This window comes from Streptomyces sp. BBFR2, assembly GCF_044497305.1.
GTDB lineage: Bacteria > Actinomycetota > Actinomycetes > Streptomycetales > Streptomycetaceae > Streptomyces.
Genome location: NZ_CP172415.1, coordinates 1,781,337 through 1,839,007 on the forward strand (window position 1 = coordinate 1,781,337; position 57,671 = coordinate 1,839,007).

44 protein-coding genes and 2 pseudogenes (2 of these 46 cut by a window edge) are annotated in these 57,671 nt (G+C 72.9%); 8 read left to right on the forward strand and 38 right to left on the reverse strand.

Going from position 1 to position 57,671, the window contains the following annotated elements:
- A protein-coding gene (locus ACGH2B_RS06365; protein ID WP_399085363.1) for an MFS transporter crosses the window boundary here: on the forward strand, positions 1–316 show its final stretch. It extends 977 nt beyond the left edge of the window; only the last 316 of its 1,293 coding nucleotides appear in the window; the start codon falls outside the window, past its left edge; its stop codon occupies positions 314–316.
- A gap of 69 nt (positions 317–385) precedes the next feature.
- Here ACGH2B_RS06365 and ACGH2B_RS06370 read toward each other — a convergent pair whose 3' ends face one another.
- The 3 genes from ACGH2B_RS06370 to ACGH2B_RS06380 form a co-directional block, all read right to left on the reverse strand.
- Entirely contained in the window at positions 386–589 is a 204-nt protein-coding gene (locus tag ACGH2B_RS06370) for an acyl-CoA carboxylase epsilon subunit (protein ID WP_399085366.1), read from the reverse strand.
- A 61-nt stretch (positions 590–650) separates the two neighbouring features.
- Positions 651–2,234, reverse strand: coding sequence for an acyl-CoA carboxylase subunit beta (locus tag ACGH2B_RS06375; RefSeq protein ID WP_399085369.1), 1,584 nt, complete (start codon positions 2,232–2,234; stop codon positions 651–653).
- 208 nt (positions 2,235–2,442) lie between these two features.
- Positions 2,443–4,890, reverse strand: coding sequence for a polysaccharide lyase 8 family protein (locus tag ACGH2B_RS06380; protein WP_399085372.1), 2,448 nt, complete (start codon positions 4,888–4,890; stop codon positions 2,443–2,445).
- A 337-nt stretch (positions 4,891–5,227) separates the two neighbouring features.
- On the opposite strand from ACGH2B_RS06380, the gene ACGH2B_RS06385 reads away from it, so the two are divergent.
- A complete protein-coding gene (locus ACGH2B_RS06385) occupies positions 5,228–5,839 on the forward strand; it encodes a YceI family protein (RefSeq protein WP_399085375.1) in 612 nt (203 codons plus the stop codon).
- Between the two features lie 83 nt (positions 5,840–5,922).
- Here ACGH2B_RS06385 and cimA read toward each other — a convergent pair whose 3' ends face one another.
- From cimA to ACGH2B_RS06425, 8 genes are all read right to left on the reverse strand, one after another.
- On the reverse strand, positions 5,923–7,578 hold the full coding sequence (gene cimA, locus ACGH2B_RS06390; protein ID WP_399085378.1) for a citramalate synthase: 1,656 nt from the start codon (positions 7,576–7,578) through the stop codon (positions 5,923–5,925).
- A gap of 520 nt (positions 7,579–8,098) precedes the next feature.
- Positions 8,099–9,412 carry an MFS transporter gene (locus ACGH2B_RS06395; protein WP_399085381.1) on the reverse strand — a complete coding sequence of 438 codons (1,314 nt, stop codon included), beginning with the start codon at positions 9,410–9,412 and terminating at the stop codon, positions 8,099–8,101.
- A 130-nt stretch (positions 9,413–9,542) separates the two neighbouring features.
- Positions 9,543–10,154 (reverse strand): TetR/AcrR family transcriptional regulator, encoded by a 612-nt coding sequence (locus ACGH2B_RS06400; RefSeq protein ID WP_399085384.1) that lies wholly within the window; start codon positions 10,152–10,154, stop codon positions 9,543–9,545.
- Between the two features lie 75 nt (positions 10,155–10,229).
- Positions 10,230–11,270: an agmatine/peptidylarginine deiminase gene (locus ACGH2B_RS06405; RefSeq protein ID WP_399085387.1), complete on the reverse strand. Its 1,041-nt coding sequence runs from the start codon at positions 11,268–11,270 to the stop codon at positions 10,230–10,232.
- A gap of 74 nt (positions 11,271–11,344) precedes the next feature.
- A complete protein-coding gene (locus ACGH2B_RS06410; RefSeq protein WP_399085390.1) occupies positions 11,345–13,036 on the reverse strand; it encodes an urease subunit alpha in 1,692 nt (563 codons plus the stop codon).
- Positions 13,033–13,722: an urease subunit gamma gene (gene ureA / locus ACGH2B_RS06415; RefSeq protein WP_399085392.1), complete on the reverse strand. Its 690-nt coding sequence runs from the start codon at positions 13,720–13,722 to the stop codon at positions 13,033–13,035. Before ureA ends, ACGH2B_RS06410 begins: the two co-directional genes overlap by 4 nt.
- Positions 13,723–13,935: 213 nt before the next feature.
- Positions 13,936–15,021, reverse strand: a complete 1,086-nt coding sequence (locus ACGH2B_RS06420) for a branched-chain amino acid aminotransferase (RefSeq protein ID WP_399085395.1) — start codon at positions 15,019–15,021, stop codon at positions 13,936–13,938.
- A gap of 352 nt (positions 15,022–15,373) precedes the next feature.
- Entirely contained in the window at positions 15,374–16,414 is a 1,041-nt protein-coding gene (locus ACGH2B_RS06425) for a 3-isopropylmalate dehydrogenase (protein ID WP_399085398.1), read from the reverse strand.
- Positions 16,415–16,543: 129 nt separating this feature from the next.
- Between ACGH2B_RS06425 and ACGH2B_RS06430 the strand changes: the two genes are divergently transcribed.
- A complete protein-coding gene (locus ACGH2B_RS06430) occupies positions 16,544–18,148 on the forward strand; it encodes a purple acid phosphatase family protein (RefSeq protein WP_399085401.1) in 1,605 nt (534 codons plus the stop codon).
- Positions 18,149–18,155: 7 nt separating this feature from the next.
- On the opposite strand, the gene ACGH2B_RS06435 is transcribed toward ACGH2B_RS06430, so the two are convergent.
- The 6 genes from ACGH2B_RS06435 to ACGH2B_RS06460 form a co-directional block, all read right to left on the reverse strand.
- On the reverse strand, positions 18,156–19,196 hold the full coding sequence (locus ACGH2B_RS06435) for an NAD(P)-dependent alcohol dehydrogenase (protein WP_399085404.1): 1,041 nt from the start codon (positions 19,194–19,196) through the stop codon (positions 18,156–18,158).
- A gap of 73 nt (positions 19,197–19,269) precedes the next feature.
- On the reverse strand, positions 19,270–20,049 hold the full coding sequence (locus tag ACGH2B_RS06440; protein ID WP_399085407.1) for an SDR family NAD(P)-dependent oxidoreductase: 780 nt from the start codon (positions 20,047–20,049) through the stop codon (positions 19,270–19,272).
- Between the two features lie 39 nt (positions 20,050–20,088).
- Complete coding sequence (locus ACGH2B_RS06445) at positions 20,089–20,790, reverse strand: TetR/AcrR family transcriptional regulator (protein WP_399085410.1); 702 nt, start codon at positions 20,788–20,790, stop codon at positions 20,089–20,091.
- Between the two features lie 138 nt (positions 20,791–20,928).
- The gene (locus ACGH2B_RS06450) at positions 20,929–21,060 is read right to left on the reverse strand and encodes a hypothetical protein (protein ID WP_399085413.1); all 132 of its coding nucleotides are present in this window, start codon (positions 21,058–21,060) and stop codon (positions 20,929–20,931) included.
- A gap of 595 nt (positions 21,061–21,655) precedes the next feature.
- Positions 21,656–23,287 carry an L-glutamate gamma-semialdehyde dehydrogenase gene (gene pruA / locus ACGH2B_RS06455; RefSeq protein ID WP_399085416.1) on the reverse strand — a complete coding sequence of 544 codons (1,632 nt, stop codon included), beginning with the start codon at positions 23,285–23,287 and terminating at the stop codon, positions 21,656–21,658.
- A 142-nt stretch (positions 23,288–23,429) separates the two neighbouring features.
- On the reverse strand, positions 23,430–24,356 hold the full coding sequence (locus tag ACGH2B_RS06460; protein ID WP_399085419.1) for a proline dehydrogenase family protein: 927 nt from the start codon (positions 24,354–24,356) through the stop codon (positions 23,430–23,432).
- 269 nt (positions 24,357–24,625) lie between these two features.
- On the opposite strand from ACGH2B_RS06460, the gene ACGH2B_RS06465 reads away from it, so the two are divergent.
- Positions 24,626–25,972 carry a helix-turn-helix domain-containing protein gene (locus tag ACGH2B_RS06465; RefSeq protein WP_399085422.1) on the forward strand — a complete coding sequence of 449 codons (1,347 nt, stop codon included), beginning with the start codon at positions 24,626–24,628 and terminating at the stop codon, positions 25,970–25,972.
- A 360-nt stretch (positions 25,973–26,332) separates the two neighbouring features.
- Here the strand turns inward: ACGH2B_RS06465 and ACGH2B_RS06470 are convergent, their stop codons facing one another.
- The 7 genes from ACGH2B_RS06470 to ACGH2B_RS06500 all read right to left on the reverse strand — a co-directional run bounded on the left by ACGH2B_RS06470 (position 26,333) and on the right by ACGH2B_RS06500 (position 37,552).
- Entirely contained in the window at positions 26,333–27,391 is a 1,059-nt protein-coding gene (locus ACGH2B_RS06470) for a PRC and DUF2382 domain-containing protein (protein ID WP_399085424.1), read from the reverse strand.
- Positions 27,392–27,700: 309 nt separating this feature from the next.
- The gene (serA, locus tag ACGH2B_RS06475) at positions 27,701–29,299 is read right to left on the reverse strand and encodes a phosphoglycerate dehydrogenase (protein ID WP_399085427.1); all 1,599 of its coding nucleotides are present in this window, start codon (positions 29,297–29,299) and stop codon (positions 27,701–27,703) included.
- A gap of 280 nt (positions 29,300–29,579) precedes the next feature.
- A complete protein-coding gene (ilvC, locus tag ACGH2B_RS06480; protein ID WP_399085429.1) occupies positions 29,580–30,578 on the reverse strand; it encodes a ketol-acid reductoisomerase in 999 nt (332 codons plus the stop codon).
- 123 nt (positions 30,579–30,701) lie between these two features.
- Positions 30,702–31,226, reverse strand: a complete 525-nt coding sequence (gene ilvN / locus ACGH2B_RS06485; RefSeq protein WP_399085432.1) for an acetolactate synthase small subunit — start codon at positions 31,224–31,226, stop codon at positions 30,702–30,704.
- A gap of 35 nt (positions 31,227–31,261) precedes the next feature.
- The gene (locus ACGH2B_RS06490) at positions 31,262–33,124 is read right to left on the reverse strand and encodes an acetolactate synthase large subunit (protein WP_399085435.1); all 1,863 of its coding nucleotides are present in this window, start codon (positions 33,122–33,124) and stop codon (positions 31,262–31,264) included.
- A 207-nt stretch (positions 33,125–33,331) separates the two neighbouring features.
- Positions 33,332–36,283, reverse strand: a complete 2,952-nt coding sequence (locus tag ACGH2B_RS06495) for a putative bifunctional diguanylate cyclase/phosphodiesterase (RefSeq protein ID WP_399085438.1) — start codon at positions 36,281–36,283, stop codon at positions 33,332–33,334.
- Positions 36,284–36,574: 291 nt separating this feature from the next.
- Entirely contained in the window at positions 36,575–37,552 is a 978-nt protein-coding gene (locus tag ACGH2B_RS06500) for a 2-hydroxyacid dehydrogenase (RefSeq protein WP_399085441.1), read from the reverse strand.
- An 88-nt stretch (positions 37,553–37,640) separates the two neighbouring features.
- Here ACGH2B_RS06500 and ACGH2B_RS06505 point away from each other — a divergent pair, with 88 nt between their 5' ends.
- Positions 37,641–38,672 carry an aldo/keto reductase gene (locus tag ACGH2B_RS06505; RefSeq protein WP_399085443.1) on the forward strand — a complete coding sequence of 344 codons (1,032 nt, stop codon included), beginning with the start codon at positions 37,641–37,643 and terminating at the stop codon, positions 38,670–38,672.
- A 453-nt stretch (positions 38,673–39,125) separates the two neighbouring features.
- Positions 39,126–40,283: a PQQ-dependent sugar dehydrogenase gene (locus tag ACGH2B_RS06510; RefSeq protein ID WP_399085446.1), complete on the forward strand. Its 1,158-nt coding sequence runs from the start codon at positions 39,126–39,128 to the stop codon at positions 40,281–40,283.
- Positions 40,284–40,639: 356 nt separating this feature from the next.
- Here ACGH2B_RS06510 and ACGH2B_RS06515 read toward each other — a convergent pair whose 3' ends face one another.
- The 3 genes and pseudogenes from ACGH2B_RS06515 to ACGH2B_RS06525 all read right to left on the reverse strand — a co-directional run.
- Complete coding sequence (locus tag ACGH2B_RS06515) at positions 40,640–41,281, reverse strand: hypothetical protein (RefSeq protein ID WP_399085449.1); 642 nt, start codon at positions 41,279–41,281, stop codon at positions 40,640–40,642.
- A gap of 262 nt (positions 41,282–41,543) precedes the next feature.
- Positions 41,544–41,702: pseudogene (locus ACGH2B_RS06520) on the reverse strand (phospholipase domain-containing protein); the annotation flags it as partial.
- 31 nt (positions 41,703–41,733) lie between these two features.
- A pseudogene (locus ACGH2B_RS06525) lies at positions 41,734–42,201 on the reverse strand (alkaline phosphatase family protein); the annotation flags it as partial.
- On the opposite strand from ACGH2B_RS06525, the gene ACGH2B_RS06530 reads away from it, so the two are divergent.
- Positions 42,119–42,340, forward strand: a complete 222-nt coding sequence (locus ACGH2B_RS06530) for a hypothetical protein (protein WP_399097406.1) — start codon at positions 42,119–42,121, stop codon at positions 42,338–42,340. The pseudogene ACGH2B_RS06525 and the gene ACGH2B_RS06530 overlap by 83 nt on opposite strands.
- A 168-nt stretch (positions 42,341–42,508) precedes the next feature.
- On the opposite strand, the gene ACGH2B_RS06535 is transcribed toward ACGH2B_RS06530, so the two are convergent.
- Complete coding sequence (locus ACGH2B_RS06535; RefSeq protein ID WP_399085452.1) at positions 42,509–43,762, reverse strand: amidohydrolase family protein; 1,254 nt, start codon at positions 43,760–43,762, stop codon at positions 42,509–42,511.
- Between the two features lie 125 nt (positions 43,763–43,887).
- Complete coding sequence (locus ACGH2B_RS06540; protein WP_399085455.1) at positions 43,888–44,646, reverse strand: trimeric intracellular cation channel family protein; 759 nt, start codon at positions 44,644–44,646, stop codon at positions 43,888–43,890.
- A gap of 268 nt (positions 44,647–44,914) precedes the next feature.
- Between ACGH2B_RS06540 and ACGH2B_RS06545 the strand changes: the two genes are divergently transcribed.
- On the forward strand, positions 44,915–45,478 hold the full coding sequence (locus tag ACGH2B_RS06545; RefSeq protein WP_399085458.1) for a hypothetical protein: 564 nt from the start codon (positions 44,915–44,917) through the stop codon (positions 45,476–45,478).
- Between the two features lie 643 nt (positions 45,479–46,121).
- On the opposite strand, the gene ACGH2B_RS06550 is transcribed toward ACGH2B_RS06545, so the two are convergent.
- From ACGH2B_RS06550 to ACGH2B_RS06590, 9 genes are all read right to left on the reverse strand, one after another.
- Positions 46,122–47,030 (reverse strand): LLM class F420-dependent oxidoreductase, encoded by a 909-nt coding sequence (locus ACGH2B_RS06550; protein WP_399085461.1) that lies wholly within the window; start codon positions 47,028–47,030, stop codon positions 46,122–46,124.
- A gap of 184 nt (positions 47,031–47,214) precedes the next feature.
- Positions 47,215–48,723 carry an Asp-tRNA(Asn)/Glu-tRNA(Gln) amidotransferase subunit GatB gene (gene gatB, locus ACGH2B_RS06555; protein ID WP_399085464.1) on the reverse strand — a complete coding sequence of 503 codons (1,509 nt, stop codon included), beginning with the start codon at positions 48,721–48,723 and terminating at the stop codon, positions 47,215–47,217.
- 16 nt (positions 48,724–48,739) lie between these two features.
- Positions 48,740–48,982: a hypothetical protein gene (locus ACGH2B_RS06560; RefSeq protein WP_399085467.1), complete on the reverse strand. Its 243-nt coding sequence runs from the start codon at positions 48,980–48,982 to the stop codon at positions 48,740–48,742.
- Positions 48,979–50,472, reverse strand: a complete 1,494-nt coding sequence (gene gatA / locus ACGH2B_RS06565) for an Asp-tRNA(Asn)/Glu-tRNA(Gln) amidotransferase subunit GatA (RefSeq protein WP_399085470.1) — start codon at positions 50,470–50,472, stop codon at positions 48,979–48,981. The genes ACGH2B_RS06560 and gatA overlap by 4 nt, the downstream gene beginning before the upstream one ends.
- 5 nt (positions 50,473–50,477) lie before the next feature.
- A complete protein-coding gene (gene gatC, locus ACGH2B_RS06570; RefSeq protein ID WP_030258164.1) occupies positions 50,478–50,774 on the reverse strand; it encodes an Asp-tRNA(Asn)/Glu-tRNA(Gln) amidotransferase subunit GatC in 297 nt (98 codons plus the stop codon).
- 764 nt (positions 50,775–51,538) lie between these two features.
- Positions 51,539–53,647, reverse strand: coding sequence for a putative bifunctional diguanylate cyclase/phosphodiesterase (locus ACGH2B_RS06575; protein WP_399085473.1), 2,109 nt, complete (start codon positions 53,645–53,647; stop codon positions 51,539–51,541).
- A 156-nt stretch (positions 53,648–53,803) separates the two neighbouring features.
- The gene (gene ligA, locus ACGH2B_RS06580) at positions 53,804–56,020 is read right to left on the reverse strand and encodes an NAD-dependent DNA ligase LigA (protein ID WP_399085476.1); all 2,217 of its coding nucleotides are present in this window, start codon (positions 56,018–56,020) and stop codon (positions 53,804–53,806) included.
- 32 nt (positions 56,021–56,052) lie between these two features.
- Positions 56,053–57,102, reverse strand: coding sequence for a methionine synthase (locus ACGH2B_RS06585; RefSeq protein ID WP_399085479.1), 1,050 nt, complete (start codon positions 57,100–57,102; stop codon positions 56,053–56,055).
- An 80-nt stretch (positions 57,103–57,182) separates the two neighbouring features.
- On the reverse strand, positions 57,183–57,671 hold the 3' portion of the coding sequence (locus tag ACGH2B_RS06590) for an SDR family oxidoreductase (protein WP_399085482.1). The gene runs 201 nt beyond the window's last position; the window shows 489 of its 690 coding nt (coding positions 202–690); its start codon lies beyond the right edge, outside the window — the gene reads right to left on this strand; it ends in the stop codon at positions 57,183–57,185.

The window sequence follows — 57,671 nt, forward strand, 5'->3', positions numbered from 1 at the left end:
CGTCGGCATGCTCTACGGCGTGACGCTCGCCGGGTTCGTCTCCATCTCGGCGCTGATCCCGGCGCTCGCCCCCGACAACAAGGGCGGGGCGATGGCGCTGCTCAACCTCGGTGCGGGCGGCGCCGCGTTCGTCGGACCGGCGATCGTCAGCGTCTTCCTGGAGCCGCTGGGCCCGTCCGGCGTCGTCATCATCTTCGCCGCGCTGTACGTCGTCTCGGCGCTGCTGACGCTGTATCTGAAGACGCCGGAGGAGGAGAAGGCCGCCGCCGGTGCCGCCGCCGGGCCGGACACCGCGCCGGAGCCGGTGCGCGCCTGAGCCTTCCCGGATACGCCTCGGGCCCCGCACCGGTGGACGGTGCGGGGCCCGAGGCGTGTGCGCGGGGTGTCAGCGCTGCCAACTGGTGGCGCCGTGGAAGCCGTACTGGCGCTCCAGGCGGCGCCAGCGCGCGGCGGTGGCGCGGGGGCGGGCCGGGGCGGCGGGCCGGTGGGCGGCGCGGGCCAGGAGGACGGCGGTCAGGGCGGCCAGCTCCTCTTCGCTGGCCTCGCCCTTCTCCACGCGGATCGCATCGGCCGGGGCTGCGGGGTTCATCTCTTCGTCTCCGTGATCTTCGTTGTCTGCGTGCGGTGCTCGCCGGTGGGCCGGGGTGCGGCTACTGCGGCGGGTTGCCGTGCTTGCGGGCGGGCAGGTCCGCGTGCTTGGTGCGCAGCATCTCCAGCGAGCGGATGAGGGTGTGGCGCGTCTCGGCCGGGTCGATGACGTCGTCCACCAGGCCGCGCTCGGCGGCGTAGTAGGGGTGCATCAGCTCGGACTTGTACTCCTTGACCATCCGCGCGCGCATCGCCTCGGGGTCCTCGGCGTCGGCGATCTGGCGGCGGAAGATGACGCCGGCGGCGCCTTCCGCGCCCATGACGGCGATCTCGTTGGTCGGCCAGGCGTAGGTGAGGTCCGCGCCGATGGACTGCGAGTCCATGACGATGTACGCGCCGCCGTACGCCTTGCGCAGCACGATCGAGATGCGCGGCACGGTGGCGTTGCAGTACGCGTAGAGCAGCTTGGCGCCGTGGCGGATGATGCCGCCGTGCTCCTGGTCGACGCCGGGCAGGAAGCCGGGGACGTCCAGCAGCGTGACGATCGGGATGTTGAAGGCGTCGCAGAGCTGCACGAAGCGGGCGGCCTTCTCGGACGCCTCGATGTCGAGGACGCCGGCGAGCGACTGCGGCTGGTTGGCGACGAGGCCGACGACCCGGCCGTCGAGCCGCGCCAGCGCGCAGATGATGTTGGTGGCCCAGCGCTCGTGGATCTCCAGGTACTCGCCGTCGTCGACGATCTCCTCGATGACCTTGCGCATGTCGTACGGGCGGTTGCCGTCCGCGGGGACCAGGTCGAGGAGGGCGTCGCCGCTGCGGTCGGCGGGGTCCTCGCACTCGACGGCCGGCGGGTTCTCGCGGTTGTTGGCCGGGAGCAGCGAGAGGAGGTAGCGGACCTCTTCGAGGCAGGTGGCCTCGTCGTCGTAGGCGAAGTGCGCCACACCGGAGGTCTCGGCGTGGACGTCGGCGCCGCCCAGACCGTTCTGGGTGATCTCCTCGCCGGTCACCGCGCGGACGACGTCCGGGCCGGTGATGAACATCTGCGAGGTGTCGCGGACCATGAAGACGAAGTCGGTCAGCGCCGGGCTGTAGGCGGCGCCGCCCGCGCAGGGGCCGAGCATCACGGAGATCTGCGGGATGACGCCGGACGCCTTGGTGTTGCGCTGGAAGATGCCGCCGTAGCCGGCGAGCGCGGAGACGCCCTCCTGGATACGGGCGCCGGCGCCGTCGTTGAGCGAGACCAGCGGCGCGCCCGCCTGGATCGCCATGTCCATGATCTTGTGGATCTTGGTGGCGTGCGCCTCACCGAGGGCGCCGCCGAAGATCCGGAAGTCGTGGGCGTAGACGAAGACCGTCCGGCCGTGGACCGTGCCCCAGCCGGTGATCACACCATCGGTGTAGGGCTTCTTCGCCTCCAGGCCGAAACCGGTCGCCCGGTGCCGGCGCAGCGGCTCCACCTCGTTGAACGAACCCTCGTCGAGCAGCAGCTCGATCCGCTCGCGTGCGGTCAGCTTGCCCTTCGCCCGCTGGGCCTCGGTCGCCCGCTCGCTGGGGCCTCGGTACGCCTGCTCGCGGATCGCGTGCAACTCGGCGACGCGCCCGCGGGCGTCGGTCGCGCCCGCGGGCACCTCTTCGACAGTGGTCATGCATCGACGGTACGTGGGCGAGGCCCCGGGCGCCGATGTCAGTTTCGTACAACGTCGGATGCGATTTGGTGGGCAAGCAGTACAGAAGCCTCCTGTACGTGAGGTCGGCCCGCTGCTCCGTTCGGGTGGAGTGTGGGCCGTGTGCTGTATGGGGCCGACAAATCCGCGGGCGGGTGCAAAGGGCCCCGCCGCGCGGTGTCCGCGCCGGTCAGCGCAGTGTGACGGTGGCCGCGTGGGTGGCGCAGACGGTGCCCGGGGTGAGCCGCAGGCGCAAGGCGCGGCCGGTGGCGAGCACCTGGAAGCCGGGGTCGTGGTACGGCACGGCGGCGGTCGGCCGGTCCCAGACGATCTCCACCGGAGTGCCGGTCCGTTCGGGCGCGGCGGCGTGCAGGGTGGCGGTGTGCGGACCGGTGCGGCGGACCAGGACGCCGACCGGGCCGTCGGCGGTGAGCGGTCCGGCGGTGCCCGGGGAGAAGAAGTTGGCGGCGGTCAGGCCGAGCGCGGGGACGGTGACGGCCTGCCGGTCGGCGGTGTGGGCGAGGACGGTGAGCCACCGGGGGTCGGCGGCGCGGGCGGCGACCGCGCGGGCCGGGGCGCCGGGCATCAGCAGATACAGGTAGCGGGCGCCGTCCGGGTCGGTGCCGTGGTCGTGCCAGAGGGTGAGGTAGCGGCGGGTGAGCGGGGCGGGGTCGGAGCCGGTGTTGATGTCGTGCCAGGAGCCGGTGCGGTCCTCGCGGAGGGTGTGCAGCGCGGCGCCGCCGGGGAAGACGTAGCCGCCGTGTCCGGCGAGGTGGGCCCAGCGGGCGGCGGGGAAGGTGCGGGCGGCGCCGGGGCCGGTGGGCTGCGGTCGGCCGTCGACGGTGAGCGGGGCGCGGCTCGCGGCGCCGAGGGCGCGGTTGTCGACGATCGTCTCGACGCGGGCGCCGTCGCGGGCGGTGATCCCGGCGCCGAGGCAGATGACGGTGTCGTCGAGGAAGAACCACGACTTGCGGGCGGTGAGGGTTACGCCGAGGCCGCGCAGGTGCTGGCCGACGGCGGCGTAGGTGCCGTCGGTGGTGCCGCCGACCCAGCGGACGTCGGGGCGGGGTTTGCCGAAGGCGCCGCCCTCGTTGTCGGCGAGGCGCTTGGTGGAGACGGTGGTGCCGGGCAGCCGGTAGGGGTCGACGGTGGGCCAGTAGGCGTCGGTGTACTGCGCGCCGCCGCTCTCCCCGGCCCACCAGGAGAGCATGCCGGCGCCGGTGTGCCAGCCGTGCGGGTTCTCGCCGTTGCCGTTCTCGTAGTGGGCGATGCGGTCGGAGGCCATGGCGAGCCCGGCGGTCCAGCCGGGGCGGCGGTGGACGGCGCGGTCCATGGCGGGGAAGAGGCGGTGGCCGGGCGGCTCGGGGGCGGGTGCGGCGGGGCCGTCGGCGACGGCGGCGAGGCGGGCGAGGTCGGCGACGGGGTACTGGCGGTCGGTGCGGACCGGCAGCACCCGGTCGCGGACGATATGGCCCTTGACCAGGGCGTGCCAGCGGTCGCGGTCGGCCGGTGACGCGCTCTGGGCGAGGAGGGTGACGGCGGCGAGGAGGGCGTGCCCGTGGTAGTGGTCGCTGCGCGGGACGCGGCGGTCGTCGGTGAGCAGCGCGCCGCGGCTGACGGCCCGTCCGCTGACCATGTCCATCATCAGCCCGTCGTGGAGCAGCGGCGCGTAGGCGTGGGTGACGCTGGCGAGGACGGTGCGGCGGGCCGGGTCGGTGACCTCCCACGCGGTGCCGCCGAGCAGGGCGAACAGCCGCCCGATGCCGTCGAGGAGGACGTAGCCGTAGGTGCCGGAGTAGGCGACGGCGGTGTGCTGGAGGAAGGAGCCGTCGGCGTACAGCCCGTCGCCGTGGGTGACGTAGGGGAAGACCGGGGAGAGGGCGTCGCGGGCGAGGGCGATCTTGGCGGGGGCGCGGCCGAGGACGCCGCGGAGGGCGACGACGCGGCAGAGGTCGACGCGGTTGGCGCCGGTGCTGGTGCCGGTGTACGCGCCGAGCATCGTGTCCGGGACGAAGTGGTCGACGGCGGCGAGGTGGCGGGCGCGTTCGTCGTCGGGGAGCGGGCCGCCGGGCAGGTGGGTGTCGAGGATCGCGAGGGTGTCGAGGAGTTGCTGGGGGCTGCCGATCTGCCACTCCCACCAGTTGCCGTAGCGGTCGGCGCCGGAGTGGTAGACGGCTCTCTCCAGGTGGTCGAGGCCGGTCAGGACGGCGTCGGCGAGGGCGGCGTCGCCGGTGAGTCCGGTGCCGGGCTGGGCGTACGCCTCGGCCATGGTGTGCAGCCGGGTGTAGCTGCGGGTGATCCCGGCGGGCGGGTCGAAGGGCTGGTCGGGCCAGAGCGAGGCGGCGGCGGGCCGCATGGCGGCGGCGAACCGTCCGGCCAGCCCACCGGTCTCGCGCAGCGCGCGGACGTACGGCTCGGCGGCCGGGTCGTAGCCGGTGCCGAGGATCAGCTCCGACCAGCGGCGGGACAGGGCGGTGAAGAGGTCGTCCCCGCCGGGGCCGGGGGGCCTCCCGGACGGTGCGGCGGGGGCGGCGGATCCCGGCTCCGCCGTGGCGGGGGCGGCGGCGCCGAGGGCGGCCGCTCCGGCGGCGGTGGCGGTGAGGAAGGCGCGGCGGGACCAGGCGGAGGGGTGCGGCACGGTCGTTCCTCTCGGGGGCGGCGGGCGCGCGGCGGGCCCGAGTGCGTACAACCGGCTCGCGGCGCGGCGCAGTTGACGGGTGGAGCGCCGGTGTAGCACGGGGCGACGGAGACAGCAAGAACGCCATGAAACGGGAGGTAACGGGCGGGGCGAGCGGGAAGGAAGAGGCGAGGCAGGCACCCCGCGCCCCACCCCGGACCCGGCCCCGCACCCCGGGCTCGCGCCCCCACCCCGGACCCCCGCATCCACACCCCCGGACCCAAGATGTTGAAAGTTGAACAAGACCGGGCTAGAGTCATTCTCGTTGAACGTTAAACAACTTCTTGGAGGAGGAGCCATGGCTCTGTTCACCCGCAAGCGCGCCGAAGCCCCCGCCGCCCCCGCCCTCGTCACGGCGGACCCGGCACTCGCCGCGCTGACCGGCGACTACACCATCGACCCGGCCCACAGCAGCATCGGTTTCGCGGTGCGCCACGCCATGGTCACCAACGTCCGCGGCACGTTCGGCGCGTACGAGGGGCGGCTGCACCTCGACGGCTCGGAGCCGGGCCGTTCCACCGCGGCGCTGGACATCCGGACGGAGAGCGTCGACACCGGCATCGCCGACCGCGACGCCCATCTGCGCGGCGGGGACTTCTTCGACTCCGCGGCGTTCGGGCTGATGACCTTCCGCTCCACCGCCGTCGAGCAGAGTGCCGCCGACCGCTTCCGCGTCACCGGCGACCTGACGATCAAGGACGTCACCCGGCCGCTCACCCTCGACCTGGAGTTCCAGGGCTCCGCCACCGACGTCTACGGCGCCGAGCGCGTCGGCTTCGAGGGCGCCACCGAGATCCTGCGCTCCGAGTGGGGCCTGACCTGGAACGCCGCGCTGGAGGCCGGCGGCGTGATGGTCAGCGACAAGGTCAAGCTCACCTTCGACATCTCCGCGGTGAGGAACGCCGCCTGAACCACCGCTCCCCCGCACACCACGGCCCCGCGCGGCCCCTCCTCCGAGGGCCGGACGCGGGGCCGCGGCGCGGGTGCGGCGGGTTACTCCTGCGGCTCCACCCCGGCGCGCAGCAGCCCGTACGCGTAGGCGTCGTCGAGCGCCTGCCACGAGGCGGCGATGACGTTCTCGGCGACGCCGACCGTGGACCACTCACCGTTGCCGTCGGTGGAGGAGATCAGCACGCGGGTGATCGAGCCGGTGCCCTGACGGCCCTCCAGGATGCGGACCTTGTAGTCGACCAGCTCGATCCGGGCGAGCTGCGGGTAGATCCGCTCCAGACCGACGCGGAGCGCCCGGTCCAGGGCGTTGACCGGGCCGTTGCCCTCGGCGGTGGCGACGATCCGCTCGCCCTTCGCCCACAGCTTCACCGTCGCCTCGTTGGCGTGCGAGCCGTCCGGGCGGTCCTCGACGATCGCCCGCCAGGACTCGGTACGGAAGAACCGCGCGGCCCTCCCCCGCGCCCCGCCGCGCGCCAGTTCGTCGCGGAGCAGCAGCTCGAAGGAGGCGTCGGCGGCTTCGTAGGTGTAGCCCGCCAGTTCGCGTTCCTTGACCCGCTCGACGACCCGGCCGACCAGCTCCCGGTCGCCGCCGAGGTCGATGCCCAGCTCCTTGCCCTTCAGCTCGATCGAGGCGCGGCCGGCCATGTCGGAGACGAGCATCCGCATGGTGTTGCCGACCAGCGCCGGGTCGATGTGCTGGTAGAGGTCCGGGTCGACCTTGATCGCGGAGGCGTGGAGTCCGGCCTTGTGCGCGAACGCCGAGACACCGACGTACGGCTGGTGGGTGCCGGGCGTGAGGTTGACGACCTCGGCGACGGCGTGCGAGATCCGGGTGGTCTCGGCGAGCTTGCCGGGCGGCAGCACCGCGCGGCCGTACTTCAGCTCCAGCGCGGCGACGACGGGGAAGAGGTTGGAGTTGCCGACCCGTTCGCCGTAGCCGTTGGCGGTGCACTGGACGTGGGTGGCGCCGGCGTCCACCGCGGCGAGGGTGTTGGCGACGGCGCAGCCGGTGTCGTCCTGGGCGTGGATGCCCAGGCGCGCGCCGGTGTCGGCGAGGACGGTACGGACGACGGCGGCGACCTGCGCGGGCAGCATGCCGCCGTTGGTGTCGCAGAGGACGACGACGTCCGCGCCCGCCTCGCTCGCGGTCTTGACGACCTGCTTGGCGTAGGCGGCGTCCAGGGCGTAGCCGTCGAAGAAGTGCTCGCAGTCGAGGAAGACCCGGCGGCCCTGCGCGCGCAGGTACCGGACGGTGTCCGCGACCATCGCGAGGTTCTCCTCGGGCGTGGTGCGCAGCGCCAGTTCGACATGGCCGAGGTGGGACTTGGCGACCAGGGTGACGACCGGGGCACCGGACTCCAGGAGCGCGGCGACCTGCGGGTCGTCCTCGACACGGACCCCGGCCTTGCGGGTGGCGCCGAACGCGACGAGCTGGGCGTGGCGGAAGTCGATCTCCGCGCGGGCGCGCTGGAAGAACTCGGTGTCGCGGGGGTTGGCGCCGGGCCAGCCGCCCTCGATGAAGCCGACGCCGTAGTCGTCCAGGTGGCGGGCGAGGGTGAGCTTGTCGGCGACGGTGAGGTTGATGCCCTCGCGCTGGGCGCCGTCGCGCAGCGTGGTGTCGAAGACGTGGAAGTCGTCGGGGACCGCGCCCGCGGGGCGGGGTCCGGGTGACGCCGGGGCTGAGGGTGCGTCCGTCATGCTGGTCTGGCTCCTGTCGGGATCTCGGTCTACCGGAATGACCGGCTCCACCGCCCCTCCATGTTCCCTCGCGCTCCGCCTTCCGGGCCGGGTGGGGCCGGAAACGAAAAAACCCCTCGCGGGTGCGAGAGGTCTGCGCGCGGGTCTGGGACGACGAGGGCCGCGCCGTACACGGTAGGTACGGGGCGGTCACTGCGGACCGGCGCGCCTGCTGCCAATAATCATGGCGAACGAGAGCACGGGGGCAGTTTTGCACGAGGCGGGCGGCGCGGGGTAAGCGGTCTCACGATGCGGGCGCGGGGCGGGCCGCTTCGCACGGGACGGGCGTCGGCGCCCTCCGTGTACCGCGGTCCGGCGGCGGCCCGGGGAGGGGGCCGCCGCCGGCCGGCCGACGGCGTGGGGCCGGCTCGGGGGGACCGGCCCCGGTGGCGTCGGGGCAGGGCGTCCGCCGGTCAGGGTCCGTACGGGCGCCGTGGCGCGGGGCGGGCCGGACGGCTGGCGTCCGGCCCGGTGGGGCGGGTCAGGCGGGGGCGGTGACCGGCTCGCCGTCCGCGTCGTCCTTGCCGACGCGGTGCAGGTCGATGGTGCGGGTCTCGCGCATCGTCAGGTAGACGACGAGGGAGACCGCGGCGCACCCGGCGACGTACCAGTAGAAGCCGGACTCCCGGCCGGCGTTCTTGAACCAGAGGGCGACGTACTCCGCGGTGCCGCCGAAGAGGGCGTTGGCGATGGCGTACGGCAGGGCGACGCCGAGGGCGCGGATACCGGTGGGGAACAGCTCGGCCTTCACACAGGCGTTGATGGAGGTGTAGCCGGTGACGATGACCAGCGCGAGCAGCGAGAGGCCGAGCGCCGGCCAGAAGGAACCGGCGTGCCGCAGCAGCGTCATGATCGGCACGGTCAGGAACGTCGAGCCGACCGCGAAGGTGATCAGCAGCGGGCGGCGGCCGATCCGGTCGGAGAGCCACCCGGCGGCCGGCTGCAGGCACATGAAGAGGAACAGCGCGCAGAAACTCACCAGCGACGCCGTGGACTTCTCCATCCCGGCGCTGCCCGAGAGGTACTTGGTGAGGTACGTCGTGTACGTGTAGTACGCCACGGTGCCGCCCATGGTCAGCGCGATGACGAGGAACGCCTCCCGCTTGTGGGCCAGCAGCGCCTTGAGGGTGCCGCGGTCGGGGTCGGCCGCGGCGTCCTCGTCGGCGGCGTAGACCTCGGTCTCCAGCATGTTGCGGCGCAGGTAGAAGACGATGGCGGCGCCGAGCGCGCCGATGATGAACGGGATCCGCCAGGCCCAACTGTGCAGCGCCGCCTCCGACATGGTGCGCTGGAGGACGATCTGGAGGCCGAGGCCGAGGAGCTGGCCGGCGGTCATCGACACGTACTGGAAGCTGGAGGCGAAGCCGCGGCGGCCGGGGGCGGACGCCTCGGTGAGGTAGGTGGCGCTGGCCGCGTACTCGCCGCCGACGGAGAGGCCCTGGAGCATCCGGGCGAGCAGCAGGACGGCGACGCCGCCGTAGCCGGCGGTGGCGTAGGTGGGGGCCACCGCGATGAGGATGGCGGAGGCGGACATCAGGGTGACGGTCAAGGTGAGCGCCGCCTTGCGGCCCTTGCGGTCACCGACCCGGCCGAGCACCCAGCCGCCGACGGGGCGCAGGAAGAAACCGACCGCGAAGATGCCCATGGTGTTCATGAGGTTGGCGGTGTCGTTCCCCTTGGGGAAGAACGCGTCCGCGAAGTACACCGCGAAGCTCGCGTACACGAACCAGTCGAACCACTCGACCATGTTCCCGGCCGAGCCGACCCAGATCTTCTTCCACTGTTCTGACCCCATAGCCGATCACGGTCGCCGACCGGCGGCCGCTCGGCAAGAGCGGCGGCCGCAACGATCCCGCGTACTTGAGTGCGTTGTGGTCACGGGCGCGGGGCGGCCGGACGGGCCGGGCGGCGCGGGGCCGCGGCCGTCACTCCGGGGTCAGCGCCTCGTCGAGGAATTCGGCGACGTGCGCGCGGACGGTGGCGAGGCCGGTGCCCGGCAGGCCGACGACGAGGTGGGTGGCGAAGCCGTCGAGGAGGGCGCGGATCCGGGTGGCGAGGCGTTCGGCGTCGACGGGGCGGAAGGTGCCGTCGGAGACGCCTTCGACGAGGAGGGCGACGAGGTCGCGGTGCCAGGCCAGTTCGAGGTCGAGCTGACGCTCGCGGGCCGCGTCGTCGGCGGTACGGGTGCGGTTCCAGACCTCCAGCCAGAGCGTCCAGCGCGGGTCGCCCGGGCCGTCGGGGAGGTAGAGGTCCACGAGCGCGTCGAGGCGGTCGCGGACCGGGACGCGGCGGGCGAGGGCGGCGCGGCGTTCGGCGCCGAGCTGTTCCTCGCTCCAGCCCAGGGTCTGGAGCAGCAGCTCGTCCTTGGTGCCGAAGTAGTACAGGATGTGGCCGCTGCTCATGCCGACCTCGCGGCCCAGCCCCGCCATCGTCAGGCCCGCGAGGCCCCGGGCGGCGATGGTGGCCATCGCGGCGGCGAGGACCTGTTCGCGGGGTCGGCTGAGCCGGCGCCGGGGGCGGCGGGCGGCGTCGGACACGGGGGCCTCCGGGGTCGGCGGGGTGACGGAAGGACCCTAAGGGACGGCGGCGGTACGCCGTCCCCGCGGCGTCGGTCAGGGGCGCGGCTGCTGCTGGGTGATGCAGTGGATGCCGCCGCCCGCCGCGAAGATGGTGCGGGCGTCGACGAGGGTGACGGTGCGGTCGGGGAAGAGGCGCCGGAAGAGGGCGGCGGCCTCCTCGTCGCGCGGGTCGTCGAAGGCGCAGAGGACGACGCCGTCGTTGCAGAGGTAGTGGTTGAGGTAGGAGTGGTCGACGAGCGCGCCGTCCTCCTCGATGACGGTCGGCGCGTCGACCTCGATGACCTCCAGGCGGCGCCCGCGGGCGTCGGTTGCGGCGCGCAGCAGCTCGGCGATCTCCTTGCCGACGGCGTGGTCGGGGTGGGCCGGGTCGGGCTGGCTGTGGACGAGGACGGTGCCGGGGCGGGCGAACGCGGCGACGATGTCGACATGGCCGCGGGTGCCGAACCGGCCGTAGTCGGCGGTCAGTCCGCGCGGCAGCCAGATCGCCTTCGTGGTGCCGAGGTGGGCGTGGATCTCCGCCTCGGCGTCCGCCTTCGTACGGCCGGGGTTGCGGCCGGGGTCGAGCTGCACGGTCTCGGTGAGCAGGACGGTGCCCTCCCCGTCGACGTGCAGCCCGCCGCCCTCGTTGACCAGCGACGACGCGTACGTACGGGCGCCGGCCAGGTCCGCTACGCGGGCGCCGATCTTCGCGTCGTGCTCCCAGCGGGCCCAGTCCTGGGCGCCCCAGCCGTTGAAGATCCAGTCGGTGGCGGCGAGGCGGCCCGCGCCGTCGGTGAGGAAGGTGGGGCCGATGTCGCGCATCCAGGCGTCGTCCAGCTCCGCCTCGGTGACGTCGATGTCCGGGCCGAGCAGGGCGCGGGCGCCGGGGGCGGCGGCGGGCGCGGCGACGACGGTGACCGGTTCGAAGCGGCGTACGGCGCGGGCCACCTCGGCCCAGGCGCGGCGCGCGTCGCGGAGCGTGTCGCCTCCCTCCTCGCCGAAGGTGGCGTTGGCGCCGGGCCAGGCCATCCAGGTGCGCTCGTGCGGCGCCCACTCCGGGGGCATGCGGAAGCCGTCGGCGGCGGGGGTGTTCATACGGGGTCCTCGGTGTTCGGGGGCGGGCGGTGCCTCACGGGCGGGCGCCGGGGCGCGGCGTCCGCCCCGGCGGCTCACAGGAAGTACAGGCGGGACAGGGAGACGGACTCGGCCGGGTCGGAGCGCATCGCCTCGCCGTCGAGGGTGACGAGGCCGGAGCCGGCGTCGACCTGCACCTGGCCGATCCGGGAGTTGCGGACGAGGTCGGCGGGGCCGATGCCGCGGGTGCCGCGGACGGCGACCCGGCGGCGGCGGGTGGGCAGATGGTCGCCGCCCGCCTCGGCCGCGGCGGCGGAGACGAAGGCGACGGACAGCTCCGCGGGCGCGGCGCCGTGCGCGCCGAACTGCGGGCCCAGGACGAGCGGTTCGCAGGTGTCGGTGGCGGCGTTCGGGTCGCCGGTGACGCCGTACGCGGGGAAGCCGGACTTCAGGACGAGCTGCGGTTTGGCGCCGAAGAACCGCGGCTGCCAGAGCACGATGTCCGCCATCTTGCCGGTCTCGATCGACCCGATCTCGTGCGCCAGACCGTGGGCGATGGCGGGGTTGAGGGTCAGTTTGGCGAGGTAGCGCAGGACGCGGGCGTTGTCGTCGTGCGGTCCGTCGCCGTCGAGGGGGCCCAGTTCCGCCTTCATCTTCCCGGCCATCGCGAAGGTGCGGCGGACGGTCTCCCCGGCGCGGCCCATGCCCTGCGCGTCGGAGGAGGTGATGCCGATCGCGCCGAGGTCGTGGAGGACGTCCTCGGCGCCCATCGTCCCGGCGCGGATGCGGTCGCGGGCCATGGCGGCGTCGCCGGGCAGGTCGGTCTTGAGGTCGTGGACCGAGACGATCATGCCGTAGTGCTCGGCGACGGCGTCCCGCCCGAACGGGAGGGTGGGGTTGGTGGAGGAGCCGATGACGTTCGGGACGCCCGCCATCTTCAGGACGTTGGGGACGTGCCCGCCGCCGCAGCCCTCGATGTGGAAGGCGTGGATGGTGCGGCCCTCCAGGACGGCGAGGGTGTCCTCGACGGAGAGGCATTCGTTCAGCCCGTCGCTGTGCAGCGCCACCTGCACGTCGTGTTCCTCGGCGACGCGCAGCGCGGTGTCCAGGGCGCGGGTGTGGGCGCCCATGTCCTCGTGGACCTTGAACCCGCAGGCGCCGCCCTCGGCCAGCGCCTCGACCAGCGGTGCCGCGCCGGAGGACGAACCGCGGCCCAGGAAGCCGATGTTGACCGGCCAGGCGTCGAACGCGCCGAACGCCCGGCCCAGCGCCCACGGCGAGTTGACGCCGACGCCCCAGACCGGCCCGAACTCCTGGCCGATGATGGTGGTGACGCCGGAGGCGAGGGAGGCTTCCATCACCCGCGGCGAGAGCAGGTGGACGTGGGTGTCGACGGCACCGGCGGTGGCGATCAGCCCCTCGCCGGAGACGATGGTGGTGCCGGTGCCGACGACGACGTCCACCCCGTCGAGGGTGTCCGGGTTCCCGGCCCGTCCGACGGCGGCGATCCGCCCCTCGCGGATGCCGATGGACACCTTGCGGACGCCCTGGACGGCGTCGATGACCAGGACGTTGCTGATCACGATGTCGCAGGTGTCGCGGACGGCGGCGGCCTTGAGGTGGAGTCCGTCGCGGGCGGTCTTGCCGAAGCCGGCGAGGAATTCGTCGCCGGGCTTCTGGGCGTCGGAGGTGACGCGGACGACGAGCCCGGTGTCGCCGAGGACGACGCGGTCGCCGGCGCGCGGGCCGTGCACCGACGCGTACTCGTGGGGGTCCATGGCGGTCATCGCTGTCCTTCCGCTCCCAGGTAGCCGCAGGCCCGCGCCCGCCGCAGCGCTTCGTCCTTCGCCCCCGGCGCGTCCAGCGGCCCGTCGACGAGTCCGGCGAAGCCGATCGCGACGCGGTCGCCGCCGATCGGCACCAGCCCGACCTCGGCGGCGCCGCCGGGGTCGAACCGCACCGACGATCCGGCCGGGACGCAGAGCCGCATGCCGTAGGCGGCGGCGCGGTCGAAGTCCAGCCGGGGGTTGGCCTCGAAGAAGTGGAAGTGCGAGGTGACGCTGACCGGCACCGCGGCGGTGTTGCGGACGGTGAGCCGCAGCGCCGGTACGGGCTCCGGGTCCGCCGGGCCGGGCAGGACGGCGCCGGGCCCGTGCGGGTCGGGCACCGCGCCGCGGATCGGGTCGCTGACCACGGCGAGCCGGGACCCGTCGTCGAAGACCGCCTCGACGTGCACCTCGGTGACGACATCGGCGACGCCCGGCAGGACGTCGTCCGGCCCGAGGACGGAGCGCGCCGACTCGATGGCCTCGGCGAGGCGGCGGCCGTCGCGGGCCGCCTCGCAGACCGCGTCCGCGATCAGCGCGGTCGCCTCGGGGACGTTCAGCCGCACCCCGCGGGCCCGGCGTGCCCGCGCCAGCTCGGCGGCGCCGAACAGCAGCAGCCGGTCGCGTTCCGTCGGGGTCAGCCGCATCCTCACACCTCCAGCTCGATTTGAGCAGCACTCTAACTCCAGGTGGAGGCGATACGGAAGGGGCGCCCGCATGAGGCAGTGGTCACCCGGGAAATGGGGGCCGCCTGATTGATCAGCGTTCTAATGCCCCCTTGCGGAAGGTGCGCGGAAAACACGGAACGGGCCGCCACCCGTGCGGGGTGGCGGCCCGTTCGCGTACGCGGGCGGCGGAGGTCAGCCGAGGGGGTGCATCCAGCCGTGCGGGTCGGGGGCGGCGCCGGTCTGGATGTCCAGCAGCGCCTTGCGGAGCTTCATGGTCACCTCACCGGGCTGCCCGTCGGCGACGTCCCAGGCGCCGTCGGCGGACTTCACCGAACCGACCGGGGTGATCACGGCGGCGGTGCCGCAGGCGAAGACCTCGGTGAGCGAACCGTCGGCGGCGCCCGCCTTCCAGTCCTCCACGCTGATCCGTCCCTCGGCGACCTCGTACCCCAGGTCGGCGGCGATGGTCAGCAGCGAGGCGCGGGTGATGCCGGGCAGCAGCGAGCCGGTCAGCTCCGGGGTGACGATGCGGTCGCCGAAGACGAAGTAGAGGTTCATGCCCCCCATCTCCTCGATCCAGCGGCGCTCGATCGCGTCCAGCCAGACGACCTGGTCACAGCCCTGCTCGGCGGCCTGGGCCTGGGCGACCAGCGAGGCGGCGTAGTTGCCGCCGGTCTTGGCGGCGCCGGTGCCGCCGGGCACCGCGCGGACGTACTCCTTCGACAGCCACACCGACACCGGCTTCACGCCACCGGGGAAGTAGGCGCCCGCCGGGGAGGCGATGATGAGGAACATGTACTCGTTGGCGGGCCGGACGCCCAGCCCGACCTCGGTCGCGATCATGAACGGCCGCAGGTAGAGCGACTCCTCACCGGAGGCGGGCACCCACGCCTTGTCCTGGGCGACCAGCGCGTCACAGGCGGCGATGAACGTCTCGACCGGCAGCTCGGGCATCCCCAGACGGCGCGCGGAGTCCTGGAAGCGGCGGGCGTTGGCGTCCGGCCGGAAAGTGGCCACGCTGCCGTCGGGGCGGCGGTACGCCTTCAGCCCCTCGAAGATCGTCTGCGCGTAGTGCAGGGTCATGTTCGCCGGGTCCATGGAGAGCGGCGCGTACGGCACGAGCTGGGCGTCGTGCCAGCCGCGGCCCTCCGTCCACCGGATCGTCACCATGTGATCGGTGAAGTGCCGGCCGAAGCCCGGGGCCGAAAGGATCCGCTCCCGCTCGGCGTCGGACAGCGGGTTCGCGGAGGGCTTGAGTTCGATCGTGGGCGTCGTCATGAATGTGTCCTTCGCTGCGTTTTCCGGAGCCGGGCGGCCCGGCGGGCGGGGCCGGGAGTGCTCGGGGTGCGGCACCGGTGCGGTTGGTACGGCCGCGCGACCCGGGCGCGGGGTGGTCCCTGTCGCCAGGGGCGCCTCGTCGTCGCGGCCGGCGGTCCATGTCCGATTATCGCTCGTGGGTGTCCGAGCGCGGAACGGGCGTGCGCGGGTCCGGTGGGCGGCACGCGCCGGTGCGGACCGGCCCGCCGGCCTGGAGGCCGGCGAACCGGTGGTACGTACACGGGAAATCAGAGACGAAAGCGCCGGGCCCTCGCGGCCCGGCGCTCCGTGGTGTGGCGATACGGCGCGGGCGTCAGCCCGCTACGCGTGCGGCGAGCGCGTCACCGATCTCGTCGGTGGTGCGGGCCGTGCCGTCGCGGGCCTCCAGGTCGGCGGCCACCGCCTCCTCGATCCGGACGGCCTCGGCGTCGTGGCCGAGGTGGCGCAGGAGCAGGGCGACCGAGAGGATCGTGGCGGTCGGGTCGGCCTTGCCGGTGCCGGCGATGTCCGGCGCGGAGCCGTGGACCGGCTCGAACATCGAGGGGAACTCACCGGTCGGGTTGATGTTCCCGGAGGCGGCGAGGCCGATGCCGCCGGTGACGGCCGCGGCGAGGTCGGTGAGGATGTCGCCGAAGAGGTTGTCGGTGACGATGACGTCGAACCGCTCGGGCTGCGTGACGAAGAAGATCGTCGCGGCGTCGACGTGCAGATAGTCGGTGGTGACCTCGGGGTACTCCGCGGCGACCTTGTCGAAGATCTTCTTCCACATGTGGCCGGCGTAGACCAGGACGTTGTTCTTGTGGACCAGCGTCAGCTTCTTGCGCGGCCGGGCGTTCGCCCGCTCGAACGCGTCACGGACGACCCGCTCCACGCCGTACGCGGTGTTGACGCTGACCTCGGTGGCGACCTCGGCCGGGGTGCCGGTGCGCAGGCTGCCGCCGTTGCCGGTGTACGGGCCCTCGGTGCCCTCGCGGACCACGACGAAGTCGATCTCGGGGCGTCCGGCGAGCGGCGTCGCGGTGTTCGGGAAGAGCTTCGACGGCCGCAGGTTCACGAAGTGGTCGAAGGCGAAGCGGAGCTTGAGCAGCAGTCCGCGCTCCAGCACACCGGAGGGGACGGACGGGTCGCCGATCGCGCCCAGGAGGATCGCGTCGTGCTCCTTGAGCGCCGCCAGCTCCTCGTCGGGGAGGGTGTCACCGGTCGCGTGCCAGCGCTTGGCACCAAGGTCGTACTCCTTGGTTTCCAGCTTGACGTCCTGCGGGAGGACGGCGGTCAGGACCTTGAGGCCCTGGGCCACGACCTCCTGGCCGATACCGTCACCGGGGATCACTGCGAGGCGAATGCTGCGAGACATGCCTGGACCCTACTCTTCGTCCCATCCGTTGACACGCACCGTCCGCCATACGGACAGATGGGGAGCCGGTCAGCCGCCGTTCACCTCCGCGACCCGCCGCGGACGGGTCGCGCTGGGACATTCGGCCCCATGACTGGAGACTCCCGGGAAAGCGCCCCCCAGCCCTCGCACCTGCCGCGCGTGGGAATTCCGGAACGGCTCGCGGCCCGGATGAACATGCCCGAGCAGCACGCGTACCTGCGGAGCAAGCTCACCCGCCGCGGTCTGCTGCGCTCCTCCGCGGTGACCACCGCCGCCGTCGCCGGCGGCGGACTGCTCACCGGCTCGGCGCACGCCGCGCCCACCGCCTCCCCCACGCTGCTCACCTCGCGCGCCGCCTCGCCGGTGGACGGTGCGCTGGTCGCCCCGTTCGCCCGCCACCTGGCGTTCGGCGCCGATCCGGCGACGCAGATGCGGGTCTCCTGGCAGGTGCCGTTCGCGGTGCGGCGGCCGTACCTGCGCGTCGGGCTCAAGCCCTGGGACCTGGGCCGCAAGATCCAGGCGGAGGTCCGCGACCTGCACACCCCGTCGCTGTCGGCGAAGCTGCCCGCCGTCGACCAGTTCTACCTGCACGCGGCGCTGGACGGGCTGCGCCCGGGCACCACGTACTACTACGGCGTCGGCCACGACGGCTTCGACCCGGCCGACGCGCGCCACTTCTCGACCGTCGGCACCTTCCGCACCGCCCCGGCGCGCGCCGAGCGGTTCGTCTTCACCGCCTTCGGCGACCAGGGCGTCAGCTACCACGCGCTCGCCAACGACCAGCTCATCCTGGGCCAGAACCCCGCCTTCCACCTGCACGCCGGCGACATCTGCTACGCCGACCCGGACGGCCAGGGCTCCGAGCACGACACCTACGACGCGCGGGTGTGGGATCAGTTCCTCGCCCAGACCGAGTCGGTGGCGAAGTCCGTGCCGTGGATGGTGACGACCGGCAACCACGACATGGAGGCGTGGTACTCCCCCAACGGCTACGGCGGCCAGAACGCCCGCTGGACCCTGCCGGGCAACGGCCCCGACCCCGAACAGGCGCCCGGCGTCTACTCCTTCACCTACGGCAACACCGCCGTCGTCGCCCTCGACGCCAACGACGTCTCGTACGAGATCCCGGCCAACCAGGGCTACACCGGCGGCCGCCAGACCCGCTGGCTCGACCGGCGCCTCGGCGAGCTGCGCGCCACCCCCGGCATCGACTTCGTCGTGGTCTTCTTCCACCACTGCGCGTACTCCACCACCAACGCCCACGCCTCCGACGGCGGTGTCCGCGACGCCTGGCTGCCGCTCTTCGAGAAGCACCGCGTCGACCTCGTCGTCAACGGCCACAACCACGTATACGAGCGCACCGACGCCCTCAAGGGCGGCCGGGTGACGAAGAAGATGCCCCCGGGCGAGCGGGTGGACCCGCGCCACGAGGGCATCGTCTACGTCACCGCCGGCGGCGCGGGCAGGGCGCTCTACGACTTCCCCGTCCCGGACAGCTACGAGGGACACACCAAGGACCTCGACCACGTGGACACCTACCACTGGACGAAGGACCGCACAAAGGCGAAGGAAGCCGCGGAGTGGTCGCGGGTGCGCTACACCGGCTTCTCGTTCCTCGCCGTCGAGGTCGTCCCCGGCCACCGGCCCACGATGAAGGTCACCGCGCTCGCCGAGTCCGGTGAGCGCATCGACCACTTCGAGGTGGTGCGCTGACCCCGGCTCAGCCCCGGGGGAGGATCACCGCCCGGCCGTTGATCCTCCCCTGGTGCAGCCGCTCGTAGACGAGCGGCGCCTCGTCGATGCCGTACGTCTCGGTGTGCACCGTGACCGCACCGGCGCGGGCCAGCGCCAGCACCTCCGCCAGCTCCGCGCGGCTGCCCCAGTACGGCGAGCAGACCGACACCTCGTACGCGGTGGTGCCGAAGCCGACCGGCAGCGCGCCGCCGCCCAGCCCCACGATCGTGACGTCCGCCTCCGGCGCGGCCATCGCCCCGGCAGCGGCGGCGGTCGGCGGCACCCCCACGAAGTCCAGCACCAACTGGGCGCCGAGCCCGCCGGTCCGCTCGCGGACCGCGGCGGCCGCGCGGTCGTCGGAGCGCACCGTCTCGTGCGCGCCGACCTCGCGGGCGAGCGCCAGCTTCTCCTCGGCGACGTCCAGCGCGATGACGTGCGCGGCGGTCATCGCCCGCAGCAGTTGGATCGCGACGTGCCCGAGCCCTCCGGCGCCGATGACCACCGCGGTCGAGCCCGGCACCAGCTTCGCCAGCGACCGCTTGACGGCGTGGTACGGCGTCAGTCCGGCGTCGGTCAGCGGCACCGCGGCGACCGGGTCGAGCCCGCCGAGCGGCACCAGATGGCGCGGGTCGTCGACCACCATGTACTCCGCCATGGCGCCGGGCGCGCCCAGTCCGGGCGGGAAGATGCCCAGTCCGGCGGCGCGGTGGCAGTAGTTCTCCCGGCCCTCGGCGCACGCCGCGCAGGTGCCGCAGCCCCACGGTCCGTAGACCGCGACCGGCTCGCCGACGGTGAGTCCGGTGACGCCCGCGCCCAGCGCGGCGACGGTGCCGACGCCCTCGTGCCCGAGGGTGAGCGGCAGCGGGAAGCGCAGCGCCTCGGCGGGCATCCCCATCACGGCGATGTCGGAGTGGCACACCCCGGCGGCGGTCACCTCCAGCAGCACCTGTCCCGGTCCCGGCTCGGGGTCGGGGACGGTGACGACCTGCGGCGCTCCGCCGACTTCACGGTATTGAACGGCCTTCATCCCACGCTCTTCTCTCGCTGTGTCCCGAAAGGTGCCCCCCGACGTCCCCCGGCTCCCCGAGCCGGCGCCGCGGTCAGCGCGCGGAGTACCCACCGTCCACGAGGTGGTAGCTGCCGTTGATGAACGACGCGCGGTCGGACAGCAGGAAGGCGGTCAGCTCGGCGACCTCCTCGGCGGTGCCCAGCCGCCCCGCGGGGTGCAGCGAGATCAGGTGCGCACGGCCCTCGGGGTCGGTGTGGGCCAGCAGCGGGGTGTCGATGAAGCCGGGCCCCGCGGCGTTGATCCGGATGCCGCGGTCGGCGTATTCGAGGGCGGCGGTCTTGGTGAGACCGACGACGCCGTGCTTGGCGGCGACGTACGCGGGCGATCCGGCGAAGCCGTTGGTCCCCAGGATCGAGGCCATGTTGACGATCGCGCCGCGCCCCGCGGCGGCCATCACCGGCAGCTCGTGCCGGAGTGAGTGGAAGACGCCGTTGAGGTTGGTGTCGATGACCTTGTGGTACGCGTCGACGTCGTACGCGCCGGTGGGCGCCGTCGGCCCGCTGATCCCCGCGTTGTTGACCGCCAGGTCGAGGCTGCCGTACGTCTCGACGGTGAAGCCGACGGCCGCGGCGACGGAGTCCGCGTCGGTGACGTCGACGGCGACGGCCGCGGCGCGGGCACCGTCCGCGGTCAGTTGCCCGGCGGCGGCGCGGGCCTTCGCCGCGTCGAAGTCGGCGAGGACGACGGCGGCGCCGCCGCGGACCAGGCGGCGGGCGACGGCCAGACCGATGCCGGAGGCACCGCCGGTGATCAGCGCCGCCTTCCCGGCGAACTCGTCGGCGACGACGGCGGGGGCGCTGTGCTGCTGCATGTGCTCAGATCCTTGGTGGACCGTGCCGGGCCCTGGTTCTCAGGGCTCCCGGCCGGGTCCTTCGTGGTGGTGCGGGAGCCGGTCGGGCTCCCCGGGGTGTGCCGCCGGAGCGGCGGGGGCGAGCGCGTCGGCCAGGGCGGCGAAGGCGCGCTCGACGAGTGCGGGCAGGGCGGCGAGTTCGCCGCCGCGGACCCAGGCGTGCTGGGCGGCGACCAGGGCCCCCGCCCCGGCGCCGACGAGTACCGCGGGCCGCAGATCGGTGGCCGGGTCGCAGCCCATCCGCGCGGCCAGGATCGCCACCGAGTCGTCCTGTGCGGCGACCCGGGCGTGCTGGAGCGCGGCGTAGAGCGTCGGCTCCCGCTCGGCGAGGGTGAGCAGGGCGAAGACGTGCGGCCGGCGGTGCCAGGCGGGGTGCGCGGGGTCGGTGACCCAGTGCCGGACGGCGGCGCGGTAGGCGGCGAGCGGCGGTTCGGCCGCGGGCCGGGCGCGCAGGGCGTCGTTGATGCGGTCGGCGTCGGCGCGGATGCAGTCGGCGACGGCCTCTTCCTTGCCGGTGAAGTAGCGGCTGAAGGTCCGCCGGGCGACGTCGGCGCGCTCGGCGATGTCCTCGACACCGACCTCCCGCAGCCCGCGGTCGAGCACCAGCTCCAGGGCGGCCTGCGCCAGCGCCTCCCGGGTCCGGCGCGACCTGCGCACCCGCCGGTCGTCCCGGGCCCCGCTCCCGCTCTCCTCCGCGCTCATATCACCACCGTACACCCGAGATGTCCCGTCGGGACATTTGTCCCGACGGGACAGGAAACGGCGGGACGTGGCCGGGTACAGGGCCACGCGGACGCGCGGCGGGGTGCGGCCGGAGCGGCCGCACCCCGCCGCGGGGGCTCAGTGCCCGGTCACGCCGCCGTTGTCGCGGCGGTCGAGGGCGCGCTGGAGGGCGGCCGCCGCGTTCTTACGGTCGGCCTCATCGGTACGGCGGGCGGAGTGACGGGTCCTGCGGACAGCGGTCTCGGCCATGATTCACGTCTCCAATGCCTAAGCCCCGAGAAACGGCCCGGAACGCCCGGGCGGAAAGGGTCACGTCGATCGGAAGGCCGGAAGGGCGGGAGCCCGGCACGGCAGGGGTCACCTGCCCTCACGCACGGGCCGCATCCGCCATCGCCCGATGGGAGCGATTCGTTCGGCTCCTACAACGCTAGGCGAGCGGTGCCGTGATGTCTGCACAATTACTTGGTCTTCCTACTATCTGAGACGGCGGGGGCGCGGAGGCCGGCCCGGATGCTTCCGCCGGCGCCCCCGCCGCCCCGCAGGCTCGTCAGAGGTCGGGCCACCGGTTCACACGGCCCGGTGAACGTGGTCCGTTCCGGCCTGCCCCTCACGGCCGCCGCCCTACGGTCGTGGCGTCGCTTGTGCCAAGGGTTTCGTGCTCGGCGGCGGGGTCACCGGTCCGCCGCGGGTCTCCTGACCGCCTCCGACCCACGCGAAGCGCCCCCGGCCGGTCGGGCCGAGGGCGCTTCGTGCGGCAGGAAACCGCGGGTCACCGGCGCACTGGGGGGAGGTCGCAGGCCGGTGACCACCGGGGTGTGCGGAGCACCACCCGGTGTTCGGGGGTTCAGCCCATGTGCGGGTAGCGGTAGTCCGTCGGGGCGACCATCGTCTCCTTGATGGCGCGCGGGGACATCCAGCGCAGCAGGTTGAACTTCGAGCCGGCCTTGTCGTTGGTGCCGGAGGCACGGCCGCCGCCGAAGGGCTGCTGACCGACGATGGAGCCGGTCGGGCGGTCGTTGATGTAGAAGTTGCCGGCCGCGAAGCGGAGCTTCTCGGAGACCTCGGCGACGACCTCCCGGTCCTTGGCGAGGACGGCGCCGGTCAGCGCGTAGGCCGACGCGGACTCCATCTGCTCGACCGTCTTGTCGAAGTCGGCGTCCTCGTAGACGTGGACGGCGATGATCGGGCCGAAGTACTCGGTCTTGAAGACCTCGTTCTCCGGGTCCGAGCAGGCGATGACGGTCGGACGGACGAAGTAGCCGACCGAGTCGTCGTAGGTGCCACCGGCGACGATCTCGCAGGTCGGGTCGGCCTTGGCGCGGTCGATGGCGGCCTTGTTCTTGGCGAACGAACGGTCGTCGATGACGGCGCCGATGAAGTTCGACAGGTCGGTGACGTCACCCATGCTGAGGCCGTCGACCTCGGCGACCAGCGCGTCCTTCAGACCGCCCTCCCAGGTGGAGCGGGCGACGTAGGCACGGGAGGCCGCGGAGCACTTCTGGCCCTGGTACTCGAAGGCGCCACGGGTGATGGCGGTCTTGAGGATCGCCGGGTCGGCGGTCGGGTGGGCGACGATGAAGTCCTTGCCGCCGGTCTCGCCGACCAGACGCGGGTAGGAGCGGTAGTTCGTGATGTTCTCGCCGACGGCCTTCCACAGGTACTGGAAGGTGGCGGTCGAGCCGGTGAAGTGGACGCCGGCCAGCTCCGGGTGCACCAGCGCGACCTCGGAGACCTCCTTGCCGTCACCGGTGACGAGGTTGATGACGCCCTTGGGCAGACCCGCCTCCTCCAGCAGCTCCATCAGCAGGATCGCCGAGTGGGTCTGCGTCGGGGACGGCTTCCACACGACGACGTTGCCCATGAGCGCCGGGGCGGTCGGCAGGTTGCCGGCGATGGCGGTGAAGTTGAAGGGCGTGATCGCGTAGACGAAGCCCTCCAGCGGGCGGTGGTCCAGACGGTTCCACACGCCGTTCGGCTGGATGGGGGGCTGCTCCTGGAGCAGTTCCCGGGCGAAGTGCACGTTGAAGCGCCAGAAGTCGACGAGCTCACAGGGCGCGTCGATCTCGGCCTGCTGGGCGGTCTTGGACTGGCCCAGCATCGTCGAGGCGGCGATGGTCTCGCGCCACGGGCCGGACAGCAGGTCGGCGGCCTTCAGCAGGATCGCGGCGCGGTCGTCGAAGGACATCGCGCGCCACGCCGGGGCGGCGGCCAGGGCGGCGTCGACGGCCTCCTGCGCGTCGGCCTTGGTGGCGTTCGCGTAGGTGCCGATGACGGCCTTGTGGTTGTGCGGCTGCACGACGTCGAAGCGCTCGCCGCCGCCCATCCGCTTGACGCCGTTGATGGTCATCGGCAGCTCGATGGGGTTACCGGCGAGCTCCTTGAGCTTGGCCTCCAGGCGCGCCCGCTCGGGGGAGCCGGGGGCGTAGCCGTGCACCGGCTCGTTGTACGGGGCGGGGACGTGGGTCACAGCGTCCATGACGGCCGTGTCTCCTTCGTTTCGACGTCGGTTTCAAACGTGGTGCGAGCGGCGCGGCCGCTGCGGGTGGGCGGCGCGGGCGCTGCGGTGGGGCACCTGCCCCACCCTCCAGCATCCACCCGCGCCGGCCCGTCCGGGGCCGTCAGCCGCGGGTGGCGAGCGACCGGAGGAAGAAAGCCAGGTTGGCGGGGCGCTCGGCGAGGCGTCGCATGAAGTAGCCGTACCAGTCGGTGCCGTACGGGATGTAGACGCGCATCCGGTGGCCCTCGGCGACGAGGCGCTCCTGCTCGGCCTCGCGGATGCCGTAGAGCATCTGGAACTCGTAGTCGCCGGGCTTGCGGCCGTTGCGCTGGGCGAGGTCCTGGCCGATGGCGACCATACGCGGGTCGTGGGAGCCGATCATCGGGTACCCGTCGCCCGCCATGAGGATCTTCAGACAGCGCACGTACGCCTTGTCGACCTCGCGCTTGTCCTGGAAGGCGACGGTCGCGGGCTCCTTGTAGGCGCCCTTGACCAGCCGGACCCGGGAGCCCTCGCCGGCCAGCGCGTGGCAGTCGTCCTCGGTACGGAAGAGGTAGGACTGGACGACGGCGCCGGTCTGCGGGAAGCGCTCGCGCAGCTCCGAGAGGATCGCGAGGGTGGAGTCGACGGTGGTGTGGTCCTCCATGTCGAGGGTCACCGTCGTACCGGCCTCGGCGGCGGCCTCGACCACCGGGAGGACGTTCTTCAGGGCCAGTTCGTGGCCGCCGGTCAGCGCCTGGCCGAAGGCCGAGAGCTTGACCGACATCTCGGCCTTGGTGCCGAGGTTCTGCTCGGAGAGCGCCTCGGTGAGCCGGAGGTAGGCGTCGCGGTTACGGAGCGCCTCGGAGGGGTCGGTGATGTCCTCGCCGAGGTGGTCGAGGGTGACCTCCATCCCCCGTGCGGCCAGCGACCGCACGACGGCCATCGACTGGTCGAGCCGTTCACCGGCGACGAATCGGTCGACCACCGGGCGGGTGATCGGAGCGGCCGCGACGATGCGGCGGATGCTGTCGCTGCGTGCGGCGGCGAGAAGCACGGGACCCAGCATGGGGCACCTCCACGATTCAGGATGACAAATGCCGGGCGGGCGCCGTTTGGGGGCGGGCGCTGCGGCAAGGTGAGCCACCTGAAACTTAAGGATCTCGCTACCTTTCAGCCATCGACAGCTGTCACGCCTTCGTGGCCGGGATCTCAGACAGATGTATGAGAATGGAACCAACGGCGAGAGAGACTGCCGTACCACCGGACCGCCGATGATGACCGTGCGCGGCCACGGGGGGCGGTACGGCAGGTGACACGGAAGGGGACGGCCGGCGGATGCGGGGCGACTACCAGCAGCTCGTGGACGACATCTCAGCGGCGCTCGGGGCGCCCGCGACCCTGGAGGACCGGGATTTCGGACTGATCGCGTTCGGTGCGCACGAGGGCGACGACGACCTCGTGATGGATCCGGTGCGCACCCGCTCGATCCTCCAGCGGCGTTCGTCGGCCGCGGTGCGTGCCTGGTTCGAGGCGTTCGGGATCGCCCGCGCCAAATCCGCGCTGCGCATCCCCCCGGACCCGGCGGCCGGCGTTTTCAAAGGCCGGATCTGTCTCCCCGTACGCCACCGCGGCATCGTGCACGGCTACGTCTGGCTGCTCGACGACGGCCACCTCACCGATCTGGAGCTGGGCGGCCGGGACACCTCGCCGGACCCGCGGATCGAGCAGGCCATGGAGACCGCGTCACGGATCGGCGCGCTGCTCGCCGAGGACGCGCGCGCCGGATCGGAACTGGGCGACCTGCTGCGCGAACTGCTGCTGGCCCACCCCGGGGACCGCCCGGCCGGCGCGGTTTTGCTGCGCGACGCGCTCCGCGACACCCTGCGCTTCACCCCGGGCGCACCGCTGACGCTGGTGGCCGTGCTGCCCTGGGACACCACCGACACCGACGCGGCGCCGCCGCCGAGCCTGCCCGGGCTGCTGGCCGCGTGCGCGATGTACCCGGAGGGGCCGGGGGCCGGCACCCCGGGGACGCTGCCGCTGGACGGCACCACCCCGCCCCGTGGCATCCCCGTGGTCACCGGCGCGCCGCGCCCCCGGCAGCCGGCGCCCGCGCTGGCCGCGCTGGTGCGGCTGCGGTCCACGGGGGCGCTCGGGCCCGCGCACACCGTCGCCGAACATCTGCTGCGCTCGCCACGTGCGGGCGCCGTCGCGCCGTCCCAGCAGAGCCGCGGCGGGGCACGGACGCCGTCGCAACCGGAGGCGCGGATCGGCTCCGGGGTGGCCGGGATCGCCGCCGGGACCACGGAGTTGGCCGCGCTGCCGGGCGCCTGGCACGAGGCGCTGGACGCGGCCCGCGCGGCGCGCGCCGAGCCCCGGCTGGGCACCGTCGCCGAGTGGGAAGCCCTGGGTTCGTACCGGCTGCTCACCGCGTTGCCCACGGAGACCCCGGACGCCGCCGTGCGGCCGCTGCTGGATCCGGCCCACACCGAACTGGTCCGCACCGCCGAGGCGTTCCTCGACTGCGCCGGGCAGGCGGGCCGCACCGCCCAGGTCCTCGGCATCCACCGCCAGACGCTCTACTACCGCCTGGGCCGGGTGGAGAAGCTCACCGGCCTCGACCTCGACGACGGCGAGGACCGCCTGCTGCTGCACATGGCGTTGAAGGCGTCACGGCTGTAGGGGCCGGCGCGGGCGTCCGTGGCGCCATGCCTGCCGTGGCGCCACGCCTGGTGCGGTGCCTGTGTTCCCCGTACGGGCGTGGTGCCTGCAGTTCCCCGGACGGGAACGGTGCCTGTGTGATCGGTACGGGGCGCGGTGCCTGTGTCACCGGTACGGGGCGCGGGTGGACATCCGGGGTGGGCGCCGTCCGCGGCGGGCGGTGTGCGCCGTGCCGGGCCCGGCGCCCTGGCCGTCCGAGCCGTACGGGGCGCGCCCGTACGGCAGCCCCAAGCGGGCGGAGCCCCAAGCAGACAGAGCCTCAGGCGGGCGGGGGCCGGTCGCCCGGCCCCCGCCGCTCCCCGGGTGCGACGCCCCGTCCCGTCAGCGGAGGCGTTCCGGCCCCGGCCCCTTCCGGCCCCCCTTCCGGGTGGACGTACCGTCGTCGAACTCCACTTCCTCCTTGCGGAGTTCGGTGTTGATCTCCTGCTGCACGGTGACCCGTTCGGTCTCCAGCCGTACACGCTCCACCGGCACGGTCCGCTTGGTGACCACCGCTTCCTCCTCGTGGAGGACGACCTCGACCTCGCCTTCGCCGAGCCGCGGCGCGGTGCGCCCGCGCATCCGTTCCTCGTCGCTGATCTTCTCGCGGACCAGCCGCACCTCCTCATGGCTGACGGGGACGGTGCGGTGCACGTCCTCGGTCACCACGTGCTTGCGCAGATGCGCCCGACCGGCCTCGTGCTCCTCGGTGCCGATCTGCATCCGCTCCTCGGAGAGCACGATCTCGGGGTTCTGCTCGCGGATCTTGCCGGTCCCCGTGGCCTCGCCCTCCGCACGGCCGCGGGACATCGCCATCCCGCCGCCGGCCCCGGCACCGGCCATCGGCCGGCCGGTGTGCTCGGTGCGGGCGGCGTGCTCGCCCTCGGCCATCGTGCGGTCGCGCTCCCCTGCCCGGGTGCGGCCCGTCCCCTTGGCGGCGGCGAATCCGGCGGCGCCGCCCGCCGCGGTCCCGGCGGCCACGCCGCCCCCGGTGCCGGTGCCCTTCATCGTGCCCGTCGTACCGGTCGTCGTTCCGGCCGGACTGCCGGTGTCGGAGCCTGCGGGGCCGCCGGTCGTCCCCGGCCGGGTCAGCCCGTAGTGGCGGTAGAGCTCGTCCTCCTCGGAGGGGTCGAGGTGCCCGTCCGCGTCGATCCGCGGCGCCTCCTTGATGGTTTCCTTCGTGTGCGGAACGTGCAGTTCGTCGTCGACCCGCCGGGCCCCGGCGAGCGGGATGAAGGTCTCCTTCATGCCGAACAGCCCGGTCCGCACCGTGATCCACTCCGGTTCGTTGGTGGCGTCGTCCCGGTAGACCTGCTGGACCGAGCCCACCTTGGCGCCCTCCGCATCGACCACGTTCAGGCCGGTGAGGTCCTGCGGGGTGCCACCCAGGGGTGCATTCATGGCGTCTTCTCCTTCCGCACGCGCCGGAGGGGGCACGCGCATTTCCCATTGCGCGTCGCCCCGACCCGCGCAGCGACTCGGGAACGGGCCCGCCCGGCGGCTCCGGGGCCCCCGGGACGGTCCTGACGGCGCTCCCGCCCACCCCGGCCACTACTCCATTCGGGTGAACGACCTGTGCCGGTCCCCGCCTGGCCGCTCACCCGGGCGGCGGCGCACCGTTCGCGGCCCGCCGCCCGGATCGCGGGCCGGCACGCGGACGGGCCCGGACCCCGCCGCAGCGGAATCCGGGCCCGTCCGGGGCCGGCAGGCTCAGCCGAGGTTCACCGCGCGCGCCGACGAGGCGCCGATCTCCTCGGCGATCTCCGCGAGCACGCTCGCCGGGATGGTGTCGTCGACGGTCAGCGCCACCAGCGCCTCGCCGCCCACGTCCGCCCGCGAGACCTGCATCCCGCCGATGTTGATCCCGGCCTCACCGAGGATCCGGCCGACGGTGCCGACGACACCGGGACGGTCGCCGTAGTGCAGGAACGCCATGTGGTCGGCGAGCGCCAGGTCGATGGAGTGCTCCCCGACGGCGACGACCTTCTGGGTGTTGCGGTGGCCGGAGAGCGTGCCGGAGATCGACACCTCCTGGCCGTCGGCGAGGGTGCCGCGGACCGTCACGACGTTCCGGTGCTCGGCCGACTCGCTGCTGGTCGTCAGCCGCACCTCCACGCCGCGCTCCTGCGCGAACAGCGGGGCGTTGACGTACGACACGGTCTCGTCGACGACGTCCTCGAACACGCCCTTGAGCGCGGAGAGTTCGAGCACCTTGACGTCGTGCTGGGTGATCTCGCCGTACACCTCGACGTCGAGGCGGACCGCGACCTCACCGGCGAGCGCGGTGAAGATCCGGCCCAGCCGCTCGGCCAGCGGCAGTCCCGGCTTGACGTCCTCGGCGATCACACCGCCCTGGACGTTGACGGCGTCCGGCACCAGCTCACCGGCGAGCGCGAGCCGCACCGAACGGGCCACCGCGATACCGGCCTTCTCCTGCGCCTCACCCGTCGAGGCACCGAGGTGCGGCGTCGCCACGACCTGGTCGAACTCGAACAGCGGCGAGTCGGTGCAGGGCTCGGAGGCGTAGACGTCGAGACCGGCGCCGGCCACCCGGCCCTCCTTGAGGGCGGCGGCGAGGGCCGTCTCGTCGACGATGCCGCCCCGCGCGGCGTTGACGATCCGGACCGTCGGCTTGACCTTGTGCAGCGCCTCGTCGCCGATCAGACCGACCGTCTCGGGGGTCTTCGGCAGGTGCACGGTGATGAAGTCCGAGACCTCCAGCAGCTCGTCCAGCGAGAGGAGCTTGACGCCCATCTGCGCGGCGCGGGCCGGCTGGACGTACGGGTCGTAGGCGACGACCTTCATGCCGAACGCCGACATCCGCTGCGCGACCAGCACACCGATCCGGCCGAGGCCGACGACGCCGAGGGTCTTCTCGCTCAGCTCGACGCCGGTGTACTTGCTCCGCTTCCACTCGCCGTTCTTCAGCGCGGTGTTGGCCTGCGGGATGTTGCGCGCGGTGGCCACCAGCAGACCGCAGGCCAGCTCGGCGGCGGTGACGATGTTGGAGGTGGGGGCGTTGACGACCATCACGCCGGCCTTGGTGGCGGCGGAGACGTCGACGTTGTCCAGGCCCACGCCCGCGCGGGCGACGACCTTCAGCCTCGTCGCGGCGGCGATCGCCTCGGCGTCGACCTTCGTCGCGGAGCGCACGAGGATCGCGTCGACCTCGGCGATGGCGGGCAGCAGCTCAGCGCGGTCGGCGCCGTTGCAGTGCCGGATCTCGAAGTCGGGGCCGAGCGCGTCGACGGTCGCGGGCGACAGTTCCTCGGCGATGAGTACGACGGGTTTGGCAGGAGAGGTGCTCACGTGGTGTTCAGTCCTCACTAGTCCTTCGCGGACGGCCGTCCCGACGGCCGAAGGCGGTGAAGGGGGCAGCCGCGTGAAGACGCACGACGTTGTGAGCCTGACGCGCTTGTGCCTGGCAGTGTAGTGGCGGCCCGGGGCGTGCCCTGCGCCGGAGCGTAAGGATCACCCGTGCGGGGTTCTACGCGGTGGACAAGGCGGCCACCTGCCCGCGCCGGCGGGCAGGTGGCCGCATGGGTGACGGGGGCCGCGGACTGTGCCGCGGCCCCCGTCACCCCGATGCTCACGCCTCGTCGTCGACCCAGCTCATCAGCTTGCGGAGCTGCTTGCCGGTGGTCTCCAGGAGGTGGTTCTCGTCGGCCTTCTTGTACTCGTTGTACTTCGGCAGACCGGCGTTGTACTCGGCCATCCAGTTGTTGGCGAAGGTGCCGTCCTGGATCTCGCCCAGGACCTTCTTCATCTCGGCCTTGGTCTGGTCGGTGATGATCCGCGGGCCGGTGACGTAGTCGCCCCACTCGGCGGTCTCGGAGATCGACCAGCGCATCTTCTCCAGGCCGCCCTCGTACATGAGGTCCACGATGAGCTTCAGCTCGTGCAGGCACTCGAAGTACGCGATCTCGGGCTGGTAGCCCGCCTCGACCAGGGTCTCGAAACCGGCCTTGACCAGCGCGGCGGCACCGCCGCACAGCACGGCCTGCTCGCCGAAGAGGTCGGTCTCGGTCTCCTCGGTGAAGGTGGTCTTGATGACGCCGGCGCGGGTGCCGCCGATGCCCTTGGCGTACGAGAGGGCCAGCGCGAAGGCGTTGCCGGAGGCGTCCTGCTCGACGGCGGCGATGCAGGGCACGCCGCGGCCTTCCTCGTACTGGCGGCGGACCAGGTGGCCGGGGCCCTTGGGGGCGACCATGCAGACGTCCACACCGGCCGGGGCCTTGATGAAGCCGTAGCGGATGTTGAGGCCGTGGCCGAAGAACAGGGCGTCGCCGTCCTTGAGGTTGTCCTTGACGGACTCCTCGTAGACCTTCGCCTGGATCGGGTCCGGCACCAGGATCATGATCACGTCGGCCTCGGCCGCCGCCTCGGCGGGGGTGACGACGCGCAGGCCCTGCTCCTCGGCCTTCGCCTTGGACTTGGAGCCCTCGTGCAGGCCGACGCGCACGTCGACACCCGAGTCACGCAGCGACAGCGCGTGGGCGTGGCCCTGGCTGCCGTAACCGAGGACCGCGACCTTGCGGTTCTGGATGAGGGACAGGTCGGCATCGTCGTCGTAGAACAGCTCGGCCACTTGGGGTCTCTCCTTGGATCTAGCGGGTGCCCACACAGTACGTCGGGCGGGATACGGAAGGTTTGCGGGTCTCGCGATGCGAGCGGGTGGCGGGCGCCGCGGCCGGGCGGCGCCCGCGCGGGATCAGGCCGTGCGGTCCAGGGCCCGCAGCGAACGGTCGGTGATGGACCGGGCGCCGCGCCCTATGGCGATGGTGCCGGACTGCACCAGCTCCTTGATGCCGAACGGCTCCAGCATCTTGAGCATCGCCTCCAGCTTGTCGCTGGAGCCGGTGGCCTCGATCGTGACGGCCTCGGGCGAGACGTCGACGGTCTTGGCCCGGAAGAGCTGGACGATCTCGACGATCTGCGAACGGGTCTCGTTGTCGGCGCGGACCTTCACCAGGACGAGTTCACGCTGGATGGCGTGGCCCGGCTCCAGCTCGACGATCTTCAGGACGTTGACGAGCTTGTTGAGCTGCTTGGTGACCTGTTCGAGGGGGAGCGACTCGACACTCACCACGATCGTGACGCGGGAGATGTCGGGGTGTTCGGTGACACCGACCGCGAGCGAGTCGATGTTGAAGCCGCGGCGGGAGAACAGCGCGGCGATCCGGGCGAGGATGCCGGGGGTGTTCTCCACCAGGACGGAGAGCGTGTGCTTGGACATGTCGTCTTCTCTCTATCTTCCGTGACGTCCTGGGCTCAGTCGTCCGCGCTGTCGCCGAAGTCGGGACGGACGCCCCGGGCGGCCATGACCTCGTCGTTGGAGGTGCCGGCGGCCACCATCGGCCAGACCTGCGCGTCCTCGTGGACGATGAAGTCGATCACCACCGGGCGGTCGTTGATGGCGTTGGCCCGGGCGATGACGTCGTCCAGCTCGGCCGGGTCCTCGCAGCGCAGTGCGACACAGCCCATCGCCTCGGACAGCTTGACGAAGTCCGGGACGCGGGTGCCGCGCGGCTTCTCGTCCGTGGGCCCGGCGTCGGGACCGCTGTGCAGCACGGTGTTGGAGTAGCGCTGGTTGTAGAAGAGCGTCTGCCACTGGCGGACCATGCCGAGCGCGCCGTTGTTGATGATCGCGACCTTGATCGGGATGTTGTTCAGCGCACAGGTGGTCAGTTCCTGATTGGTCATCTGGAAGCAGCCGTCGCCGTCGATCGCCCAGACGGTGCGGTCGGGCATGCCCGCCTTGGCGCCCATCGCGGCGGGGACGGCGTAGCCCATCGTCCCGGCGCCGCCGGAGTTGAGCCACGTCGAGGGCTGGTCGTAGTCGATGAAGTGGGCGGCCCACATCTGGTGCTGGCCGACGCCCGCGGCGTAGATGGTGCCCTCCGGGGCGAGCCGGCCGATCCGCTGGATGACCTGCTGCGGGGAGAGGCTGCCGTCCTCGGGGAGTTCGTAGCCCAGCGGGTACGTCTCGCGCCAGCGGTTGAGGTCGGCCCACCAGGCGGCGTGGTCACCGCGGTGGCCCGCCTCGTGCTCCGCCTGGACGGCGACGATCAGATCGGCGATGACCTCGCGGGCATCCCCGACGATCGGCACGTCCGCGACGCGGTTCTTGCCGATCTCCGCCGGGTCGATGTCGGCGTGGATGACCTTGGCGTACGGGGCGAAGGAGTCCAGCTTGCCGGTGACGCGGTCGTCGAAGCGGGCGCCGAGGGTGATCAGCAGGTCGGACTTCTGCAGCGCGGTGACGGCGGTGACCGAGCCGTGCATACCGGGCATGCCGACGTGCTGCGGGTGGGTGTCGGGGAACGAGCCGAGCGCCATCAGCGTGGTGGTGACGGGCGCGCCGGTCAGCTCGGCCAGCACCTTCAGCTCCGCCGTGGCGCCCGCCTTCATCACGCCGCCGCCGACGTAGAGCACCGGGCGCTTGGATTCGACGATCAGCCGGGCCGCCTCGCGGATCTGCTTGGCGTGCGGCTTGGTCACCGGGCGGTAGCCGGGCAGTTCGGTGTGGGGCGGCCAGGCGAAGGTGGTCTGCGCCTGCATCGCGTCCTTGGCGATGTCGACGAGGACCGGTCCGGGGCGGCCGGTGGACGCGATGTGGAACGCCTCGGCGATCGTCCGCGGGATCTCGGCGGGGTCGGTGACCAGGAAGTTGTGCTTGGTGATCGGCATCGTGATGCCGCAGATGTCCGCCTCCTGGAAGGCGTCCGTGCCGATCGCGCCGGAGGCGACCTGCCCGGTGATCGCGACCATCGGGACGGAGTCCATGTGGGCGTCGGCGATCGGCGTGACGAGGTTGGTGGCCCCGGGGCCCGAGGTGGCCATGCAGACGCCGACCTTGCCGGTGGCCTGCGCGTATCCGACGGCGGCGTGGCCCGCGCCCTGCTCGTGCCGCACCAGCACGTGGCGGACCTTGGCGGAGTCCATCATCGGGTCGTACGCCGGGAGGATCGCACCGCCGGGAATACCGAACACCGTGTCGGCCCCGACCTCCTCCAGAGAGCGGATGAGGGACTGCGCACCCGTGACGTGCTCGACGGCGGCGGCGCGCTGCGTCCCTTGGGCGTGGCGGGTCCGCGGCTGCGGATGGTGGGCCCCGGTGGCCTGCTCGGTCATCTGCGTCTCTTCTCGAAGCTGAGGGTTTTGGCGGGGTTTGGGAGGTCTGGTGCAACAAAAAACCCCTCGTGCCGGGAGGCAAGCGAGGGGAGCGCGTCGGTGCGGTCAGATGGGCTTCATCGTTGCCCAGCTTCAGCCGACGCGCTGTCCAAGTACGAGAATTCGGGTGCGCATGGCACTGACCCTCCCCCCGGCGCGCCGTGAGTGTCAAGTGGGTGGGACGGAGGTCTCACTATGTGAGCGGAGCGGGGGGTGAACGATGGCGTCGGGACCCGACCCGCCGTGCCGAACGGGCAGGCCACTGCCGGTCAGCACCACCGAGCGGCTCGGACCCGCCGGGCTCGGCAGCGGAGTGGAACCGGCCGTCAGGACGCGGCGCAGCCGGTGTTCGTCGAGCGGCCCGGAGAAGGCGGCGCCCTGGCCGTGGGTGCACCCCATCGCACGCAGGGCGAGCACCTGCTCGGGCAGATCGACGCCCTCGGCGACCGACTGCATCCCGAGGTCGGAGGCGATCCGCAGCAGACCGGCCGTGATCTTGTGCAGCCGGGCGGACTCCGCCACGCCGTCGATCAGTCCGCGGTCGAGCCGGAGGACGTCGATGGGGAGCCGGCGCAGCGCGCCGATCGCGGCGTACCCGCTGCCGAAGCCGTCGAGCGCGATACGGACGCCGAGCCGGCGCAGTGCGACCAGGCGCCGCTCCAGCTCGTCCAGCGGGGTGCGGGCATCGCTCTCGGACAGCTCCAGGACGAGCGCGCCGGAGGGCAGGCCGTGCCGGGCGAGGAGCGTTTCGACGGTCCGGGGCGGCAGGGAGTGGTCGAGGAGGCGGCGGGCGGAGAGCCGGACGCCGACCGGGACGCGGTGACCGGCGCGGTGCCGGGCGGCGGCCTGCTCGATGGCGGCCTCCAGGTGCCAGCGGCACAGCTCCGCGGTGCGGTCGCCGCCGTCCTCCGCGAGCCGTCCGCGCTCGCCGACCCGCAGGAACTCCGCCGGGGTGAACAGGATGCCCTGGGCGGAGCGCCACCGGGCGTGCGCGGCGACGGCGGTGACCCGGCCGGTGGCCAGCTCGACCACCGGCTGGTGCAGCAGCAGGAACTCGCCGTCGTGCAGCGCGCTGCGCAGCCGGGTGGCCAGCTCGGCGCGGCGCGTCACCTCGGCCTGCAGTTGCGGGGCGTACAGCTCGACGCGGCCCTTCCCGGCCTGCTTGGCGCGGTACATCGCGAGGTCGGCGTTGCGCATCAGACCGGCCGGGGTGATGCCGGGCTCGGCGAAGGCCACCCCGATGCTGGCGGCGACCCGGACGTCCCGCCCCTCGATGCGGTACGGCTCGGAGAGCGTGACGCGGAGCCGGTCGGCGATCTCGTGGATGCGGAACTCCCGGGTGGCGGGGTCGCAGGTGGCGTCGCCGGTGATCAGGGCGGCGAATTCGTCACCGCCCAGCCGGGCCGCTATGTCGCCGGAGCGCACCGAGTCGCCGAGCCGCCGGGCGGCCTGGATGAGCAGTTCGTCGCCCGCCTGGTGGCCGATGGTGTCGTTGACCTGCTTGAAGCCGTCGAGGTCGATGTAGAGCACGGCGGTGCCGTGGTCCCCGGCGCGGCGGCCGGCCAGCGCCTTGCTGACGCGCTCGGTGAACAGGGCGCGGTTGGGCAGGTCGGTGAGGGCGTCGTGGGAGGCGTTGTGCTGGAGCTGCGCCTGGAGGCGGACCCGCTCGGTGACGTCCCGGGAGTTGAAGATCAGGCCGCCGTGGTGGCGGTTGACGGTGGATTCGACGTTGAGCCAGCCTCCCCCGCTCCCGGCTTCGCCCGAGCGGGAGGTGCCCCCTCCGCCCGGCCGCCGGGCACCGGCGCGGAAGCGGCATTCGATACGGGTGGTGGGCTCGTCGCGGGGGTCGGCGGCGAGGAAGCGGCGGACCTCGTGGAGGAACCGGCCGAGGTCCTCGGGGTGGATGAGCGCGGAGAGTTCGGAGCCGACCAGCTCCTCCGCGTCGCGGCCGTAGACCCCGGCGGCGGCGGGGCTGACGTAGCGCAGCACACCGCTGGGCGCGGCGATCATGATGACGTCGCTGGAGCCCTGCACCAGGGAGCGGAAGTGGTTCTCCTTCTGCGCCAGCTCCTGGGTGAGGGTGAGGTTGTCGAGCAGCACGATGCCCTGGCGGACGACGAGGGCGAGCACGACCGTGCAGCCGGTGAAGAGGACGACGCGGTCGAGGCGCTGTCCGTCGAGGACGTTGGTGAGGATGCCGAGGGTGCACACCGCGGCGGCGAGGTACGGGGCGAGGGCCCCCAGCGAGCCGGCGAGCGGGCGGGCGCCGGGGTACGGGGCGGGGCACGGCAGCCGTCCGGCGTCCTCGGCGGTGTCCCCCGCGACGCGGCGGGTGAACCAGGGGGCGTAGGCGAGGAGGACCGACCCGGCGAACCATCCGGCGTCGAGGATCTGGCCGGAGCGGTAGTGCTCGCGCAGCAGCGGAGAGGTGAACAGCGCGTCGCACAGCACCGTCAGGGCGAGGGCGGCGATGGCGGTGTTGACCGCCGAGCGCTGGCCGCACGAGCGCCGGAAGTGCAGGGCGAGGACCATGCTCACCAGCACGATGTCCAGCAGGGGATAGGCCAGCGCCAGCGCGCACCGGGCGACCGAACGGCCCTGGAAGTGGGCGGTGTTGGCGAGGGCCAGGCTCCAGGAGAGGGTGAGCAGGGAGCCGCCGATCAGCCAGGAGTCCAGGCCCAGGCAGACCCAGCCGGCGCGGGTGACCGGCCGCTTGGCGAGCACCAGCAGGCCGACGATGGCGGGCGGCGCGAAGAGCAGGAAGCAGAAGTCGGCCGCGGAGGGGCTGGGCACCGGGACGCCCCGGACGGCCTCGTACCAGCCCCAGATGGCGTTGCCGAGCGCGGCCATCGCCGAGGAGAGGGCGAAGAGCACCCAGGCGGGGCGGGCGTGACGGTCGGTCCGGCAGGCGTACAGCGCGCAGGAGACAGCGGCCACCAGCGCGGCGAAGCTGAGCCCGAAGTCGCCCATGATCAGTGCGAGTTCGGAGGATCCCCAGCCGAAGGCGGAGCCGAGGGCGTACCCCCCGCAGACCACCGCGAGGGCGATCTGCGGCAGCAGGCTCGGGGGCCGGTCGGCGGGCAGGGGCGGCCGGGAGAGCACCGCGCCCGGGGCGCTCACCGGGCCCTCCCGCACGTCGTGGTCCGGCTGTGACGCGGTCGGCGCACCGGGGGCCGCTGCCCCGTCCCTCCCGGTGCTCGTGGATCGCGTGTCTCGCGGTGTGCCCATCGGCCGTACATCGCCCGTCGCCCCCCTCGCGTTCCGGATGCTTCACGGGCGCCGCTTGCCTCGCCGGCGCCTTCCCCGCTCGGGACGATACACCAGATCGGTCACTCAGGGATATAGGTTCTCTACAGAGCGTGACTATGCGTGAAGTGCAGACACGCAGCGCATTCATACGGCCCCGTAGCGCTACCCTTCGGCATTCCGCTCCGCCGTGGCGATGGTGTTCCGCAGCGGCCGGCCGGTGGCGAAAAGGGTCAGCTGGTCGCGCAGGAGGCGCTTCGCACGGGGCAGAAAGGCAGAGCTGGAGCCCCCGACGTGTGGAGTGATGAGCACGCCGGGGGCGCGCCACAGCGGGTGTCCGGCCGGGAGAGGTTCCGGATCGGTCACGTCGAGTGCTGCCCGCAGACGTCCGGACGTCACCTCGGCGAGCAGCGCGGCCGTGTCCACGACCCCGCCGCGCGCGACGTTCACCAGCAGGGCGCCGTCCTTCATGCGGGCCAGAAAGGCGCGTCCTGCCAGGCCACGGGTGTCGTCGGTGAGCGGGGTGGCCAGGACGACCACATCGGCGTCCGGCAGGAGCGTGTCGAGCGCGGAGAGTGGATGCACAGGACCGCGCACGGTCTCACGAGCGGTGCGCGCGAGGCGCGTCACCCGCGCGCACTCGAAGGGAGTGAGCCGGTCCTCGATGGCACTGCCGATCGATCCGTACCCCACGATGAGAACGGATTTGTCGGCGAGCGCGGGCCGGAATCCGTGGGCCCACTCCCCCGCGTCCTGGGCGCGGACGAAGCCGGGGATGTCGCGGAGCGCGGCCAGGATGAGTGTCAGCGCCAGCTCGGCGGTGCTGGCGTCGTGCAGTCCACGGGCGTTGCAGAGGCGGGCGCCGGCCGGCAGTCCGTCCAGTGCGGGCAGGATGTACTCGACGCCGGCGGTCAGCGTCTGCACGACCCGGACGCCGCTCATCCGGGCGAGCGGCCGCAGCGATGTCGCCGTGTCCTTCATGTACGGGACGGTGTAGAACACGCACCGGGCCGGGTCGGCGGGGTACTCGGGGTCCGCGTCCCAGTGGACGTAGTTCAGGCCCTCGGGGAGACCGTCGATCTCTTCCGGGGGAATCGGGAGCCAGACGTCGTGCGGGGCGCCGTGCGGATCTGCGGTTGCCATGCTCCGAGGCTATGCGAAGGACCGTTCCTCCAGACGTTAGTTTGGTCTGGCCCTTGACCGGGGGCGAGGGGACGGAGGCACGACGCAGGTGGAGCGCAGGACGATCGGCGCGGCAACGCTCGAAGTAGGGGCGATCGGGCTCGGCTGCATGCCGATGAGCTGGGGGTACACCGAGTCGCAGCGGGATTTCGGGAGTTCGTTGCGGGCCGTGCACACCGCGCTCGACCGGGGGTGCAGCCTGCTGGACACCGCCGACATGTACGGGCCGTTCACCAACGAGCTGCTGGTGGGCCGGGTACTCCAGGAGCGGCGCGCGGACGCGTTCGTCTCGACCAAGTGCGGGCTGCTCGTGGGCGAGCAGCACATCGTCGCCAACGGGCGGCCCGGCTACGTCAAGCGCGCCTGCGACGCCTCGCTGCGGCGGCTGCGTACCGATCACATCGATCTGTACCAGTTGCACCGGGCGGACCCGGAGGTGCCGATCGAGGAGACCTGGGGGGCGATGGCGCAGTTGGTGGCGGCGGGGAAGGTGCGGTCCCTGGGGCTGTGCGCGGTGGGCGCGCGGGCGCTGCGTCCGGTGCGGACGGACCGGCCGGTGCCCGGTGGCGGGCGGCGCCCCGGGGCCCGCACCCATCAGGTGACGATGCGTCAACTGGAGCGTATCCAGCAGATCTTCCCGGTCAGCAGTGTGCAGGCGGAGCTGTCGGTGTGGTCGCCGGAGGCGCTGGACGAGCTGGTGCCGTGGTGCGAGTCGCGGGGCGTCGGCTTCCTCGCCGCGATGCCGCTGGGCAACGGCTATCTGACCGGCACCCTCACCCCTGGCCAGGGCTTCGAGCCGGCGGACATCCGGGCCCGTCACCCGCGTTTCACCGCCGAGATGATGGCGGCGAACCAGCCGGTGGTGGCCGGGCTGCGCCGGGTCGGCGCCCGGTACGGCGCGACGCCGGGCCAGGTCGCGCTGGCCTGGGTGCTGGCGCAGGGCCGCCATGTGGTGCCCGTACCGGGGACGAAGAAAGAACGGTGGGCGGCGCAGAACGCCAACGCCGCCGACCTGGTGCTGGACCGCGCGGACCTGGCGGAGATCGCCGCGCTGCCGCCTGCCCGGGGGTCCTGGTACTGACGCCGGTGCGGTGCCCGTGTCCGTGACCGCCGGCCGGCCGCATCCGTGACCGCCGGGCCCGGGACGGTGACCCCGGGGGCGGCGCCCGAGCGCGCGGCAACGGGGCGGCGCGCGCCCGGCCCCGTACGCGCACGGTACGTCGGGCGTATCACCGCCGTGGTGGGCTCCGTGCGGCGGCGGAGGGAATCGCGGTGTCGGCCGCCGGGCGGTGCGGACCGGGTGTGGTGTTCTTGGGCGGGGCCGGTGGTCCGGCGTCCGCGCCGTCGTAGGGGCGGCTGCGGCGCCCCGGCGTTCGCGGCCCTCCGCCTGTTCCCGGGCGTCCGCGGGGCCCGTCCCGGGCGGCGCGTCCGGCGCGCTCGGGGGCGTGCGGTCCGGCGTGCGCGCCGTCCCCGGCGTACGTCCCCGGGCCGTGGCCCGCACCGTGCACCGCTCCCCCGATGAGAGGAATCCGCCGTGCCACACCGCCTTCCGACCGCCGTGACGGCCGCCGCCGCGCTGCTCCTCGCGGCGGGGTGCTCCGCCGACGGGGCCGGGCCCGCCCCGGGTGCGCCGTCCCCGGAGCGGTCCGCCGCCGCGGTCACCGGGCCGGAGCGGAACGTCTCCCCGCCGCCCGCCGAGGGATCGGCCGAGGTGACCCGCACCCTGGCCACCGGGCTCGACTCCCCCTGGGGCGTCGCCGCGCTGCCGGGCGGTGATCTGCTGGTCGGCTCCCGCGACAAGGGCACCCTCACCCGTGTCTCGGCCCGCGACGGCCGGAAGACCGAGGTGGGTGCGGTGCCCGGGACCGCCCCGGGCGGTGAGGGCGGGCTGCTGGGCCTGGCCGTCTCCCCGTCGTTCCGCGGCGACCCTCTCGTCTACGCGTACGTCACCACCGCCTCCGACAACCGCATCGTCCGGATGAGCTACGACGACACCCGGCGCCCCGGAGATCAGCTCGGGGCGCCCAGCACGGTGCTGCGGGCCATCCCCAAGGGCCGTATCCACAACGGCGGCCGGCTCGCCTTCGGGCCGGACCGGATGCTCTACGCGTCGACCGGGGAGACCGGCCGCGAGGAGTTGGCGCAGGACAGGAAGTCCCTGGGGGGCAAGATCCTGCGGATGACGCCGGACGGGGCGCCCGCGCGGGGCAACCCCGATCCCCGCTCGGTGGTGTACTCGTACGGCCACCGCAATGTGGAGGGTCTCGCCTGGGACGGCGCGAAGCGGCTGTGGGCCTCGGAGTTCGGCGAGGACACCTGGGACGAGCTGAACCTGATCGAGCCGGGCCGTAACTACGGCTGGCCGGCCCGGGAGGGCAAGGGCCCGGCGGGCGGCGGCTACGTCGACCCGGTCCTGACCTGGAAGCCCGCCGACGCCTCGCCCAGCGGACTGGCGTACGCCAAGGGGTCCTTGTGGATGGCCGCGCTCCGCGGCGAACGGCTGTGGCGCGTCCCGCTGGACGGCACACGACCGGCGGCGGCCCCGCAGGCGTTCCTCACCAAGCGCTACGGACGGCTGCGGACCGTCCTCCCGGCGGACGACGGGGCGCTGTGGCTGGTGACCGGCGAGACCGACGGCCGGGGCCGCCCCCGGAAGGGCGACGACCGGATTCTGCGGGTGACGGTCGGCTGAGGGCGGGGGCGGATACGGGCGCGGGGCCGGTCGGGGCGCCGCGCGGGAAACGGATGCCGAACGGGGCACGGATGCCGCGCAGGGCACGGATGCCGCGCGGGCCCGGGCGGGAGGCGGGGCGCCGGAGCCGGACGCGAGGCCGGACGCCGGAGCCGGACGCGAGGCCCGGCGCTGACCACCGGCACGGCACCGGGCGCACCCCCGGACCGCACACGCGCCGCCCCGGGCCCGCCGCGCCCGCTCGCACGGCGGCCCCGCTCTCCCATCGCCTCTCCCATCGCCCGAAGGCCCACCGGAACGGGCCGGTGGGCCTTCGGGCGCCGTGACGACGGGGTACGGGGCGGGGTGCCGGGGCGTCAGCCCGCGGGGGTCCGGGCGGGGGCCTTGGGGATGGTGGGCAGGCTCGCCAGCACGTCGAAGTACATGCCCGCGGAGATGAGGAGCCCGAGGACGCCGAGGGCGAGACCGCCCCAGGCGAGGGCGCGCGTCCAGGTGGCGCGCGGCCGGTTGAAGAGCACCGCCGCGCCGACGGCCACCGCGAGGACCGCGAAGAAGCCGTTGATCAGCGCGGTGGTGTGCCAGGGCGCCCCGTAGACCGTGGCGATCTGGTCGGTGGCCTTGCCGGACTGGAGCTTGATCTGCCCGAGCAGGGTCTGCCGTTCGGCGAGCAGCGTGCCGAGCCAGGTGCCGGTCACCGAGGCGAGGCCGAGCCCCGCGGCGACGACGGCACCCGCGCCGCGCTTCACACCGGACGACTCGGGGCCCGCGCCCTCCTCGTCCTGCTCCGCCGCGCTCCCGGCGGACCCGGCGTCGGCGTCGCTCCCGGCGTCGGCGGCGTCGGTGTCTCCGGCCGGGACCGCCCCCTCCTGGGCGTCACCGGCCGGTTTCCCGGTGCTCCCCTCCGTCCCCGGGGCCGGGGTGGCGGTGTCGTCCGCCACGGACGGGTCGTCGGTTCGCGTCGCGTCGCGCTCATCGGTCGTCGTCCTGGTCGTTCCCATGGGCGCGACCGTAGGGGCCGCGTCTGAGAGCCGGATGAGAGTCGGATGAACGCCGGGACAGCGGACGGACAGGGAGCCGACGGGCAGGGGGCCGACGGCAGTCCGGCAGGCCCCGGCGCCCCACGCCGTCACGCCACGCCCCGGCGCCCCTCAGCCGTACGCAACCCCGTACGGGATGTCCTCGGCGCCCCGTGCCACCGCCCCACGCGGCACCGCCCGGGGCGCGCCCCGCCGGAGCGGGCCGCGTACCCCTGACGCGGCGTCACCCCGTCACCGGCTCCTCCCCGCCCTCGATGTGGCCCATCAGCCGGCGCCGGAACGACGGGTCCCCGTCCACCGTCAGGGCCGGGTCGTACCAGCCGTGGGCGGCGCCCGCCGGATGGGCGACGGTGCGGGTGGCGCCGGCCCGGACCGTCAGGGTGCGCGGGGCGGCGCCGCCGTACGCGAGCGGGGTGAGGGGCCACCTTCACCAGCGCCTTCTTCGCGACCGCCTTGAAGCGGGCGTAGAACTCCAGGTTGTTGTCGGTGAAGTTGTCCCACTCCTGCTACGCGCGCCAACTGCGCCCGGCCTTCTCCAGCCGCTCCGGGTACGTCGTCCAGGTGTAGCCGGGGCGGGTGTCCTTGTCGTACGCGTCGTTGCCGACCGCGCGCCTGCCGGTGCCCGGCTCGAAGCCGGTCCAGCCGCTGACCAGGTGGTTGCGGTTGGGGCTGGTGGAGGAGTGGAGGGCGGCGTGGTACGCGTCGCAGACGGTGAAGGTGTCGGCCGGCTCGTGGTGGAGCGGGATGTCGCGGCGGTCGTAGTGGGCCGTGGTGGCGGCGGTCCTGGCGGTGACCCAGTTGTCCAAACAGCCGTCGTTCCACGCCTCGCCGCCGCCGTCCCACTCGTGGTTCAGCGCCCCGATGTACTGGAGGTCTCTGCTGGCCGCGCTGGAGCGGCATACGGGCGCGGTGGGCCTGGAATCGCTGCTGACGGAGATCACCAAGCTGAACGCCGTACGGAAGCTCGGGCTGCCGGCCGAATTGTTCGCGGGCTGTTCGGAGACGATGCTGACCGCCTGACGAGCGCGGGCAATCACGATGTACCCCTCGGATTTCCGCGATACCGCCGAGGCCGTACAGGTCACGCTGCTCGCGGCCCTGTGCTGGTCCCGGCAGGCGGAGATCACCGATGCCCTGGTGGAGCTGAGCCGCTGATCTTCAGGTCGTACCAGCCCCTGGTACAGAAGATCAACACTCGGGCAGGCGGAGTGTGGTGCCTTCCTTGATGACGAAGTCGACGGCGCCGGTGGCGTCGATGTCTTGGAACGGGTCGCCGGGGATGGCGATGACGTCGGCGGTGCAGCCGGTGGCGAGTCGGCCGAGGTCGGGGCGCTGGAGGAGGTCGGCGGCGGTGCTGGTGGCGGCTCGCAGGGCCCGTACGGGGGTGATGCCGCTGTTGACCATGGCGCCGAACTCGCGCCAGTTGTTGTCGTGGGGGAACATGCCGGCGTCGGTGCCGAAGGCGATGCGGACGTTGCTGGCGGCGACTGTGCGTGCGCAGGCTCGGAGTTGGTCGTGGTAGTGGCGGAACTTGCGGCGTTCGGCGGTTGTCTTGCCGATCCAGTAGTCCTCGTTGTCCAGGTTGTCGAGCGCGTCGTTGACCATGAACTGGGTGGGCACGAGGAAGACGCCCTTGTCCTCCATCATGGCCAGGGTCTCGTCCGAGGCGAGGTTGCCGTGGTCGATGGACCGCACGCCGGCCTCGACGGCTCGGCGTACTCCTTCGTCGCCGTAGGCGTGGGGGGTGCAGGGGATGCCCAGGTCCGTGGCTGTGGAGACGAGGGCGTTCATCTCTTCCTGGCTGTAGGTGACCTGTGACGGGTCGTCGGAGGGGGTGGCGAAACCGCCGGTGGCGCCGAACTTGATCCACTCGGCTCCGAAGCGGACTTCCTTCCTGACCATGCTCATGATCTCGGCGGGGCCGTCGGCGACCGCGCCGATGTCCAGCCCGTAGCCAGGGGCTACGAGGCCCGACATGTCGCCGTGCGCCGCCCGGGCGGAGATGATGTGCGGTGCGACGATCATGCGCGGCCCTCGCACGATGCCGTGCTCGATGGCGTCACGCAGGTACACGGTGACGGGTTCGGATACCGCGGCAGCCAGGTCGCGCACGGTCGTGAAACCGCGGTTGACCAGCGAGTTCAGCGTCGGCAGGCTGCGGAGGGCGACTTCCGCGGGGGACTCGTTGACGGAGGCTTCGAGGAGGTTGGCGGGGTCGAGGGAAGAATGTATGTGGCAGTCGATGAAGCCCGGCAGGAGCATGCGGTCGCCGAGGTCGATCACTTGGGCGCCGCCACGGTCCACGCGCGGGCCGACGTCGGTGATCTTTCCGTCGCTGATCCGTACTTCGATGTGTCCGGTCGGCTGTTCGGACGTCCCGTCCCAGCCCTTTTCGGCCACGAGCACTATGTCCTCGGCGCTGGGTGCGGATCCAGTTCCCATTGGTGGTACGCCTCTCGCCCTGCCCCGAGTGGATTCTCCTTGAGACATCTCAGCGTGCTGCCGTGGCGGGCGCGCGGTGTGTTCGGCCGAACAGGTGTCGCTGAAGTGGGATGGCTGCAGCCGGTTCAGGTGGGCGGCCGGTCGTCGCGCTGGTGGTGGTGTCGGCTGTCGTCGCGTCGGTGGGCGCCTTGAGGCCGTAGATGGTCGGGCACTTCGGCGAGTCGTGCGGCCGGGTGCCAGTCGCGCCCGCCGGGCAGCGCCCAGTCGAAGTGCACAGCGGCCAGCCGGAACACCAGGGCGAGGAGGATGCCCAGTCCTGTACCGATCTGCGGGACTCCGGTGTACCAGCAGATCACCGTCGTGCCGGAGACCGCGAGGGCAACGGTGGCGTATAGCCCGTTGCCGCCGAAGACCGCGGGCCGGCGGCCCAGGATGATGTCGCGCAGGGCTCCGCCGCCGATGGCCGAGATGGTGCCCAGCAGGAGGGCGGGAAGCCATCCCAGGCCGGCCGACAGCGTCTTGTTGACACCCGCCACCGACCAGAAACCGATGACCGCGGCATCGAGAACCGTGTACAGGTTCCCCCAGACCGGCCCGTTGATCCGCGCGAGGAAGGAGATCAGGATCCCGACGAGGCAGGTGCTCAGGTATGCGTAATCGGTGAGCGCCACCGGGGTGCCGTGCTGCAGCAGCACGTCTCGCAGCAGCCCGCCGCCGAGCCCGGAAGTGATGCCGACAGCGAGGAAGCCGAACAGGTCCAGGCCCTCCTGCCGGGCGACGATTCCCCCCAGAACGGCACACGCGAACACCCCTGCAAGGTCGAGCAGCCGCGTAGCCGTGGCGAGACCCGATGAAACCGCCACGGCGAAAAACATCGATGACATGACGCCACGGTATGCACACCCCAGGTCATCGGCATGAAGGCCCGTGGCGCAGCGAGCCGGCCCGTCCGCCCGTGATCCCCGCGTACGCGCGGTGCTGGACGCGCCGGACGCCGCCTTCATCCGGACCGGCGATCAGGAGGCCGGGCTGCGCATCCTGGCCGGCACGTTGACGCCCCAACCGGTCCAGGAGCGCAGCCATAGGCGGATTCCGCGAGAGCAATCGTCAATAGTTGTAGATCACGTGACGTGGTTTCCAGCCGGTCACCCCTTGTCGTGGCACAGGTGGGAGGGGTGGCGGGCGTGGTCGAAGAGTACCCGGACGTTCCCCCGCGGCTGGACCTCCGCGAGGGCGGTGCAGGGCAAGGACAACCCGGCCGACCTGATCGATGTGGCGCTGGAGCGGCTGGTCAAGGAGCGCCTGGAGCTGCCCGGCCGCACCACGCCGGACGCGATGGCCTCGGAGATCCGCATCGAGGTGACCACGCGGTTCTTCGCACAGATCGCCGCTCTGCTCGTCGACGCCGACATCATCCGGATCCTCGGGCTGCCGCGGGTGGTGTCCGGCTCGCGCAGCAGGTTCGACGAGCCGAAGCGGCCGGCGAAGGCGCCGACGGTGTCACACCTGCGGGAACACCTTGCCTACCTGGATCGGCTGGAGCTGCTGGGGCCGACTGCGACGTGGCTGGAGGCGTTCCGCTGGGGAAGGTGGGGCACTTCGCCGGGGCAGGCGCGGGTGCTGGACGCGGCCGAGCTGGGCAAGGTCGGCGCCGTGCAGCGGACGGCGCTACTGGTTGTGCCTGCTGTACGTGGCGGATGTGCGGGCACGGGGTGAGCTGGTGTCGTGCTGTGCAAGCGGCTGGCGCGGGTCACCAAGAAGGGCGAGGAGGACCTGGAGGAGCGATACGGGACAACCGATCCCGTCCCACGCCGTTCAGCGCAGTCAGGCCGACCCGACCCGGCCCGCGCCCGCGCCCGCAGCAAGCTCGTTTCATAAGTGTTCGCCTGTGAATCGCCCGGCCCCGTGACACCCGACCTGCGGCGATCACGTTCCATGGGTTGTTCCGAGTTGTTCCGAACGGCGAGTCTCCTGCGACACCTTCATAGAACGATCTGGCGGTGACCGCCGACCCGTACGCGCTCGTTGAAGCGCGCCTGCCCGATGTCCAACTGCGCCGCCCCGGCTGGTTCACCCTGCCGCACCGGCAAGGGCAAGGTGGCTGTGCGGTACCACACCGCGCGATTGCGCCTGGTGCCTCGGCCGGCCAAGACGCTCGACGTGCCCACCCCTCCCGTACGCAAGCCCGGCTCCCCGTGGACCGAGTTGCCGCGGCCTCGGGCCGGGCGGATCCCGTAGGGGCTACGGCTGACCGGTCGGGCGGGCCGGCTGCGGGCGGACCGCTCGCCCCGCCCGCCGCACCGGCCCCGGCCGACGTACCGGTCCGCCGGGACCGCCCACCCGCGCCCGCTCAGCGCCCTCAGCCCTCCAGCAGCGCCGGTGCCAGCTCCCGGAGCTGGGCGAGGCCGGGGTCCGTGGCGTCCGCCGTCAGCGGCTGGACGGCTACGTGGTCGGCGCCCGCGTCGAGGTGGGCACGCACCCGGCGGCGGATCGCGTCCACATCGCCCCAGGCCACGAGCGCGTCGACCAGCCGGTCGCTGCCGCCGTCCGCGAAGTCCTCGTCGCCGAAGCCGAACCGGCGCAGGTTCCCGACGTAGTTCGGCAGCGTCAGATAACGGCTCACATGCCGCTCACGGGCGACCGCGCGGGCCGTCGCCGGGTCGCTCTCCAGCAACACCGCCTGCTCGGGCGCGAGAAGCGGCCCGTCACCGAGGACCTCACGGGCCGTGACGGTGTGCTCCACCGGCACGAAGTACGGGTGGGCGCCGCTCGCGCGGTCCCGGGCCAGCTCCAGCATCTTCGGGCCGAGCGCCGCCAGCACCCGCCCGGGCTCCCGCACCGGGTCCGGGCCCTCGTACGCCGCGCCGTCCATCGCGTCGAGATAGCCGCGCATCGCCGCCAACGGCTTGGTGTACGTGTGACCGCGCACCCCGACGAGCGGGGCGTGGCTGGCACCCAGACCGAGCAGGAAGCGGCCGTCGTACGCCTCGGCGAGGGTACGGGTGGCTGCGCCCGCCGCGGCGGCGTCGCGGGCCCAGATGTTGGCGATGCCGGTGGCGACGGTGAGCCGTTCGGTGGCGGCGAGCAGCAGCCCCGCATGGGTGAACGCCTCCTTCGAGGTGGGCCCCTCCCCCACCCACAGGGCGCCGTACCCGAGGCGCTCGATCTCCGCGGCCGCCTCCCGGCCGACCGCCGCCGGCAGATGACCGAGCCCGCCGTGCCAGACACCTACCGTGCCGATCCGGGTGGCGAGAGCGTGCTGAGGCACCGTTCCTCCAGGGTGTCAGGGGACGCGTTCCACGTCCCGGTCCGTTGCCCTGCTACAGCGCCCCCGGCCCGCCCGGCATTCCTTGATCACGTAACCGGTTCACCGGGAGGGCGCATACGAACGGCGGCCGCCTCCCGGAAGGTTTCCGGAAGGCGGCCGCCGTCGCGTGGGCCAGGAGTGGTCGTCAGCCCTCGACGCCCAGCTTCTCCAGGATCAGTTCGCGGACGCGGGCCGCGTCGGCCTGGCCGCGGGTGGCCTTCATGACCGCGCCGACCAGGGCGCCCGCCGCGGCGACCTTGCCGCCGCGGATCTTGTCGGCGATGGCGGCGTTGCCCGCGATGGCCTCGTCGACGGCCGCGCCCAGCGCGCCCTCGTCGGAGACGACCTTCAGGCCGCGCTTCTCGACGACGGTGTCCGGGTCGCCCTCACCGGCGAGCACACCCTCGATGGTCTGCCGGGCCAGCTTGTCGTTGAGGGAGCCCTCGTCGACCAGCGCGGCGACCCGGGCGACCTGCGCCGGGGTGATCGGCAGTGCGGACAGCTCCACGCCGTCCTCGTTGGCGCGGCGGGCCAGCTCGCCCATCCACCACTTCCGGGCGGCGGCGGAGCCCGCGCCCGCCTCGATGGTGGCGACGATCAGATCGACCGCACCGGCGTTGAGGATCGACTGCATGTCGTGGGCGGAGACGCCCCACTCCTCGCGCAGCCGGTTGCGGCGGACGCGCGGCAGCTCGGGCAGGGCCGCCCGCAGCTCCTCGACCCACGCGCGGGCGGGCGCGACCGGCACCAGGTCCGGCTCGGGGAAGTAGCGGTAGTCCTCGGCGTTGTCCTTGATGCGGCCGGCCGTGGTCGAGCCGTCCTCCTCGTGGAAGTGCCGGGTCTCCTGGACGATGGTGCCGCCGGAGGAGAGGACCGCGGCGTGCCGCTGGATCTCGAAGCGCGCCGCCCGCTCCACGGAGCGCAGCGAGTTGACGTTCTTCGTCTCCGAGCGGGTGCCGAACGTCTCGGTGCCGTTCGGGCGCAGCGAGAGGTTGACGTCGCAGCGCATCTGGCCCATCTCCATGCGCGCCTCGGAGACGCCCAGGGCCCGGATCAGCTCACGCAGCTCGGCGACGTACGCCTTGGCGACCTCGGGGGCCCGCTCGCCCGCGCCCTCGATCGGCTTGGTGACGATCTCGATGAGCGGGATGCCGGCGCGGTTGTAGTCGAGCAGGGAGTGGGACGCGCCGTGGATACGGCCGGTGGCGCCGCCGACGTGCGTCGACTTGCCGGTGTCCTCCTCCATGTGGGCGCGCTCGATCTCGACGCGGAAGACCTCGCCGTCCTCCAGTTGGACGTCGAGGTAACCGTCGTAGGCGATCGGCTCGTCGTACTGGGAGGTCTGGAAGTTCTTCGGCATGTCCGGATAGAAGTAGTTCTTCCGGGCGAAGCGGCACCACTCGGCGATGGAGCAGTTCAGCGCCAGGCCGATCTTGATCGCCGACTCGACACCGATCGCGTTGACGACCGGGAGGGAGCCGGGCAGGCCCAGGCAGGTGGGGCAGGTCTGCGCGTTGGCGTCGGCGCCGAGCGTGGTGGCGCACCCGCAGAACATCTTGGTCTTGGTGCCGAGCTCGACATGGACCTCCAGGCCCATGACGGGGTCGTAGGACGCGAGGGCGTCCTCGTACGACACCAGGTCAGTGACTGTCACGGTGAAACTTTCCCTCTCAGCCCAGCAGGACGTCGTCGTCGCCCAGGCGCTTCAGTTCGCGGTAGAGGATCGCCAGGCCGGTGACGATCGCCGCGGCGGAGACGCCCGCGTCGATCAGCCGGAGCGTGTCGTGCTCGTTGCGGGCCTCCTTGGCCTGCTTGAACACGCTGAAGGCGCCGAACGCGGTGGTGCCGATCGACAGGTACACGCCGGACTTGGACTTCTTGAAGTTCTTGGCCTTCTTGCCGATGTTGCTCACAGTGACGGTGCCTCCTCCAGCAGCGGGTGACCCCACTTTTCCACGAAGGCGGCCTCGACGGCCGAGCCCACCTTGTAGAGGCGGTCGTCCTTCATGGCGGGGGCGATGATCTGCAGTCCGACGGGCAGGCCGTCCTCCGGCGCCAGGCCGCAGGGCAGCGACATGGCAGCGTTGCCGGCCAGGTTCGTCGGGATGGTGCACAGGTCGGCGAGGTACATCGCCATCGGGTCGTCGGCGCGCTCACCGATCGGGAAGGCGGTGGTGGGCGTCGTCGGCGACACGATGACGTCGACCTGCTCGAAAGCGGCCTCGAACTCCCGCGTGATGAGCGTGCGGACCTTCTGGGCGCTGCCGTAGTACGCGTCGTAGTAGCCGGAGCTGAGCGCATAGGTGCCGAGGACGATGCGGCGCTTGACCTCGTCGCCGAAACCGGCCTCGCGGGTGAGGGCGGTGACCTCCTCGGCGGACTTCGTACCGTCGTCGCCGACCCGCAGGCCGTAGCGCATGGCGTCGAACCGGGCGAGGTTCGAGGAGCACTCGGACGGCGCGATCAGGTAGTACGCGGAGAGCGCCAGGTCGAAGGAGGGGCAGTCCAGCTCGACGATCTCGGCGCCGAGGCTCTTCAGCAGCTCGACGGACTCCTCGAACCGCTGCACCACACCGGCCTGGTAGCCCTCGCCGCGGAACTGCTTGACGACGCCGACGCGCATGCCCCGCACGTCGCCGTTGCGGGCCGCCTCGACGACCGGCGGGACCGGCGCGTCGATGGAGGTGGAGTCCAGCTCGTCGTGGCCGGCGATCGCCTCGTGCAGCAGCGCCGTGTCCAGGACCGTACGGGCGCAGGGCCCGCCCTGGTCGAGGGAGGAGGAGAAGGCGACCATGCCGTAGCGGGAGACCGCGCCGTAGGTGGGCTTGACGCCGACGGTGCCGGTGACGGCGGCGGGCTGGCGGATGGAGCCGCCGGTGTCCGTGCCGATGGCGAGCGGCGCCTGGAAGGAGGCGAGGGCGGCGGAGGAGCCGCCGCCGGAACCGCCGGGGATCTTGGTGAGGTCCCAGGGGTTGCCGGTCGGGCCGTAGGCGCTGTTCTCGGTGGAGGACCCCATGGCGAACTCGTCCATGTTGGTCTTGCCGAGGATGACGACGTCGGCGTCCTTGAGGCGCTTGGTGAGCGTCGCGTCGTACGGCGGGATCCAGCCTTCGAGGATCTTGGAGCCGACGGTGGTGGGCATCGTCTTCGTGGTGAAGATGTCCTTCAGCGCGAGCGGCACACCGGCCAGCGGGCCGAGCTTCTCGCCGCGGGCGCGCTTGTCGTCGACGGCGCGGGCCTGGGCCAGCGCACCCTCACGGTCGACGTGGAGATAGGCGTGCACCTTCTCGTCGACGGCCTCGATACGGGCCAGATGGGCCTCGGTCACCTCGACGGCGGTGACCTCGCCGGACGCGATCTTCGCCGCGGTCTCGGCGGCGGTGAGCTTGATCAGGTCTGCCATGTCGGTCACTCCTCCCCCAGGATCTGCGGCACCTTGAAACGCTGCTGCTCCTGGGCGGGGGCGCCGGAGAGCGCCTGCTCGGGAGTGAGCGACGGACGGACCTCGTCCGCCCGCATGACGTTCGTCAGCGGCAGCGGGTGGGAGGTCGGCGGTACGTCTTGGTCGGCGACCTCGGAGACGCGGGCGACCGCGCCGATGATGTCGTCGAGCTGTCCGGCGAAGTGGTCGAGCTCTTCGTCCTTCAGCTCCAGACGTGCCAGCCGTGCGAGGTGGGCGACCTCCTCGCGCGTGATGCCAGGCATGCAGCGTTCCTCTGCTGGTTCTCGGAGTTCCACGTGAACGGGAATCCGACGGGGATCCGCCAGGGATCCGGCTGTCGGGGATCTACGTGAATCTGTACGGCTTGAATCTGTACGGCCCAATCCTATGGCCCCGGCGTAGGGAGCCGCGCCTGCATTCCTGGGGGCCGGCGGGGGTGCGTTCCCGGGGGCCCGGAGCGGGCACCTGCCCGGGGGCGGGTGCGGGGGCGGGTGCGGGTGGCGTCGGCGAGGTGAGTGGGCCGGGTGGGCCGGTCCGGTCCGTATCGGGGAGGAGATGGGTGCGGTGGCGGTGACGAGGCGGTGCCGGTGCCGGTGCCGGTGGGCAAGACGGTGCCGGTGGCGAGGCGGTGCCGGTCAGAGGCTCCCCGGGGAAGGCGGGGTGTCGCAGGCGCCGGGTCCGGCGGAAGAGGCGGGCTCGTCGGGCGGGGCGGGCGCGTCGGGCTCGTCGCGTGCCGCAGGCCCGGCCGGTGTGCCGGGTACGCGGGGCCGGGGCGGGCCGCCGGGTTGATCGGGCACGCCGGGTTGATCGGGCGCACCGGGCAAGGCCGGAGTGCCGGGTTCACCGGGCGAAGCGGACTCACCGGGCTCACCGGATGCGGCGGGCTCAGCCGAGGCGCCGGGTTCACCGGGCAGGACGGGCGCCCCCTGCACGGCGGGCGTGTCCGGCGCGGTGGGCGTGTCCGGCGTGCCGGGCGGCCGGGTGGTGTGGTCGGAGCGGGGAGGAGGGACGGCGGATGGCCGGGTCCTCAGTTCAGGACCTGTCCCGAAGGGCGGTCGGCCGCCCTCTCCGCCGCGAGGGCGGACGTCTCCGACTCACGGTGCCAGCCGTGCTCGCCACGGGCGCGCAGCCAGGCGGTGGTCTCGTCCGGCGGCATCGCCGCCGCCACCAGCCAGCCCTGCACCGCGTCGCACCCGAGGTCGCGCAGGCGCTCCCAGGTCTCGTCGTCCTCCACACCCTCGGCGACGACCAGCAGCCCGAGGGAGTGGGCGAGGTCGAGGGTGCAGCGGACGATCTCGGCGTCCTCGTTGTCGACCGCGAGGCGGGCCACGAAGGAGCGGTCGATCTTCAGCTCGCTGACCGGCAGCCGCCGCAGATGGACCAGGGAGGAGTAGCCGGTGCCGAAGTCGTCGAGGGACATCTTGACGCCGTGTCCGGTCAGCCCGGCGAGGGTGTCGGCCGCCCGCTGCGGGTCCTCCAGCAGCACATGCTCGGTGATCTCCAACTGGAGCGCTCCGGGTGGTACGCGGTGCCGGGCGAGGCGGGCGGCGACCGCGCCCGCGAAGCCCGGCGAGTGCACATCGCGCGGTGAGACGTTGACCGCGACCGGCACCTCCAGGCCCATCGCCCGCCACCGCGCCACCTGGGCGAGCGCGGTCTCCAGCACGTACTCCGTCAGCCGGGGCATCAGACCGGAGGTCTCGGCGATGGCGATGAACTCGTCCGGAGGCACCCGTCCGCGGTCCGGGTGCACCCACCGCACCAGCGCCTCCAGGCCCGCCACATGGCCGTCGAAGCCGACCTTCGGCTGGTAGTGCAGTTCGACGTCCCCGGCGTCGAGGGCGCGGCGCAGATCGCCGAGGAGACCGAGGCGGTCGGGGGTGTTGCCGTCGCGCCGGGCCTCGTAGACCTCGACGCCGCTGCGGTCCCGCTTGGCCTGGTACATCGCGACGTCGGCGCGGCGCAGCAGGCCCTCGGCGTCCAGCGCGTGGTCCGGGAAGACGGCGACCCCCGCGCTCGCTTCGAGGACGAGGGTCAGACCGTCGAGGTCGAGGGGGGAGCCCAGCGTGGCGACGAGGTTGCGGGCCACCCGCTGGGCGCTGGTGAGGGAGTCCGCGGTGGGCAGCAGGACGGCGAACTCGTCCCCGCCGAGGCGGGCCGCCTCGGCGCCGCGTGGCAGGGCGTCGCGCAGCCGGTCGGCGATCTGGAGCAGCAGGCGGTCACCGGCGAGGTGCCCGAGGGTGTCGTTGACCGAACGGAAGCGGTCGAGGTCGATCAGGACCAGGGCGCACCGGGCCTCGATCCGCTCGGCCTCGTCCAGCGCGGACCAGGCGCGCTCCAGCAGCCACTGGCGGTTGGGGAGTCCGGTCAGCGGATCGCGCAGTTGCTCCTCGGCGCGGGCGCGGGCGATCCAGAGGGTGGAGTCGAGGGCGATGAGCGGGACGGCGTAGAGCGGCAGCAGCAGCGGGGCGTGATCGGCGGTGACGGCGATCAGCGGGGCGATGCCGAACAGCGCGACGCCGACCAGTAGCTGACGGGTCAGCGCGGTGCGGGTGACGGTCGGCAGGCCGCCGCCGCGCGGCAGCAGGGTGCACCACAACAGGCCGCGGGTGACCAGGAGATAGCAGGCGGCGGCCGCGACGACCTGCGGGAGGACGGCGAGGTCCCACGCCTCGGGCTGCCAGGGATGGCGGACCGTGGCGGTGTTGCCGAGGGCCGCGCCGCCCAGGGCCGCGGCCCCGACGCCCAGCAGGTCGACCGCGCCGTGCAGGACGGCCTGCCGCCAGCGGTGACGGCGGGCCGCGCCGACGAGGACGACGACGGCGAGGCTGACCAGGACCGCGGGCATCCAGCCGTAGAGGAGGACGACGGCGAGGGCGAGGGCGGCGCCGGAGCCGGTGCCGCCCCACCAGCGGTCCCGGCCGAGGGCGACGAGGTGGCCGACGATGATGCCGGTGAGGACCGCCAGCGACCAGCCGACGGTGCCGGAGGGGAACAGCGCCCGCCGCTCGCCCAGTGTCCAGATCACCCCGCCCAGGAGGGTGAGACCCGCCAGGACGGTGAAGGCGGCGGGCAGCGCGGGCACCACAAGCCGGCGGAGCCGCGACGCCGGAGCGGCGCTGTCGGTCGGTTTCATTCCGATCCCTCTCACAGCCGGCTGTGCCCGCGCCACGGCAGGCGCACCTCTCAACAGTAGGACGCGAAGGGCCCCTACGGGCAGCGATCGGCAGCGGTTGCCCGAATGCGACCTGGCCATCCCGATCACTCTGGTATGCGCCGAAGGGGCGGCCTGTCACTCCTCCTCGGGCGGCGTGACCGCCACCTGGCGTGCCGCGTCAGGCCCTTGTTCCAGCAGTACCGCGAAGCCGTCGTCGTCCAGCACGGGCACCTTCAACTGCATCGCCTTGTCGTACTTGGAACCGGGGTTGTCACCCACGACGACGAATCCGGTCTTCTTGGAAACGGAACCGGTCACCTTCGCCCCGAGACTCTGCAGGGCCTCTTTCGCGCCATCTCTGGTGTGGGAGGCCAGGGTGCCGGTGACGACGACGGTGAGGCCCTCCAGGGGGCGCGGCCCCTCGTCGGCCTGCTGTTCCTCCTCCATCCGGACCCCGGCCGCGCGCCAGCTCTCGATGATCTGGCGGTGCCAGTCGACCTCGAACCAGCGCTTGAGGGAGGCGGCGATGGTGGGCCCGACGCCCTCCACCGCGGCCAGCTCCGCCTCGTCGGCCTCGCGGATGCGGTCGATCGACCGGAACTCGCGGGCCAGCGCCTCGGCGGCCACCGGGCCGACATGACGGATCGACAGGCCGGTGATGATCCGGGCCAGCGGGCGCTCCTTCGCCGCCTGGATGTTCTCCAGCATGGCCAGGGCGTTCTTCTTCGGCTCGCCCTTCTGGTTGGCGAAGAACGTGACGATCTTCTCCTCGCCGGTCTTCGGGTCCCGCTTGGGCAGGCCGGAGTCCGGGTCGAGGACGTAGGACTTGATGGGGAGCAACTGCTCGATGGAGAGGCCGAAAAGGTCGCCCTCGTCCTTCAGCGGCGGCTCGGCGGGCTCCAGCGGCTGGCTGAGCGCGGTGGCGGCGACGTAGCCGAAGTTCTCGATGTCGAGGCATTTGCGCCCGGCGAGGTAGAAGAGCCGCTCGCGGATCTGCGCGGGGCAGGAGCGGGCGTTGGGACACCGCAGGTCGATGTCGCCCTCCTTGGCCGGCTGGAGCGGCGTACCGCACTCGGGGCAGTCGGCGGGCATGACGAACTCCCGCTCGCCGCCGTCGCGCAGATCGACCACCGGGCCGAGGATCTCCGGGATGACGTCGCCCGCCTTGCGGATGACGACGGTGTCGCCGATGAGGACGCCCTTGGCCTTGACGACGTCCTGGTTGTGGAGCGTGGCGAACTCGACCTCGGAGCCGGCGACGGTGACCGGCTCGACGACGGCGTACGGCGTGACGCGGCCGGTGCGGCCGACGCCGACGCGGATGTCGACGAGCTTGGTGTTGACCTCCTCCGGCGGGTACTTCCAGGCGATCGCCCAGCGCGGGGCGCGGGAGGTGGAGCCCAGCCGTCCCTGGAGCGGGATCTCGTCGAGCTTGACGACCACGCCGTCGATCTCGTGCTCGACGGCGGTGCGGCGGGTCTCGGCGTCGCCGTAGCGGGCGATGAACTCGCGGACGGCGGCGAGGGAGTCGACGACGCGGTTGTGCGCGGCGGTGGGCAGGCCCCACTCGCGCAGCAGGTCGTAGGCGTGCGACTGGCAGTCGATGTCGAAGCCCTGCCGGGCACCGACGCCGTGGACCACCATGTGCAGCGGGCGGGTGGCGGTGACCTTCGGGTCCTTCTGGCGGAGCGAACCGGCGGCGGCGTTGCGCGGGTTGGCGAACGGGGGCTTGCCGTCGGCGACGAGGCGTTCGTTGAGCTCCAGGAACTTCTCCATGGGGAAGTACACCTCCCCGCGGACCTCGACCAGCTCCGGGATCCGCTCGCCGGTGAGGCGGTGCGGGATCTCGGCGATGGTGCGGACGTTGGGGGTGATGTCCTCGCCGGTGCGGCCGTCGCCGCGGGTGGCGGCGCGGGTGAGGCGGCCGTGCTCGTAGGTGAGGTTGACCGCGAGGCCGTCCACCTTCAGCTCGCACAGGAAGTGGTATCCGGCGCTCTTCGGGTCGCCGCCCAGCTCCGCGGCGATCCGCTCGGCCCAGGCGGCCAACTCCTCGTCGTCGAAGGCGTTGTCGAGGGAGAGCATCCGCTCGCGGTGCTCGACCTCGGTGAACTCCGTGGCGTACGCGCCGGCGACCTTCTGGGTCGGGGAATCCGGGGTGCGCAGCCCGGGGTGTGCCTCCTCCATCGCCTCCAGGGAGCGCAGCAGCCGGTCGAACTCCGCGTCGCTGATGACGGGGGCGTCCTTCACGTAGTACCGGAAGCGGTGCTCCTCGATCTGCTCAGCGAGCTGCGCGTGCTCCTCCCGCGCCGCCGCGGGCACCTCTGCTGCCGCTGCGTGCTGTTCGCCAGCCACCGTCTTGTCCTCCCGTGGTCCGTGAGTGGTCGTCACTCAGGGTTGTCTGCGAGCGAGGTCGCGGCCCGGACGACGTGGGCGAGCGCGGCGCGGGCGTACGCGGGCGAAGCGCCCGCCAGCCCGCACGACGGGGTGACCACCACGGACTCGGAGAGAGTCCCCGGCGTCAGCCCCAGCCTGCGCCACAGCGTCCTGACACCCATGACGCTACCGGCAGGGTCTGACAATCGGCCGTCCACGCCGGGCACCACTCCGGCGAAGAGCGCGGTGCCGCCCTCCACCGCCTCGCCGATCGCCTCCTCCTCACGCTCGGTGAGCAGGGAGAAATCGAACGAGACGCCCGCCGCGCCCGCCCGCCGCAGCAGGGCGAACGGGACGGCGGGCGCACACGAATGGACGACGACGGGCGCGCCGTCCGCCGCCTCGACGAGGGTGCGCAAGCCGCCCTCCACGTCGGCGCGGTCGACGGCGGGGTGGGTGCGGTAGCCGCTGGCGGACTTCACGCGGCCCTGGAGGACGGCGGTGAGCGACGGTTCGTCGAGCTGGAGGACGGGGCGCGCGCCGGGCACCCGGCGCCGCAGGTCGGCGAGGTGGGCGCGGACGCCCTCGGCCAGCGAGGCGGTCAGGTCGCGGCAGGCGCCCGGGTCGCTGACCGCCGCCTCGCCGCCACGCAGCTCCAGGGCGGCGGCGAGGGTCCACGGCCCGACGGCGGAGACCTTCAGCGGGCCCTCGTACCCCTGGGTGAACTCCTCCAGGGCGTCGAGGTCCTCGCCGAGCCAGGCGCGGGCGCGGCGGGTGTCGCGCCCGGGGCGGTCGCTGATCCGCCAGCCGCTGGGCTCCACATGGGCGTACAGCTCGACGAGGAGGCCGCAGGTGCGGCCGATCATGTCGGCGCCGGGGCCGCGGGCGGGCAGTTCCGGCAGGTGGGGGAAGGTCTCCAGCGAGCCGGTGACGGTTTTGACCGCCTCGCGGGCGTCGCCGCCGGGCATCGAGCCCACGGCGGTCGCCGCCCCCGCGCCCCAGGGGCGTGCGCCGCCCCTTCCGTCCGTTCCGCTGCGCTCACTCGTGCTGTTCTCGCTCACCCGGGAAGCGTATGACGCGGCGGCGCACCCGGTGGCGGGCGGCCCGCCCGGGGCGCGCGGGAGCGCCCCGGACGCGCGGCTCAGCGTCCCGGGCGGACCGAGAGGTCGTTGATCTCGGCGTCGCGCGGCAGGTCGATCGCGGTGAGGATGGCCGTCGCGACCGACTCGGGGTCGATCCAGCGCGCCGGGTCGTACTCCTTGCCCTCCTGCTGGTGGGTGCTGGCCTGCATCGGCGTGGCGGTCCGCCCCGGGTAGACGGAGGTGACCCGTACGCCGTTGCCGTGCTCCTCGCCGCGCAGCGCGTCGGCGAGCGCCTTCAGACCGTGCTTGCTCGCCGCGTACGCGCCCCACTCGGGGTTGGCGCGCAGTCCGGCGCCGGAGTTGACGAAGACGATGTGGCCCTTGGCGACGCGGACCAGCGGCAGCAGCAGCCGGGTCAGCTCGGCGGGCGAGACGAGGTTGGCGGCGAGCTGGCGCTGCCACGCCTTGGCGCCGAAGTCACCGATCGCGCCCAGTTCGAGGACGCCGGCGATGTGCATCAGCGAGTCGAGGCGTTCGGGCAGCGGCTG

Excerpts from the sequence above, each read along its gene's own strand:
- ACGH2B_RS06370 (WP_399085366.1), bottom strand. The coding sequence starts at position 589 with ATGAACCCCGCAGCCCCGGCCGATGCGATCCGCGTGGAGAAGGGCGAG.
- ACGH2B_RS06375 (WP_399085369.1), bottom strand. The coding sequence starts at position 2,234 with ATGACCACTGTCGAAGAGGTGCCCGCGGGCGCGACCGACGCCCGCGGG.
- ACGH2B_RS06385 (WP_399085375.1), top strand. The coding sequence starts at position 5,228 with ATGGCTCTGTTCACCCGCAAGCGCGCCGAAGCCCCCGCCGCCCCCGCC.
- cimA (WP_399085378.1), bottom strand. The coding sequence starts at position 7,578 with ATGACGGACGCACCCTCAGCCCCGGCGTCACCCGGACCCCGCCCCGCG.
- ACGH2B_RS06395 (WP_399085381.1), bottom strand. The coding sequence starts at position 9,412 with ATGGGGTCAGAACAGTGGAAGAAGATCTGGGTCGGCTCGGCCGGGAAC.
- ACGH2B_RS06405 (WP_399085387.1), bottom strand. The coding sequence starts at position 11,270 with ATGAACACCCCCGCCGCCGACGGCTTCCGCATGCCCCCGGAGTGGGCG.
- ACGH2B_RS06410 (WP_399085390.1), bottom strand. The coding sequence starts at position 13,036 with ATGACCGCCATGGACCCCCACGAGTACGCGTCGGTGCACGGCCCGCGC.
- ureA (WP_399085392.1), bottom strand. The coding sequence starts at position 13,722 with ATGCGGCTGACCCCGACGGAACGCGACCGGCTGCTGCTGTTCGGCGCC.
- ACGH2B_RS06420 (WP_399085395.1), bottom strand. The coding sequence starts at position 15,021 with ATGACGACGCCCACGATCGAACTCAAGCCCTCCGCGAACCCGCTGTCC.
- ACGH2B_RS06425 (WP_399085398.1), bottom strand. The coding sequence starts at position 16,414 with ATGTCTCGCAGCATTCGCCTCGCAGTGATCCCCGGTGACGGTATCGGC.
- ACGH2B_RS06430 (WP_399085401.1), top strand. The coding sequence starts at position 16,544 with ATGACTGGAGACTCCCGGGAAAGCGCCCCCCAGCCCTCGCACCTGCCG.
- ACGH2B_RS06435 (WP_399085404.1), bottom strand. The coding sequence starts at position 19,196 with ATGAAGGCCGTTCAATACCGTGAAGTCGGCGGAGCGCCGCAGGTCGTC.
- ACGH2B_RS06440 (WP_399085407.1), bottom strand. The coding sequence starts at position 20,049 with ATGCAGCAGCACAGCGCCCCCGCCGTCGTCGCCGACGAGTTCGCCGGG.
- ACGH2B_RS06445 (WP_399085410.1), bottom strand. The coding sequence starts at position 20,790 with ATGAGCGCGGAGGAGAGCGGGAGCGGGGCCCGGGACGACCGGCGGGTG.
- ACGH2B_RS06450 (WP_399085413.1), bottom strand. The coding sequence starts at position 21,060 with ATGGCCGAGACCGCTGTCCGCAGGACCCGTCACTCCGCCCGCCGTACC.
- pruA (WP_399085416.1), bottom strand. The coding sequence starts at position 23,287 with ATGGACGCTGTGACCCACGTCCCCGCCCCGTACAACGAGCCGGTGCAC.
- ACGH2B_RS06460 (WP_399085419.1), bottom strand. The coding sequence starts at position 24,356 with ATGCTGGGTCCCGTGCTTCTCGCCGCCGCACGCAGCGACAGCATCCGC.
- ACGH2B_RS06465 (WP_399085422.1), top strand. The coding sequence starts at position 24,626 with ATGCGGGGCGACTACCAGCAGCTCGTGGACGACATCTCAGCGGCGCTC.
- ACGH2B_RS06470 (WP_399085424.1), bottom strand. The coding sequence starts at position 27,391 with ATGAATGCACCCCTGGGTGGCACCCCGCAGGACCTCACCGGCCTGAAC.
- ilvN (WP_399085432.1), bottom strand. The coding sequence starts at position 31,226 with ATGTCCAAGCACACGCTCTCCGTCCTGGTGGAGAACACCCCCGGCATC.
- ACGH2B_RS06490 (WP_399085435.1), bottom strand. The coding sequence starts at position 33,124 with ATGACCGAGCAGGCCACCGGGGCCCACCATCCGCAGCCGCGGACCCGC.
- ACGH2B_RS06500 (WP_399085441.1), bottom strand. The coding sequence starts at position 37,552 with ATGGCAACCGCAGATCCGCACGGCGCCCCGCACGACGTCTGGCTCCCG.
- ACGH2B_RS06515 (WP_399085449.1), bottom strand. The coding sequence starts at position 41,281 with ATGGGAACGACCAGGACGACGACCGATGAGCGCGACGCGACGCGAACC.
- ACGH2B_RS06535 (WP_399085452.1), bottom strand. The coding sequence starts at position 43,762 with ATGGGAACTGGATCCGCACCCAGCGCCGAGGACATAGTGCTCGTGGCC.
- ACGH2B_RS06540 (WP_399085455.1), bottom strand. The coding sequence starts at position 44,646 with ATGTCATCGATGTTTTTCGCCGTGGCGGTTTCATCGGGTCTCGCCACG.
- gatA (WP_399085470.1), bottom strand. The coding sequence starts at position 50,472 with ATGGCAGACCTGATCAAGCTCACCGCCGCCGAGACCGCGGCGAAGATC.
- gatC (WP_030258164.1), bottom strand. The coding sequence starts at position 50,774 with ATGCCTGGCATCACGCGCGAGGAGGTCGCCCACCTCGCACGGCTGGCA.
- ACGH2B_RS06575 (WP_399085473.1), bottom strand. The coding sequence starts at position 53,647 with ATGAAACCGACCGACAGCGCCGCTCCGGCGTCGCGGCTCCGCCGGCTT.